Below are 56,526 nucleotides of genomic sequence, written 5' to 3' on the forward strand. Positions count from 1 at the left end.
TTCGGCAGCCAACTGCGTTGCAGCCTGGTCAATCTTGGCCAACGCTTTGTTCGTTAGACCAACCTCGGCCATCAAATTGTTGTGGTAGCAGGGTGAGGCGAACTCGTGTCCCTGCACGTAGGGAAGAATCATCCCGGTAGGCCGACGCTCCGAATCTCCCGTGAACACCGACCGCAGTCGAAGCCCGGCCTCTTTCACGGAAGCCTTCGAAACGATGCCATACTCGCACTTGGAGGTTGCGACCTCGTCTGCGTTATCCGTTGCAGAAGCAACCGGCACCGCGTAGTCGCCCATCTCGATCAGTCGCTTCGAGGTTTTCCCAAACAGGGTGAAGCCGCCAACCTGCACGTCGCCCGCGTATGCCGTGTACGGCACGCCCTCGGGCCAGGCAGGAAGATTCTTGATCTCGACTGAATCGTCACGCATCGCCAGCGCGCCCTGACTGTAGGCGGCGTCGGGCGGACCACCAATGCCGAAACAGAACTGTCCGGTCTTATCTGCCATCGCCGAACACTGCTTCAGCAGCAGTTTTGTAAGTCCAACGGGAATGTTCAGCCCCGGAACCAGCATCGCTCCATCGACCGCATCGAAAGCTACCGATGCGAGCGGCACGCCCGTGTTAGGAGTGCCAAAGGTGATCGCCTGGCCGACCCGAGCAGAAATCGGCTTGCCGTCCTGGTCTACCTTCGCCATTGCTTCGCGGAGCGCCAAGCCACCCATCGAATGGCCCACTACCACGGCCTTCTTGCCGAAAGTATCAGTCACGCATTCAAGCCCCTTGGCCAACCTGTCGCCAATCTGCGGGTCAGTCACCCAGTGCGTGGACACCGGTTCGTAGTTGAACATGAACACTTCCACGTTCGGGTCCTGCTGCAGTTTGCCGATGAACGAAGACTTGATCTCGCTCTTCGCCAGCAATTCCCCGCCAATACCGTTGGCCTCCCGGTCGATCTTCAACGAGAACTGGCTGCCGCCCTCGTCGGCATGATGGCCCCGAGCAGTCCACCCATGCACCAACACCACGGGGATCTTCCCCACGCCATCGCGCACAATCGGCTGGTCAGAATCCGTATGGTCGGAATCCAAAATCGGGGGATGATCCAAGAACGCCGAACACGCATTTACGTCCGGCTCCTCCTGCGTCTGGGGAGTGGCAAGGGCTGTCCCCGCCATCCCCGCTGCAGCCAGCGCGCTCACAGCCGCCACCGCAGATACCTTTCTGAAATGTTTGAACACCATTGTCCTTTCTTTCAATTACCGGGCTGGAAAAATGCCCGGGGTTTTCGGGCCGGCCTACTCGCTTTGCGTGTCAGCGCCGGCGTCGCCCTCTTCAAAAGGCAGAGTGCCAAGCAACGTCCACTTTCCGTTGGACTTGCCAAGTACCGCAGTGTACTTCTCTGCCTGCTGGCCGGGGCGGGTGATTGTTGTAAGCACCATCGCCGTCGTCTCGTCCACATCAGTCCAGGTGCTCTTGTCCACGTCCACCTTGGTGCCCTTCGGGAAGACCTCCGAAAGGTCCACCCCATAGAACTCCTTGGTGTTCGCCGACACCGCCTGATCCGGGTCCTTCGGAGCGTCGGTAACCGTCTTTACGGCCTCTTCGACCTCTTCCTTAGAACGTTCCACCTTGGCAGGCGCTTCCTTGGTGGGAGTAGGCGTAGGCGTTGGCGTCTTCACTTTCGCTTCCGCGGCCGGATCCTTCTGGCCCGCCTGCTTTTGCGGAACAGTGGCACTTGGGATGGTGTCCGATGCTGCCTTCGGAGTCGCTTCCTTGTACGTCCACAAGCTCGCGGCCAGGCCAATCACTACCACCGCCAGTACCACCCCAATGCCGGCCAGGATTAGGTTGCGGGTTCTACTGCTCACCAGCTGCCTCCTGTACCTGCTGGGCAGCGCGCTCGCGCACCACCTTCACTACCGCCTCGTTCGTGTTGACTTCGCGCAGCAAAGCCTCATGGGCGCAAGGGGTGTCGAAAATTGTTGCGGGTCGTTCAACCGAATCGCCCTTTGACAGCAGCTTCAGCCGATCAAAGTCCTCCTTGGCTCCCCAGGTGGAAACAAAGGCGTAGCGGCAAGTCTGCACCTGTGCTTCGTCCGCACCCGCCGTAGCAGATTCTGTAGTTACCAGCGTGTCCCCCAGTGACACCACCGGCTTCGTAGTTTTGCCGAACAGCGACAGCCCACCAATCTGGATGTCACCGGCTAAGTTAGTCACGTGAATACCCTGCGGGATCTGCGGCAATGCTGCCAGTTCAGGTGAGTCTGGGCGCAGCGCCTGCCCACCCCAACCGCGGAATGCATCCACCACTGGCACGCCAATACAGCCTTCATTCTTTTCGTCCATCTTGGCTGCGCACCCCTTCAGGATTCGATCAGCCAAGCGCACGGGCAAACCAATCAGCGGCGCGTCGCTGGCGCCCTCGATAGTTTCATTCAAGGTGCCCGCAATATCGGAACCCTTGTTGGGTGGGGCAATAGCAACCACGTCGCTCACCGCTTCTTGGGCGGCTGTCGGATCCATTTTGCCGAGCGCCTCACGAATCGCCAGCCCACCCATCGAGTGTGTGACCACTACCGCCGGCTTGCCGTACTGCTTTGCCAGGCACGAAAGCCCATTAGCCAGCTTGGCGCCAATTTGCGGATCTGTCACCCAGTGCGAACCCACCTGCGAGTAGTCGAAAGTGTAAGGCTGCGCGCCCGGAACCTGCTGTACCAGCCCGATCATCGAAGAGTGAATATCGCCCTTCGCCAGTAGAGTGCCCGCATGGCCGTTGGCTCGCGAGGCTACGTAATGCGAAAAGTAGCCTTCCCGCCCTTCGTCGTGAGCAATCTTAGAGACCCAACCGTGCACGAACACCACGGGGGTTGCTCCCTGAGGATCCTGCTCCGGGATTGGGGTGCCGTCTGGGCGGGTGTCCGATTTTAGAATCTGTGGCCGCTGCACGAACTGCGCACAAGCGTCGGCGTCCACCGCCTTTTTCGAGGGCAATTCTGCAGCTAAAGCCGGCGCCATTCCCGCCAGCCCTACAGCGCCGGCAGCTGCCGCCGCCAGCAAAGCTTTTGATATTGCAAACCTGCGCTTCATTGCGCTACTCCTCGTCATTGAGAACATTGGCTATTTTTCGAAGCTAGCACAGGCCACCCCACCCGGAAACTGTTGGCAAAAATGTGCAAATTATCTGCCAAGTACGCACACTTTCTCACTGCCAGAGCAAAAAGTGCACCCCCTCCCAACCAGTCACTCCTGCATTATTTAGTATCTGCCAAGGCTGGGCCGAGCCTTAGGCTGCACGTCCGGCCTCTACCTTCAGACTTCGCCACCGCTAGCGGCACTAATTGGCGTGTTCGCTGCTAGCGCTTTGAAAGGGCAGCCTTTAGGCATCCTTGATAGGTTCGTTCTATGGGAAAAACCACCAGTGAGCCTTCTTTTTCAAACCCTATTTTGCGACCACTCCAACCTGTTCAGGACGCGGTGATCGAAGCCAGCGATCTGACCAAGGTCTACGGTCGAGGTTCCAACAAGGTGACGGCCTTAGACCACGTTGATGTGCAGATCGAACGGGGGCGGTTTACGGCCATCATGGGCCCGTCCGGTTCTGGTAAATCCACTCTTATGCACTGCTTGGCTGGCCTAGACCGCACCACCGGCGGGAAGATCATGCTTGACAACATCGAGGTCACTAGCATGAGCCAATCCCGACTCACGAAGCTACGCCGCGACCGCATCGGCTTCATCTTCCAGTCCTTCAACCTAATTCCCACGCTCAGCGCCGAAGAGAACATCACGCTGCCGGCAGACGTGGCCCACCGCAAGCTCGATCCGGAACGTTTCAACACGGTAGTCGATCAGATGGGGCTCCGCGAACGCCTGGCGCACCGGCCCGCCGAACTGTCCGGTGGTCAGCAGCAAAGGGTGGCTTGTGCCCGCGCCCTGGTTGGGGAACCTGCGGTGGTCTTTGCCGACGAACCCACCGGAAACCTAGATTCGACCTCGACCCGGCAAGTACTAGATCGCCTGCGCGGGGCCGTCGACTCCTTCGGACAGACGGTAGTAATGGTGACGCACGAACCCGATGCGGCCGCCTACGCAGACCGGGTGCTATTCCTGGTGGACGGCAAGGTGGTTGCCCAGCTCGATGACCCGAACCCCGATTCGGTATTAGACGCTTTGCGCGAGCTCAATTCCGCCGAGGCGAAGGCCGATTCCTCTGCAAAGAGCGAGCCTGGTCGGCAGGCTGCCCCCGCCGATTCAACACCGCCTAGCCGCGAATCTGCCGGTTCTAGTCCGGCCACTCCTGCCCTGGTGGAAAAAGAAGATGCTCAGGTTCAGCCCGAGGAGCCGCAGCAGGTACCTACCGCTCCTGTCCGTCATGGCTCACATGTGTCTTCGCGCGGGTTTGACGCTCCCCCGGAACCGACCCCGCCCTCCGGAGAGATCCCTCTGGTATTTCCCCCGCGCGCTCGCCGGAAGAATAAGTGATGCTGAAAGTAACTCTGCGCGGAATTAAGGCCCACTTTGGCCGCTTTCTACTAACCATGTTGGCGGTTGCCCTGGGCATCGCCTTCCTCTCGGGCACCCTATCCCTGCGGCAGGTGCTCGATTCCAACTTCAAGTCGCTTACCGCTTCCTCGCGTACGGCGGACATCTACGTGGTTGGACCGAAGATCTCTAGCTCCTCCTCCCCGCTGACCATGCGCGATCAAGTCCCCCTTGACCTGCAGGAAAAGGTACAAAAAGTGCAGGGCGTATCCGAGGTGCGCCCCTACTACGTTTCCATTGCGGTGCTCATGAAGCAGGACGGCACTCCGCTACGGACTGCCGGTACGGCCACCGCCCAGGTGGTAGAGCCCGGCCCCGGTGGCCCCAAACTGGTAAGTGGGAAGGCCCCGGCTAAGAATCAGGTAGCTATCCCCCACAAGGACGCGAAAAAGCTAGGAGTCAAGATCGGCGACAAGGTGAAGTTTGTCGTCGAGGGCACTCCCTTAGACTTCACCGTCAGCGGTTTTTACAAGCTGCCCATAGATATTCAGGCCTACCAGATCGTCTACATGAATCCCGAGCAAGCCAGATCACTACTGGGTGCTTCCGGCAAATCCATGTACCTGTCGGTCAGCAAAAATAAGGGCGCCAGCACTACGGCGGTAGTCCACAACATCAATAAGGTTCTGGACCGCGGCACCGAGGCGATGACGGCCTCGAAGCTGGCAGACGAGGACAACAAGACCATCGACCAGGTCCTCGGTTTCGTCAATACCTTCCTGCTCGTGTTCGTCCTTCTTGCCCTGTTTGTTGGCACCTTCATCATTGGCAATACTTTCCAGATGTCGGTGAAGGCCCGTACCAAGGAATTTGCCCTGATGAGGGCGGTCGGGGTTTCGTCGGGCCAGATCTTCCTTTCCGTAGCGCTCGAGTCGGTAGTAATCGGCCTGATTGGCTCCATCATTGGTGTTGCTTTGGGCGCCGGCTTGCTGGCAGCTATGGGAGCACTAATCTCCGCCGCCGGGCTGCCTCTCAAGGTCGGAGGAGCCATGTCGCTGGGCATCATCTTGCTCTCGATTGCCATCGGCACCGTCGTCACCGTTCTGGGTGCACTATTGCCTGCTCGGCATGCGGCTTCCATTGCGCCTATCGAGGCAATGCGCACCGCCGAGGGCGCAAACGAAAAGCCCCTCACTTTGCGCACTATTGTTGGCGTCATTCTTACCGCCGCCGGTTTGTTCCTGACCTGGACGGCTGCCACCGGCAAGGTCACTTTCAGCCAGCCCGGCATCATGCTGGGCGTTGGGGCAGCAGCCCTGCTGTTTGGAATCATCGCGTTGCTGCCTATTCTTGCTAGGCCGATCGCGTGGCTGCTGGCTTGGCCGCTGCGAATCTTCCGGCCACACGGACGCCTTGGCCTGCGCAATGTGCTGCGATCTCCGCGCCGCATCGCTTCCACTGCCGGTGCACTACTGATTGGCATGGCCCTGGTTTCGGCCGGGTCCACGTTGGCGTCCTCGGTGCGCGATTCGACCGCGGATCAGATGAAAAATGAACTGAAGGCGTCGCTGATAGTGCGCACTATCGAGGGCGTAAAACCCACTGCCCTGACCAAGCCTGTGAAGGATAAGATTCTGCAGGTCGAGGGCGTCAAGTCGCTAAACGATTCGCTCCAGATGGGCGTTGCTGCCGGCTATGGGCCAAAGCAAACTGCGCAGGATGCTTCCCCCTTGTTGCTCGGTAGATTCGACGCAGATGCCATGGCTAAAGACTTGAATCTGGCAGTCACCGCCGGCAAGATCGCCAACCTGGGCGAAGGCAAGATTGCGCTCTCGGATAGCGCCGACAAGGACATGAAGGTGGGCACCAAGGTCCACGTGATTGGCAGTAGCGGCACGCCGCGCGAATTGACGGTGGTTGCCCGCTACGATTCCGCAGTTCTTCGCACTACCGGACTGGTCAGCCCTGCCGAGGCCGACAACATTGGTCTTTCCCAAACCGTTTCCGGCAACGCGTTCTTGCGGGTGAACGATCCGAAGGATCACAAACAAGTTGAGCGTATCCAGAAGGACGTGCAGGACATTCTGAAGAAGACTTACACTTTCGAGGTCATGACTCCTGCCGAACTGGATTCGGCCACCGAAGCTGGAATTAACCAGACCATGGGCATCTTGTATGGCCTGCTTGGCCTGTCCATCGTCATCGCGATCTTGGGAATCATCAACACCCTGTCGCTTTCCGTTTCGGAACGCACCCGCGAGATTGGCCTGATGAGGGCGGTGGGCATGTCCCGGCTAGGTATTGCCGGAACCATCACCATCGAGTCGGTGCTGATCACCATCTTCGGCGCACTCACCGGCATCATTACCGGTTGCTACCTGGGGTGGGCGCTGCTGAAGTATTTGGGTTCTTCTGGGATCAACACCATTTCTATTCCGTGGCCAACCATCGCGATCCTGGCCGTCGGCTCTATCCTGGTTGGCATCATCGCGGCAATAATCCCTGCCGCCAGCGCTTCTCGCAAGCCCATCCTGGACGCAATCACCGAAGAATAGGGGGGTACCTTCCCAGGCCATAAGCTCACAAAAAACATGCAAAAGGCGATAACTTTCTTAAATAGTGGCAAAATGATGCCAGTACGTACAGTAAGCCTAGGAGGCCAATGTGACTAGTCCTTCCGTAGACCCAAAGGCGAATGCAGGCAGCACCGCCGCCCCAACCAACACAGCTAAACCTATCCGCACTCAGTCCGGATCTTCGTTGGGGGAACTATTTTCGAAGCTATCTGACCAGGTGCACACTCTTGTGCAAGGCGAAATCGACCTGGCTAAAGCCAAGGCCACTGTCATGGCCAAGAAGTGCGGCACCGGTGGCGCACTGCTAGCAGTTGCAGGCGTACTAGCCCTTTACATGCTCGGCATTTTGCTGTGGGCAGCCATATACGGCATTGGCGTAGCACTGCCTATGTGGGCATCTTGCCTGATCGTGGCCGGTGTGCTGCTAGTTATTATTCTTATTCTGGCGCTGGTCGGCCTCTCTCAACTGAAGAAGGGCACCAAGGACAAGCCGGATCCACAAAAGGGTTTCAAACAATCTATCGACGCGGCTAAGACCGGAGCACAGAAGGGACTAGGCAAGTGAGCGACAATCGCACCCCCGAACAGATCGAAGAAGAACTGCGGCGTGCTCGCCAGGATATGCAGGACACTGTGGATCAGCTGGCAGCCCAGCTCGACCCCAAGGTGAAGGTCCAGGAATTTAAGGACACTGCCAAGGTAAAGAGCCAGGAGTTCAAAGAGAGCGCCAAAGTCAAGGGCCAGGAAGCAAAAGTGAAAGCACAATCACTTTTCGAGGCTGCTCAGGCTGGCGACACGAAGGCTATCGGCACAATTGCCGGTGCAGCTGGAGCCCTAATTACCGCTTTGGGAATTGCCTATTTTGCCAAGCGAAACTAACCATTTCTTTACGCGAACATGGGTTCGCCACAAGCATATGGTTAGCGTAAGGGTGCAACGAAGTTGTACCCTATAGACACGAAACATTTAAGTTGAACATCCGGGACGCACGTTTGTGCCTTCCCGACGAGAAGAATAGAGGGGGTCGACCCCATGGGGCGCGGCCGTCAGAAGGCGAAACAGCGTAAGGTTGCACGTAAGCTGAAGTATTTCAGCACTGATACAGATTACGCGGCATTGCAGCGCGAACTTGCGGCTCAACGTGGCGAGACCATTGATACGGACGACCAAGGGTCGTACGAGGATGATCCGTACGCAAAATACGCCGATAAGTACGCAGATATGTATGCTGACGACGACGCTGATGACTGGGAAGACTGGGCATCGGCACACCGCTGATTAGTATTTTTTGGTGGCCCGACCTGTTAGGTCGGGCCACCAAAACGTTTAAGCCCTAAAGTTCCACATTCCGCGTCGCCTGCTAGAAGCATCGGCCAATGGCAGCCGCATACGTTGCCAATCAGGCGAGGGCGTAGCTACCAGTTAGCACTACCTTGCCGCCCTTTACGCCTTTCGCTTCAGAGATGACGCGTCCGGTAGCGGTAGGATCGGATTCAACCTGACCCAGAATTGCAGACTCGCAGCCTGCCTGGCGGGCGCATTCGCGCACGGCATCCACGCTGTCTGGAGCGCACACAGCAACCATGCCGATGCCCAAGTTCAATGTCATTTCTAGATCGTCCCAGGAAACATTGCCCTGAGTGCGCACCCAGTCAAAAACTGCAGGCACCTTCCAAGAACCGCGGTCTACAACGGCTCCCAACTCTAGCGGCAGGACGCGGGCCAGATTTGCTGCCAGACCACCGCCGGTCACGTGGGACAGAGCGTGCAGGCCTTCGACGCCGACCTCGTCCTTAATCTGCAGGCAGAGGCGCGAGTAGAGGCGAGTGGGTTCTAACAATTCCTCGCCTAACGTGCGCCCGAATTGTGCCACCTGCGCGTGCAGATCGGCCTTAGAAACCTCGAGCACGCGCCTGACTAGCGAGTACCCGTTCGAGTGCAGCCCGGAAGCGGCAAGCCCAACCAGCACGTCCGATTCGCGAACACGGTCGGCACCAAGCATCTGGTCGGCCTCGACAACACCCGTCGCAGCCCCAGCAATGTCGTAATCGTCGGCACCCATCATCCCAGGATGCTCGGCGGTTTCCCCACCCAGCAACGGAGTGTCAACGGCGGCACATGCCTCGGCTACCCCACGCACAATGTCTGCGATGCGCTGCGGCTGCACATGCCCGCAAGCAATGTAGTCAGTCATCAGAAGAGGGCGTGCCCCCACTACCGCAATATCGTCTACCACCATGCCGACCAGGTCCTGGCCGATCGTGTCGTGAATATCCAGGGCCTGCGCAATAGCGATCTTCGTGCCTACCCCGTCAGTAGACGTGGTCAGGTACGGCTTCTTCATACCTGCCAGGGCAGAAGCGTCGACCATACCGGCGAAACCGCCGATACCGCCAACCACCTGCGGGGTGAAGGTGCGCGAAACGGCCTCCTTCATCAGTTCTACGGCCTGGTCGCCAGCAGCGGTGTCAACTCCCGCAGAAGCGTAGGTGATTTCTTCAGACATGAGTGCCCTTTCTTAGATTATTCGGCCCAGACCTGCTGGCTGGTAACCGCGCCCTTACCGCCGGGGACAGGGGTGCCCGCGGGGATGGAAATTGGGTAGTCCCCATTGAAGCAGGCCATGCACAGGGTGGAAGGATCCTGCCCGGAAGCCTTGACCATGCCGTCAATACTCAGGTAACCAAGCGAATCGGCCTGAATAGACTCGCAAATCTGGTCAGTATTCATAGATGCGGCAATCAGTTCGGCGCGAGTAGCAAAGTCGATGCCGAAGAAACAGGGCCACAGCACGGGCGGGGAAGAGATGCGCACGTGCACTTCGGCAGCGCCGGCCTCGCGCAACATGGACACGACCTGCCGCTGCGTATTGCCGCGCACAATCGAGTCATCTACCACGATCAAGCGCTTGCCCTCAATAATTTCGCGGATCGGATTCAGTTTCAGCCGAATGCCGCGCTGACGCATGATCTGGGTGGGCTGAATGAATGTGCGGCCCACATACGCGTTCTTGACCAGGCCTTGCTGGAACGGGATACCGCTTTCTTCGGCATACCCAATGGCAGCGGGCGTGCCCGAGTCCGGGGTTGCCATAACCAAGTCGGCCTCTACCGGGTGTTCCTTGGCTAGTGCCGCCCCCATTTCGCGGCGGGACTGGATGATGGACCGACCTCCGATGCGAGTGTCAGGACGGGCCAGGTACACGTATTCGAAGGCGCACACGTTCGGAGTGGACTTCGCAAAACGGTAGGACCGCACCCCCGAGTGGTCGATCGAGATCAATTCGCCGGGCTCTATTTCGCGAACCACGGTAGCGCCCACAATGTCGAGGGCGGCGGTTTCCGATGCCAGGGCCCACCCATGCGGTAGCCGGCCCAGCACAAACGGACGCACCCCGTGCGGGTCACGGGCGGCGTACAGGTGTTGCTCGTCCATGAACACGAGCGAGAAGGCACCCTTCAGATGAGGCAGGACGCGGAGTGCAGATTCAATCAGCGGCGCTGGCGCCTCGCCTACAAAGGTGTCGTTTGCGCCCTTGATGCGCGCCCCCTCTATGCCGCCCTCGGGCAATTCCCACCCGATCTGCGAAAGTTTGTCACCTGAGCCTAACAGCGCGTTGATAAGCGCGGTGTCTGTAGAAGCACCCCGAGCTACCTCTCCACGCGATCCCAGCTTGTTCATTACGATCTCGCGTAGCTGCTTCGTGTTCGTCAGGTTGCCGTTATGGGCCAGGGCGAGCGTGCCCGTGCCAGAGGGGCCAAGCGTAGGCTGAGCGTTTTCCCACACGTCCGCCCCAGTGGTGGCGTAACGCGCGTGCCCAATGGCCGCATGCCCCTTCAGCCCTTCTAGAGCCTGGTCGTTAAATACCTGGCTGACTAGCCCCAAATCCTTGTACACCAGGATCTTTTCGCCATTCGAGGTGGCGATACCGGCCGATTGCTGGCCGCGGTGCTGCAGGGCGTAGATGCCGAAATAAGTTAACCTAGAAACGTCCTCTTCTGGAGCCCAAACTCCGAATACGCCGCACTGATCTTGTGGTGCAGGGTCATCGTGGGGATCCAAAGAATGGCTCAGATTGCCGTCGCCGCGTATCACGCGCCCATTCTTTCATGTTTTGGCGCGAAGACACCAAATGTTCCTGAAGAAATTTCCCCATTTTGGAAAGAATCAGCCAACTCTGGATGCCCGATTTCCGCGAGTGCGGGATGCCCGGCCCCAATTGTTTCCTCTGAGTTGTTGCACACAACCAGCAATTCACCGCTCCCATCCGCGGCGCTGGCCCGGTAGGAGATTACTTCGTTTTCAATATGAGTCACTTCGATTTTTGCGTGCGCCAGCCACGGGTGGCGACGACGCAGTGCTATGAGGGAGGCATAGTAGTGCCAAAATTTCTTTTGCCGATCAGTAGTAACGCCGGCCGTGGCAGGCAGACTCGGCCGGATCGCGTCATCCCCGCCTGCCCGTTCCTCTTTTACGCCCTGGTACCCCAGTTCGTCGCCGTAATAGATCGATGGCACCCCTGGCAGAGTCAGCAGTATTGCTGCTGCCTGCCCCACCTGCCCAGGAGTTAGCCGGGAGGCGATTCTGGTCACGTCGTGGTTTGAAAGGAAGGTTTGCGGCCAAAAATGTTCACAAAATTCCAGGTGACGAGTTAGGTTCCACTGCAATTCATAAAAGTTGTGGTCGCTTAGCGAAGACCAGATGGACTTCCACAATTCATACTGGGTTAGTGAATCCCACCCCGCCTGCGCGACCAGCTGCGGATAGTCGCCGTGGATTACCTCGCCGAACACCCACAGATGCGGATACTTCCGACGGAGCGGCGGCAGGATCTGCGCCCACAGTTGTGGGTCTACCGCGTATGCGGCGTCTAGGCGCCACCCGTCTAGTCCCCGTCCACTCCAGTAGTCCATTACTTTGCCGATCAAGGCGCGCACCTGGGTGTTTCCGTGGTTGAGGGCGGCCAAGCCGGCATGGCCTTCAAAAGTGTCGTAGGCGGGCAGTCGCCCGGGATGCCAGTCGGTAAACTCTGCCCGGAAAAAGTCTGCGTATGGCGATTGCGGGCCCCGCTGCACCACGTCGCGCATTTGCGGGCAGTAGGGCGAAACGTGGTTGAACACCCCGTCAGCTAATACCGCCATCCCTTGCCGGTGAGCGTACTCGATAAAAGCAGAAAAGTCCTCCATTGTGCCTAGGCGTGAATCGATGCGGAAGTAGTCGATGGTGTCGTATCCGTGCGAGTAGGACTGGAAAATGGGCCCCAACAAAATGGCGTTTGCCCCCAACCGGCGAGCATGATCTACCCACGTCCCCAAATCCGCGAGCGTGCGCACGGGCCGGAAAGGGCCTTTTTCTGGCACCTCTATTTCGGGATTTAGTTTGGGCGCCCCCAGTGCTCCTAGCGGGTAGAGTTGCCAGCAGATTGCGTGCTCGCTAAATTCAGCCATGGTTCAATTCTGCCGCATCCACACCAGTTTTTCTGCGTTTCCCCGCTCCCACACACGTTTTACGTATTGGCAGCACTGTGCCGATTGTAGGCATTTTCTGGACTAATTCCAGATTAGGTGTTAGGGTAAGTATGTATGTTTGGGGCGCGCTAGAAATAATGGCGACGCCTACGAACAAGAATTTAGGCTCGCGTAATGCGGCCGGAAAGGAAAGCACATGGTCAAGGTTGAAGGAATCGTAAGCGACACCCTGCAGCAGACTCTGGTTGATCTGATTTCGTTGGAACTGCAGGCAAAGCAGGCACACTGGAACATCAAAGGCCCGCGTTTCCGCGCACTGCACCTGGCGCTTGACGAGGTCGTCGACCTGGTCCGCAACAACGCTGACGAAGTTGCAGAACGCCTAGCCACTATTGGCGGCAACCCGGATGGACGCGAATCCACCGTTGCTAAGACCTCGACTCTAGACGAGCTAGAGGCTGGCGACCTGCCCGTAGACAAGACTTACGAGGTAATGGCCGAGCGCGTACAGACCGTATGCGACAAGATTCGCCAGAACCTATCCGAGGCCGACGAAGCAGACCCCATCACTGGCGACCTACTGATTGGTGTCGTTTCCGGACTCGAACAGCAGGCTTGGTTCCTGCGCGCAGCCACCAAGTAGTACTGCGACTACAAGACTAAAAGAGGCTCACCCTTTGGGGTGGGCCTCTTTTTATTACCTTCATGCCGCCCGTGCGAGAGCGAAAGCAACCTGCCGTTTTTCCAGGTCAGCCTTGGTAAGATCCACTTCAACCCGTTCCCCAACGGGCAGGTCTTCGCCCTCGACGGGGGCCATGATCGCGGGATCTGAAAGCATGATGTGTCCGCTGTGTTCTTTAGCGTCTAGGATTACCCCGCTGTATGTTTCGCCCTCGTGCCCGGAAAGGGTGAGGGCCTCCATGGCGGCAATGACTTCCTTTTCGTTCTTTGCCCCGGCCTGGCGTGCCTTCCCCATTTCCGAGGGAAGCTGCGGCAATGCGTCCAGTACCCAACCTGGAATGAATTCTTCTGCTGCTCCCCCGCCGGCATCCTGCCGCCGCGTGTCAGCCCACGCCAGTTCTAGCGAGAAGCGGTCGACTAGGCGCCGCAGCGGGGCGGTCGAGTGCGCATATTCGGCAGCAATGGCCGAATGGACCACGCGCCGGTCCTGTACCGGGAACAGTTCGCCTATCGGATCGCGCCCGCCAATTGCCGGCCCGTACACCAGGTAGCCGGAGCCTCGGAACAGCGATGCAGCCCGATCCATGAAAGCGTTGTGCGCTGGATTGGCCTCGTCCAAAGTGGGCACTAGCTGCGGGTATGACATTTCCAGCGGCCAGGAAACCCCCAGCGCCCTGGCGGCGCGGCGAAGGCGGGCTACGTCCTCGTTCTTTGCGGGCGGCAGTGTGCACACCACCCCTACCCCCAGGCGCCGCATCCCGGCTGCAGCACACATCCCTGTAAGCAGGGACATGTGGGCATTCCAGTTTTCGACGGGGAGCGAGGCCCGGAAGCGCAGCTGGTATCCGCCTCTAAGTTTTTCTACCTCTTGTTCGGGCAGCGGCAGCGATACTCCGCCCCGATCCTGTTCGCGCTCAATGCGCAGCAATCCCAATTCCTGCAGCAGAGCGGGCAGGGCAGGATCAGCCGCCGGCGGCAACTTCCCCTTCCCGTCCACCGCGTCTTGCACCTGCTGGTAGTCCAGTTGCGCACGCGAAATTACGGCCGCCAGATCGACCCGCCAAGAGACAACCTGCCCCTCTTCGTCCAGGGCAATGCGCCACAGGAACGAGGGCGTCACCTGCCCGGGTAGCAAGGATGCGGCTCCTGCGGACAGCTCACGCGGGTGCAGGGGAACAGAACCGTCTGGGAAATACAGCGTGTTGCCGCGCGCATGCACCTCGGCGTCCAGTTCCGAGCCGGGCTCCACGAAGCAGGACAGCGCTGCGATCGAATAGGCAAGCAGATATTTGGCCTTCGCGGGAGCGTCCTGGTGCCGCAACTGGGTCACGTGTTCGGGAACCTCGTGCTGGCCGGCCAATGCCTCTTCGGGCAGATCAGAAACTTTGGCGATAGCGATGGCCTGGTCCAGGTCTTTAGATTCGGGTGGGTCGATGGTGACCAGGGGGATAGCCGTGCCATCTAGACGCGGGTACGTGGGCGGATAGTCGGCAGGGATCGCACTACCGTCGCCAACTTGCAAGGGCACTACCTGCCAGGGCTTTTCTGCCTGTGCGCCACCCCCAGCTGCCGCGACACTAACTTGCGGGTGCAACTGGCGCTCCCACTGCTGCCAGCGTTCGGCACTTTGTTGTGCTTCCTGGGTTGCCCCCTGTGGGAATGCGGTGGGCACTTGGTTGTTCTTGCGGATTAAGTCGAGCACCGGGACCAATACGTCCGGGGCTACAGGGTAGATCTGCCTCCTACGCGTCATGTAATCAGGGTCTCACGTACGGGACCGATGCGCGCGTCAGGACAAACCGGTTATTTCCGGCCGTCCCGACTAAGGCAATTTTTGGGGAATACTTAGATGTCTAGGTCTTTGCCCAGCACGTAAGAAACGGCCCGCACAGCAGCTTCGTTTTCAGATTCGACAATCAGAGTGTCGCCCTGACCTGCTGCCAAGGTCATTAGCATCATTACGGAAGAGGCGTCTACGGGTTCGCCCTTTTCAGAACGGATCGTTACAGGCTCGGCGAAGTCAGCCGCGGCCTGGGCAACCTTGGCTGCCGGGCGGGCGTGTAGACCAACGGAAGAACCTACTTTCACGGTCTTGCTGAACAAGCTATCTCCTTATCTGTACGTTAGATTTTCTGGCGTCTCCAACAGGGTACACAGTAAGCACTGAGTGAGAAACTTTGTGCCTAAGTCGCGGCCAAAGTAACACTTTTTAGGACTTTCGCCGCGATTCCTTGCTTTTTGCGTTCCGGGGCCCATTTTATCCCCACAGGTGGCCGCTCTCACAGCGATACTTCCACTACAGGAGCGTTTAACGCGGCATTATGGGGTTATCTGCCGGCCAAGGAGGACACATGGATGCTCGCATTAATGCTCGAGGCATCCCCGTTGTTACGGGAGCAGCTTTCGCGCCCGTACGGTGGGTGGTGCGTCCGCAACCCATTTCGCTGGACTCACAGACGGTTCCTAAAGAATTGCGCGACCACGAAGTCGAACGATTCGTTGAGGCCGCTGACAACGTTACTGCCCGCCTCCTTTCGAGGGCGGAAAAATCGGTGGGATCGTCCTCGGACCTGTTGCGCGTGGCCGCTGCAATGGCTACTGATCCTGCCTGGCGCAGCGCCACTACAAAACTGATTCAGGCCGGCACTCCGGCGGATTCTGCCGCCACCCAGACGATCGCAGATATTGCCCGCAAATTCGTGGCTGCCGGGGACACGCTAGCCGAACGCGTCACCGATCTGATTGACGTGCGCGACCGCGTGGTTGCCGAGATTCACGGTATGCCCGAGGGCGCGCTGCCGGAACTTGATAAGCCCACGATCCTCTTTTGCGACGATCTGGCCCCGGCCGATGCGGGCGCGCTGGACCCGAAATACGTCAAGGCGCTGGTGTGTCGCGGCGGCGGTCCCACTTCGCACTTCGTTATTGTTTCCCGCCAGCTGGGGATTCCCTGCATCATTTCTGCCAAGGGTATAGACAACGTCGAGGATGGCGAACTTGCCCTGGTAGATGGCGCTAACGGGCACATCACCATCAATCCTGATGCGGGCCATGCCAGGTCGATCATCGCCCTCGACGAGGCCCGCCACCAGGCTGAAGATAACTGGGAAGGACCAGCCTGCACCAAGGATGGAATCCGCATCTACCTGTACGGGAACGTGCAAGACCGGATGCAGGCGTTACAGGCCCGCAAGATGGGTGCCGACGGAGTGGGCCTGCTGCGCACAGAGCTCACCTTCCTGGGAACCCGCAACGAACCCAATCTGGATGCCCAAATTCGCGCCTACAAGTCGGTCATCGACGTGTTCCCCGACAAGCGATTCATTGCCCGCACCCTGGATGCCGGCTCGGATAAGCCGGTGGTGTGGGCGGGCACTCAGCCCGAGGAAAATCCGGCGTTAGGGGTGCGCGGGCTGCGCACTATTTTGCGTAAGAAAGAAGTGCTGCTGCACCAGCTAGATGCGCTTGCCGAAGTTTCCGCCGGCCGCAAGGAACCACTGCGAGTCATGGCCCCGATGGTGTCCACGCTGGACGAGGCACAGATGTTCGCCGACCTGGTGCGCGAACGCGGAATGAGCCCTGGCATCATGATCGAGGTGCCCGCACTGGCATTCCTAGCCGACCCGCTCTACCAGATTGTAGACTTCACTTCCCTGGGTACCAACGACCTGACGCAGTACCTGATGGCCGCCGACCGCACCAACCCCTACCTGGCCAGCTACCTGGACGCCTGGCAGCCCGCAATCTTGACCCTGATCGCGCACGTTGCCCGAGCAGCCGCCCGACATGGCAAACAGGCGTGCGTCTGTGGGGAAGCAGCAGCGGATCCCGTCCTCGCCTCGGTCCTTACGGGCATGGGCGTGCACGGGCTATCCATGGCGCCCTCGGCAATAAAGACGGTAGGTTCCTACATTTCGCAGCTAAACTTGGACACCTGTAAGAGGGCGGCAATCGCCGTCATTGGCAACGACCCGGGAGACATGTACGGCCCCTACACTGGCGCTTTCAGCGCGGTGGACGCACGCGAACGGGCACTAAAGATTTTTAACGAGGCATTGAGTGCGACGCAGAATTAGCGACGAGGACGGACTGGCTGCCCTGCGGCAGTGGTGGCAGATTACGACTGCTGCACGAGAAGGGGGCAATTTTGACTCCCTTAGGCAGGCCACCAAGACGATGGACCGGAAACAACGGCGGGCTGCGGTGCGCTGGTCGCTAGAAGAGTTCGCCGAGCTGTATCCCGGCAGGTCCGTTGAAGTTCGCGTGCCGCCCGCAGCGGCAGTGCAGGCGATCGCGGGAACGCTGCACCGGCGCGGCACTCCCCCGGCAGTTGTTGAATGCGACGAAACGACCTGGCTAGCCATGGCTACCGGCATCTACCAGTTTGGGGAGGCAGTTGCTGCCGGGCGGGTTACCGCTTCTGGCATTCACACTGATCTGTCTTCGCGGCTTCCCCTGCACCTGCCGCGGCTAGCCTAGCCGTTACAGGGCGCGAATCTTTACCGCTGCCCGATCGGTGCGCACCCACACTTGGGTGGCCATCCCAATGGCATCCCCGTCTACTTCTACGTAGCGAGGGCGCTGGACGCGCAATTCGGCCTGGCGAGCCCGGCGCGCGTCCAGATCCGAGGTGAAAGAGGCCATCTTGGGCCTGATTCCCAGCCCCTGCAACAGCAGGCGCCACCCCAGTTCCAGCCAGCCAATCGGCCCCATGCGAGCATCCAGGCGGGCAACATCAAGCCACCCATCATCAGGGCGGGCATCGGGCAACAACACCACGTTGGCGGTCAGCACCCCGCAGTTAGCGAAGAGCACCGTGGTGGCGGAGACCTTCTTGGTAAGACCGTGTTTGCCCAACTTCAGTTCCACGTCCATGGTGGGTTTCGCAGCGTGCCGCAACCCGGACAAGACGTAGGCGAACCACCCGATCTTCTGCTTCAGTTCGGATTTGGTAGTGGCCATTACGTCCGCGTCAAAGCCCACCCCAGCCATAACCAGGAACGCGTATTCATCCTTGCGCGGCCGCGGACCGTCTTCTATGAAGGTAGCCAGCACTTCGCCCTCGGCAGTGGGCACATCAGAATCATGCCTGGGCACATCCGGGTTCTTCACCGGTTCGGTAACCGCAGTGGGATGGTGTTCAGTACGCAGCCACCCCAGGTCTACGTTGTGGGTGCGCCCAGTAAAGGCAATAGAAGCGGCCTCCTGCAGCGAATCTAGGGGGACCTCCATGTTACGCGCCATCAAATTGCCCGTCCCAGCAGGCAAAATAGCCATGGGCACGCCCGTGTGCGCCAGCCCGGCTGCCACCGCCCGTACCGTGCCATCGCCGCCTGCTACCAGCACTACGCCAGCGCCGCCCTCGACCGCTTCGCGCGCCTGCACTGCCGCAGACACGTCCAGCTGTGTCTGCACAAAGTGCGGCTTTTCCCAACCGGCCTCAAAAGCGCATTCGCCAACCGTCTCTTCAAAGCCGGCAATATCGTCCACTCGGGCCGGGTTGACGATCACCCAAGGCTTCTTCGAGGGCGTGCCGTCCTTAGCCTTCGAAGAGTCACGGGAGGCGGCACTAAGCCGCGTCTCCAGCTGCGTGGCGCGAGTATGCGCAGCCGACGCCACAAACAGGGCGAGACCAGCCACCACCAGCGCCAAAATGGCTACGATCAGCGCTACTACAGACATGATTGAATAATATCCGACCGGCCGCTACCGGGAGGCTCGCTCTTGCTGCTGCGCTTTGCCCGCCGCTATCCGCTCCTGCCGCAGCCGCTCTACACCCTCGACCTGGAGGGGAGCAAGGGCGCCCACTGCGCCCGCGAGCAGATAGTCAGCCAGCTGCGGGTTGCGAGCCAGCACCGGCCCATGCATGTAGGTGGCTACCACCGAACCGGAAACGGCGCCCTCTACCGCTCTGCCATCGATGTGGGCGCGGTATCCGTCTGGAATGGCAGTGTCTAGCTGGGCGCCAGCCTGCGCTCCCGCGTCCGAAGAGATGCCGTCGTCAATACGCGGAGCGATCCCGGGCAGCCCGTTGCCGATACCGGCGTGCACGTACCCGAGCGGGCTCACATCCGGGCCCAACATGGTGGCACCACCATGGTTTTCAAATCCCAACAGTTCCTGGTCCAGGCCAGAAATAGCTGGCGAAGTAGCCAGTTCGCCAATTGCGCGGGCTCCCTGCGGCATGGTCACCACATCCAGCAGCCCAGCCCCTGCAGTGCGATTGCCCTTGGCGTCGGAGTACCAGTTGCCCAGCACCTGCAACGCCGCGCACACGGCCAGAACCGGCTTGCCCGCCTCGATGGCTCGCTTCAACCCGTTGTCGCCAGCTAGATGCCTAGAGGCAATAGTCTGGGCAATGTCTTCGCCCCCGCCCAAGGTGTAAATGTCTAGTTCGGAGGGGATGGCTTCGGATACGCCCACGTGGACGACCTCGGCAGGGATACCCCGCCAGTTCGCCCTCTGGGCCAGCACCACGGCGTTACCGGAATCCCCGTAGGTTCCCAGCACCTCGGGCATGAGTACGCCAATACGTAATGCCTCGCTCATTTCATCAGCCCCTTCCTGATTAGTTCGGCGCGTGTATCGCGGAAAGAAGTGTAGTTGAGCAGCATATCCACGCGCCCGCCAGGAATCTTGTCCAGCCCCTGCAGCGGAGTATCCGCATACTGCGCGTCCACTCCGGCATAGCGCAGCCGTACCTGCAGGTCTGCGCCTCTTTCGCCAGTAGCCCACACGCGCGCGCCCGCCAACTTGTCAAAGTCCACGTCCCACAGCCAGGACAGGTCAGTGCCGTCTGCCCGCTGCCCGTTTACGCCTACGACCAGGGCGGCCTGCGGGTCCAGCATGGTGAGCGACTCCTGCCACCCAGCCGGGTTCTTTGCCAGCAGCAGCCGCACCGACTTGCCATTCACATCCAAGCTTGCGTAGCGGCCTGCCACGGCGCTCACCTTCGCGATCCCGGCAGCCCCCTGCTTGGGATCTACGCCGAGGGCGACCGCCGCCGCGAGCGCCTGGGAGGCGTTGCCGCGGTTGGCTCGCCCGGGCAGGTTGACGGTGACTGAGACGGCCCCGGCAGGAGTGTTTGCTTTCATGGTGGCGCCTGGCTGGTAGGAGTCGGCGCTCCAGGTCCAGGTAGGTTCTGGGCGGTAGAAGTCGGTGGGGTTTTTAGCGTCTAAGCCGGACACTGCCTGGCCCGCTTCGTCGGGGCCGGCTGTGGTTTTCCCGCCCGCTAGTTGGAGTTCGTCTAGAGGTACGGAATGCCAGTACACGCCCGTGTCGGTACCGGAGGCTGCCGCCTGTTTGTCGGTGTACAGGATTGCCCCGCCCGTGCGAGGGGCGGTCAGGGAATCACCCGACCAGCCTTTGCCGGCAGCTACCCACACGGGTTTGTGGCTGTCCCAGGCGGCAGAGGTCATCAGCGGGTCATCCACGTTTGCTACGACCGTGGTCTGTGGGTGTTCCACGACGGTGGCACGCAGCCGCCGCTCAATAGTGGCAATCTCGCCTACGCGATCCAGCTGGTCGCGAGAAAGATTTAGAAACACAAGCACGTCAGGGTTTACGGCGGCAGCCACCTTGCGCACGTGCATCTCGTCTACCTCTAGTACGGCCACGTCCGCCGTAGGCTCTTCCATGAGGGCGGAGAGCACGCCCTCGGACATATTGTCGCCGCCGCGATTGGTGGCTACGGTAAGGCCTCCCGCTGCACACGCCTCGGCGATCATGCGGGTGGTAGTGGATTTGCCGTTGGTGCCCGTGATGATCACCGACCGCATCGGGGCAGCCAGCTTTTGCAACAGCTCGGGGCTAAGCTTTTCGGCGACCGTGCCACCGATCATGCCACCGCTGCCCCGCCCTAGGGTGCGGGAGGCCCAAGAAGCGCCCTGCCCCGCGGCTATTGCCAGCAAAGTGCGGATGGAGCTGCCCGACTTTGCTGCTCGGGGCAGGACAGATAGGGACGAGCCCAAATCCTTGGCTGCCCCACCTACCTTCTTTACTGCTGCGGATACCTTGTCCCCTGGAAACTGGTTCATAGATCCGATTGTATGTGCCGAGGGCGCCCGGACGCAGTTCGCTAGATTCCTTCGCCCCGCAATACCGAGTCAACCCAGGCCCGAGCAGCTACAAAGTCCTGGTCCCTAGAACCAATCTCTACCTGGGTTTCCTGGTGGTCTGCACGCGGGTAGGAGCCGATGAACCGGACCTTCTGACAATGCCTGTGCAGGCCGTTCAAGACCGCCTGTACGCGCTCTTCGCGCACGTGCCCTTCCAGGTCTACCGAGAATGAGTAGGTGCCCGGGTGCGCTGCCACCGGGCGGGACTCAATACGCGATAGATTCACTCCGCGGGCCTTCACCTGCTGCAGCATGGACAGCAGTGCGCCGGCCTCGTTAGAACGGAGCGTGATCTGCAGCGTCGTCTTATCCGCCCCGGTTGCCTGCCCAGGCACACCCGGCTTTGCCACCACTACGAAGCGGGTGCGTCCACCACGATTGTCCGCCACGTTTTCCTCCACAACTTCCAGCTGGTAGCGGGTGGCCGAAATGGCACTGCAGAGGGCGGCGTCGTAGCTGGCTTCGCCCTCGGCAAGCAGCTTTGCGCCCGCAGCGGTAGAGGTGGCTGGCACGTGCCGTACGCCCGGCAAATTTTCGGTAAGCCAGTTGCGACATTGCGCCCACGCATGAGGGTGGGTACCTACGCGCTTGATCTCTTCGCGGGCAGTTCCCTTGCGCACGCACAGGGTGAAGCCGACAGGCACGTAGACCTCTCCCACGATGACTAGTGGGGAACCGTGCCCGAGCGAATCAATAGTGGCGTTTACCCCGCCCTCTACAGAATTTTCGATGGGGACAACAGCGCGGACCGCATCGCCGTTGCGGACCGCGTCCAGCGCCGCTTTTTCGCCCGTGCAGGGCAGCGCTTCGGCATCTTCTGGCAGCACCTGGCTGAGCGCCTGCTCACAAAATGTGCCGAAGGGGCCTAGGAATGCCCATCTTTGAGCGTTTGATTGCTGCTTTGCTGCCATGGTTGCCGCCTTTCCTATCAGTGTTTTAAAAAGATACTCGACTAAAGTTGAACCATGATTTCTTGCCCGCCTGTAGAAACCAAGGTCAAGACAGCCATCGTGGCTTTGGTGCTTGGCTTGCTCGCGGTATTGCTTCCGGGGCAGGCCGTTGCAGAGCCTTCCCCCCTACTGCGCCAGCACGGGCACCTGGTTGTGCTTGGCACCTCCGGGCTGCGCTGGCAGGACGTAGATTTTTCCGACCCTGCCTCGCGTCCGTTCGCAAAATTTGCCGAAGAGGGCGTGGTGGCGAATTTGGTAACGCGTTCAACCGCCGCCGTGTCTTGCCCGGCCGACGGGTGGCTGTCGCTTGGCGCCGGGCAGCGGGCAACCATCTCTAGGCGTAGCGGCAAATGCGCGTTCCCGCAAGTACGGGACCAACAGGTACAGGGATGGAAGCAGCTCACTGCGGACGTGATACCGGCCGGGCAGGTGGGCCTCGGGTACTTGCAGGCGGCCCTGGCACAGGATCGCAAATCGGCGGTTGCAGTTGGCCCGGGCGCGGCATTGGCGCTGGCCGACAAGGACGGAAAGCTAGCTCGGCCGGTGTTGCGGAACACGGGCAATTTAGCGGACACGGTGTCCACTGCCGCGCGGGAAAACCATGTGACCGTGGTGGATACCGGCGCGGTTGATCCGGCCAATCCGCCGCAGGTTACTGGCCAGCTAAATCCCACCCCGCAAGGGGGTTACCCGCAGTTGGATCAGAAGGCAAGCGATCGCGTCCAGGTGAGGGCGAAGGTGCGCCAGCTCTCGCAGATCGTGAAGGCCCTGCCCGAAGGCACCCAGGTGATTATTGCTTCTTTGGCCGAGGGCAACCAAGTACCCCACCTGCAACTGCTGGCGATGCAGGCGGACGCGTTTGCCCCCGGGCTAGCAAAGTCGGGTTCGCTGCGCCGCGACGGGCTGGTACAAACAGCAGACCTAACGCAGACGATTCTGCAATCCATAGGGGCCACCCCCGCCGAGAATTCTCCGGGGGCTACCGTGTGGACCGCCGGACGCAGCGGCAAAATAGACTTCCCAGATCGCATCGCCAGCCTGCTGGATCGATCTGTAAAAACTGACACGGCTAGGGTCACCCAGCCGGCATTCTTCATCCTGTGGTTCACGCTAGCCGGGGTAACCATCTTGATCGGATTGGCCAGGTATTTCAGGCGGTCCAAAGGCCGGGCAATAGAGAAAGTGCCCACCGTCCTCGCCCAGCTAACAGCTGCCATCCCGGTTGCTTCACTGCTTGCCAACCTGCTTCCTACCTGGCGTTTCGATACCAATTCCACCGCGAGCGCAGTGGTCATCTCCCTTACTTGCCTAGTAGTGGTGGCGGCAGTGCTAGTAGCACTTGCGCACGGGGTGGCGCGGTGGCTTCGCCCTCATATCCCCCAGTCCGTGGCCAGGCCGCTTAACGCGCCCGTAGTATTGGCGGCCATTACCCTGGTGGTCTTCGCGTGGGTGATCGCTAGTCGCGCTCCCTTGCAGCTAGATTCTGCAACGGGCACCACCACCATTGCGGGCAACCGCTTCTACGGTTCCGGCAACACCGAGTTCACGCTGATGGCCGTCTGTTTCGTGATCCTGGCAGCGTGGAGCGGAAGCGCGCTTTTTGCCGCCGTCCTGGGGCTGGCGCTGGCTGTTATAGACGGCTTTCCTACCATGGGCGCCGACTTCGGTGGCCCACCCGCAATCCTGTTCGTTACCGTGCTGCTGTCCACCTGGCTGCGGGGGAAGAAGGTGCGCCTACGCCACCTGCTGCTTGCGGTGGTGGCCGCCTTCGCGGGTACCGCCCTCTTTGCGGTCATTGACTATTTGCAGGCCCCTCAGGCGCGCACTCACCTGGGTCGCTTCGTTGCCACCGTTATCGAGGGCGGAGCCTGGCCAATTGTGCAGCGCAAAGCCCACGCTGCGTGGCTTACCGTAGCAGGATCGGCAGGGACCCTAGTTGCGGCTTGCCTTTTTGTGATAGCTATCGGCTGCATTGCAGTGGTGCTGTATTCGCCGCGGTTCAGCACGCGCGTGTCTGCCTACCACCGCAATGTCCTTCTTTCGGCCACGATACTGCTGGTCATTGCCTCGCTGAGCAACGACTCGGGAATGCTGATTCTGACCATCGGGCTACTGCTAGTAGGGGTACTTATCTGCGGGGGGCTGTTCAGGATGGCTCTCACTTTGCCAGCAAGAAAAACCAGTTTTATTCGCCTGCCCGCAACCCGCAGGTGGCCTCGGCGCCTGGGGCTGGCCCTGGTCTGCACGGCCCTTTTGGGGGCTACGCTGGCGGCTATCACTGCGAGCCCCTCAGATGCCAACACTCACCAAATCCCGAAGGCAGGCCGCGCACCGGTCGTAGCCGTGTTTACCGAGGGGATCCGGTGGGAAAAGGTCACTGCCCGCACAGCCCCCAGCTTGTACGAGCGGGCGGCATCCGGCAGCTCCGCCAACCTGGTGCCGTTAGCCCTGTCTGGCCCCTCCTGTCCCATCGATTCCTGGCTGACTTTGAATGCCGGCCAGAGGGCGTGGCGCAATTCCCTGGGCGGGTACGAGATTTGTAGTTCGCTGCAGCAGCTGCCCGAGGCCGACGCTGCCTCCTCCAGGCCTGCTCTGCGGCGGTGGGGCTACTATTCGAAAGCCATGGCCCAGATGACCAACAAACCCACGCTGGGCGCCTTGGGCGAGGCCGTTACTGCGCACAACCTGCGCGCCCGCGCCATCGGCAACGGGGCGGGAGTCGCCCTCGCCAACGCCAAGGGCATCCCGCAAGGAACCCTGGTAAAAGCGCCAGCAAACAGCCAAGAGCTGGCAGCAACCGTTGCGAAGGACCTGGGCACATACGACCTGACAGTGGTGGACGCTAACGCTATCAGTACGGTGCAAAACCCTGATCGCGCAGCGGCAGCGACCCGCCGAGCCATCCGTAACGCGAAAGAAGAAACTGGTGAAGAACCCACCGAGGTGCAGGTACGTCCCGAGTTGCGCTCCCTAGACAATCCCGAAGTAAGCGTTGGGTCTAAGCCAGATGTCGAGGACGCAGCCGAAGTTCCCGAAACAGCGTTCTCGATCAAAACCGACCAAGAAGCCTCGACCGATGCGCAGCGGGCAAAACTGGTAGAGAAGCAAGGCGAGCGGCAGCTGGCCCGTCTCGAAGCCGTAGTAAAAGCCATCCCAAAGGATGCACGCCTCATAGTTGTTTCATCGGCAGATTTCGGAGTGCGCTCGTACATGCAAACTGCCGTCTTGGCTGGTCCCGGCGTGAGCCCGGCCAAGCAGGGTGGGCTAGCCCGCTCGTCCTCGGTACGGCAGCGCGGCATCGTGCAGCTGCCAGATGTGGCGGCAACAGTGGGCGACTGGTTGGGCTTTGACATGCCCGGCGCCGGGTCTGCCATCACCAACCAGATTGCCCTGGGCGATGAGTCCATGAATGTGCGCCACGCCTTCCTAACCGACCAGGCCGATAGGGCTTTCGCAATGCGCGACGCGCGCGCTAACTTCTACGGGATGCTGGTGACCTGCACGGTAACGATCATCCTGGTGTTGGCCGTGCTCGCGCTAGGGGTTGGCGCAGGCTTCCACATCGCCAGGTTCTGGCGCGCCCTGTTGCGGTTTAGTTGTTTGACCGTCGCGTCCATTCCCTTGGCCACCTTGGCGCTCTCTGCCTTCTGCTGGTGGCACTTCCAGGACACGCACGCAGCCCTGAACGGAGGCAGTCTAGCCCTGGCAGCGCTCTTGGCGGCGGCCACTCTTGCCGGGCCGTGGCGGCAGGCAGGCGCTCCCGCCCTGGTCATTGCAGGGGCTACCGCGTTCGCGATCGCACTAGACGTAATTACTGGCACGCGCGCATTGATCGATTCCCCGTTCGGCTTCAACTCTCTGGCGGCAGCGCGCTATTACGGGGTCGGAAACGAGACCTTCTCGCTACTTAGCGTGGGCACCATCCTCCTTGCCGGGTGGGTAGGCAGCCAATTTTGCAAGCAGTGGGTAAAGACCGTGGCCGTACTAGGCGTATGCGCCCTCTTCTTATACGTTGACGCGGCCCCCTCAGTGGGCGCCGATTTTGGCGGAATACTAGCATTTATTCCCGGCATTGCAGTGCTGGTAATCCTGATCGGCGGGTACCGATTGCGCTGGCGGTGGGTAGTTCCCATTGCACTGGCAATGGTTGGCGGAGCCGGCCTAGTTGCCCTACTGGATTGGATGCGTCCGGCCTCCTCCCGCACCCACCTGGGCCGGTTCGTACAATCCACCCTAGATGGGGACATGCTGCCCATCATTGTTGGAAAGCTGCAAACCAATTTGCGCCTACTGAGCGTCTCTACCCTGCGCTGGGTGGTAGTGGCCGCCCTCGTCGCGGTGGCAGTATGGCTGTGCTACACCTACCCGCGGTTGCGCGGAAGAAAGGCGCACCTGCCACAACAGATTACGTGGATGGTAGACAAAGCAGCCGTGAAGATCGCGAAACTCGCTGGCTGCGCCATTCCTAACACCGGAACGCGGATGCGCCTACGTGCACTGCCCAAGTGGGTTCACCCCTGCGCGTGGGCACTCCTAACCACGCAGGCGATGGCCTTCGCTCTAAATGATTCGGGAATCGTTCTGCCAGGGGTGGCGGCAATCATGGCAATCCCGGCAGCAGCGGACACCATCTTGGATGCGCTAGTGCGAAACGACTACCTGGAACGCACCTGATAGGGCTGGAAATCGCGCTGCATGCGCTGCGATGCAGCATAATTTTCCGGCTTCAAGTAGTACCCTTCCAGGCGCAGCCGCACAGTGGCTACCTTTACGTCCCGGTACTGGCCTAGCCGGTGCAGCTGCCCGCGCAAATCGTTGCCAGTAGGGCGATGAGAGATGTTGCAGGGCACTTCCAGTGCGGTGTAGCCGGCCCCCAAAACCGAAATAGTCAGCGCGGTTTCTACCGCCCACCCGCTAGAGAGCGGTTGGGCAGCATCAAAGGCCTCCCGAGTAATACAACGCTGCCCCGACAGCGGCTGGGTGGGACGCCACCCCACCGCACATTCGATCGAGTTGCGGGCCAGGCCGGTAACAAATCCCCGCCCACCAGCGCCAGGCTGAGGGGGAAGAACCGCGATCGCCATGTCGCAGCGGCCCTGATTTACGGCCTCGACAAGAGGCGTAGTTTCGGCAGCAGATTCGCCCAGATCAGCGTCAATAAAAAGAAGTAGGTGCGGCTCCGCGCCCTCGGCATCGTGCATCGCCACAATGTTGGCGCCCGTCTCCATGGCCGAAGCCTTGCCACGGTTCACCGTGTGTCGCACCGTAGCTGCGCCAGCATGACGGGCCACCTGCTGCGTGTCGTCGGAAGAACCGTCATCGACCACAACAATCAGGTCGACCCCAGGAATAGCTTTGCAAGCCCGCACGGTACCGGCTATCCGGTCCTGTTCATCTTTAGCTGGGATTACAACCGCAACCTTGCGAGTTTGTGTGTCAGACACTCGATCTCCTGGCCTTTTATTGTCTGCGCGAATGGGCGTTACCAAGTGTAGACCAGTACCGGGAGGTGTCCCACACGGCATAAAATCTACGTAGTCATTTTACATAAAAATTGCAAAGAAACCACATCGCAGCCGGGGCAAAGATAGGGAAAATAGACTGCGCCAGGTACCCTATTTACCATGAGTAAAAAGTCACGCCGCAAGGCTAAGTACGCGGCCCGCCGGGCCCAAATCGACGCCCTCGTTGCCGAAAATGAGAAGAAGGCCCCGAAGCAAGAGGCCTTCACCGTAGAATTCAACGAACGCCCCTTCGCTGGTTTTGCTCGCGAGATCGAGCTGGTTGCCATGCGCGAGATCCTGCCCGCAGCCACCTTGCAGGTGACTGCTAAGGACACTCCGATCATCCTTTGCACCATGCTTCCCCGCAACGCGCAGGCACTGATTCACGACGACGGCACCATCAAGGTGGCCCTGAATACCCGCAACCGCAGTGGGGATGCCGCCCACGACCTGGCCTTGGTCATTGACCGGGCACTGCAGGCACAGCCTGGATCAACCATTGAAGGCTTGGACCCGCGCACCGAGGCGCCGGCTCTGACCGATCTGCTTGATCCCGCCGAGATGGGCACCTTCACCCTGCACAACGATTTCGAGTTCTGGCTAGACGACGCCACCGAACGCACCCCCGAGGTGCAGCACGCCATTGAAGAATCCGCCGATTCTATCGTGCAGATGGGCGAAGTTGCGGGCAACCGCGGCGCCTACTGGGCCGACATGACCCACCCGTTCCTGCGGTGGGTGCTGTCTGAAGAGGAAGAGGACGTGCTGAACGCCCTCGCCCGGCTGCGCGCGGCAGGCAAGCTGAACGTTGGCGAAGGCAGCGAATTCATTGGGGCCTTCCGCGCCTGCGGTCTAGTCGCTCCCGTATTCCAGCTTTCCGACGAGGTCGAAATCGACCACCTGAGTGCAGACCTAGCCGAACCGCTAGATGCGCTTCGCAAGGGACTAGACGCGGCTCTGAAGGATGCCTCCAACCTGACCGACGCCGAAAGGCGTGCCAAGGCTGGTATCGTCTCGCGGCAGGTATCGCTGCGCTAATAAACAGCAAAAACGCAACGTGGAGGCGGACCTACGGGTCCGCCTCCATTTTCTGAGAATCTAGTCCGTCTAATGAAATAGGCCGAAATATCGCAGGCTTTTGCCAGGTTTGGCGTGCACAATAGGAGTATGCACGAAAGAGCTGGAACTAAAGCAACACCCGCAGACCTCATCAACGTCGACGAAGTCCTCTCCGCCTACTACGACATAGTGCCTGATCCTAATAACCCAGATCAGCAAGTCGTATTCGGCACCTCGGGGCACCGCGGCTCCTCTCTTGATGGAGCTTTCAACGAAGCCCACATTGTTGCCACCACCGCGGCAATTGTCGAATACCGCAAGGAACACGGCATCAACGGCCCTCTTTTCATTGGCCGCGACACGCACGCCCTGTCCGAACCGGCCTGGCGCACCGCCCTGCAAGTACTTGTTGCGGCAGGAGTCACCGTCCGCATCGACTCCCGCGATTCTTACACTCCCACCCCCGCCGTCTCGCACGCGATCCTGCATGCCAACGGAGCAAATAGCAGGCACGGGGTGCGTACCGACGGGAACGGGCTGGCTGACGGCATCGTGGTTACGCCCTCGCACAACCCGCCCCGCGACGGAGGCTTCAAGTACAACCCGCCTACTGGCGGCCCGGCAGACACCGACGCGACCGGTCCCATCGCGGACCGCGCTAACGAACTGCTAGCCGACTGGCAATCCATTCCCCGCATTCCGGCAGACGAAGTCCTTTCCGATGCGCACGTGGAACGCTACGACTACCTGGGTTCGTACGTAGACGATCTAGCTTCGATCATTGACATGGACGCCATTCGCGACGCTGGCATCCGCATCGGCGCTGACCCGCTCGGCGGCGCTTCCGTAGACTACTGGGCCGCTATTGCCGAGAAGTATGCGCTAGACCTGACCGTAGTAAACCCCACCGTCGATCCCACCTGGTCTTTCATGACCCTGGACTGGGACGGCAAGATCCGCATGGACTGCTCTTCGCCCTCGGCAATGGCATCGCTGCTAAACGCGATGACTCCCGACAAGGATGGGCACACCCCATACGACATTGCGACCGGCAACGACGCAGATTCCGACCGCCACGGCATTGTCACCGCTGATGGGCTCATGAATCCGAACCACTACCTGGCCGTAGCGATCGAATACCTTTACACGCATCGGCCGCAGTGGTCTGCCGACTGCGCGGTTGGCAAAACCTTGGTTTCCTCCAGGTTGATCGACCAGGTGGCCGCCAACTTGGGGCGCAACCTGATCGAGGTACCAGTAGGCTTCAAGTACTTCGTGCCCGGCCTGCTAGATGGCAGCATTGGCTTTGGCGGCGAAGAGTCCGCGGGAGCCTCATTCCTGCGCCGCAACGGCGAGGTGTGGTCCACTGACAAGGACGGCATCATCATGGCGCTGCTGGCATCCGAAATTTTGGCTGTTACTGGGAAGACGCCCTCGCAGCTTCACAAGGAACAGGTAGAGCGCTTCGGGAAGCCTTCCTACGCGCGCGTTGATGCTGCGGCTACCAAGGAACAGAAGGCCAAGCTGAAGGCGCTTTCGCCTCAGGATGTGGCAGCTGACGAGCTTGCTGGCGAGCCCATCACCGCCAAATTGGTGAAGGCTCCAGGCAACGACGCTCCCATTGGCGGACTGAAGGTAACTACAAGGAACGCGTGGTTCGCTGCGCGGCCTTCCGGCACCGAGGACGTGTACAAGGTTTATGCTGAATCGTTCCTAGGGGACGATCACCTGAAGCAGGTTCAAGCAGCCGCCCAGGAAGTAGTCGCCGCGGCGCTAAAGTAAACTGGCTGGGCCTTTAGCCTTCCAGTGCCCTCTAACTTTTAAGGAGAGTCATGGCAACCCAAGAACTGACCATTGAAAACTTCCCACAGATTGTCGAAAAAGGCATTGTGTTCATCGATTTCTGGGCTACCTGGTGTGGCCCGTGCCGGCAGTTCTCGCCGATCTACGACAAGGTATCCGAGAAGCACCCGGATATTGTGTTCGGCAAGGTAGACACCGATGCGCAGCAGGAACTGGCCGGGATGGCACAGGTACAGTCCATCCCAACCGTCATGGCATTCCGTGACGGTGTGGGCGTATTCCGCACTGCGGGCGTCATGTCCGCTTCCGAGCTGGAAGCGATTATTCAGCAGGTACGCGACCTGGACATGGACAAGGTTCGCGCCGAGGCGGAGGCTGCCGAAGAGCAGGCTTAGCCTCAGCAATACTTTCCGCCCGCCTGGACCCGGTCTTGTGACTGGTGAGCCCAGGCGGGCGTCTTGTATAAGGATGTTTTCCGTTCAGGGCGAAGGTGGCGTTCTGGGGAGTGATTGGCTAGAGCTTGGCTATGCCAGCCGGCCCAATTTTGAATCCGCTACCGGTCTGGGCGTTCCAGCACTGGACGGATTCGCCCAAGCTAGTGCAAGCGAGCTTGCCGCTGGCGGCGCTCTGCCCGTCCTCTAGCGTCTGATATTCGGGATCGCGGGTTCCACTTTCTACGCTGGTAACGCCTTGAATCTGCCCGGAAGAATCCATCACTCCGCGCAGGGGCCGGCCTTCTTCCCCACCGAATTCTTGGTGTTCATAAACCAGGCAAGCTACCCTGTTGGCATTAATTTGACAGGAGATGTTGCCGTTCCCGGTGGCAAAGCCGGGCATGGAATGTAGCGCGTCTTTAGGGATGGGGCTGGCATCCGGAGTGGGTTCTTCTTCTGTGGTTGCCTCGGTTGTCTTGGTACTGGGGCTGCTGGGCTTGTGCTCCTCAGTCTGGCTTACTTGCGGGGCCTGCCCATCCGGGATCCAGGTTTCTTCTTTATACGTCTTTTCCGTTACCTGCGGTTCGGCTGATCGCGAGGGCGAGGGCTCGGGGGAAGGCGTGCTCTTTTGCCGGTACTTTTTGGTCTTTACGCTTGCAGACGGCGAAGAAGTGGGCTGGCTAGTCGTAGAGGTGGTAGGAGCCGTCATGGGAACTGACCGAGTGGGGGTGCGATGCGAGTCGATTACCGCCAGGGCAGCCCCGCCGATCCCGAGGCCGGCAACCAGCAAAACTACTGCCGTTATGGCGGTCGCCTTGGGCGCTTTGACGGATTTTTCTTTGGCCGGTTTCACTTCGGCTTTAGCGGGCTCATTCTTTGCCAGGGCGCCACTAATGGCTGAGGCGCCACCTGCTACGATGCCGTTTTTTGTGCGGGTAACGGTGGCAAATAATCCATCATTTCCCAGCCGCGATGCGCCACCTGTAGAAGGTTTTGCCGAAGAATTATTTTGGGCACGTGAGGTATAACCGACTTGTTCTGGCCGGTTTCCCTTTGTTGGTTCTACGTCACCCACAGTATGGAGGGTACAGGCAATCCTGTATGAAAGCTAGCGTAAGTGCTGCATCTAGCAGGAAAGTCGCCCTAGTTATTACCGTGGGCGTTAGCGCCGAGGCCCTAGTGGTGTACCGGGCAAGCACTTGCCCCGAATTCGTCCACCGCATGTTCTAGTGAGCCTGAACGACGCAGTTGTTCGAACACTGCCATTCCAGGCACGTTGATGACCTCGGCTGCCACCCCTACCGCACGCAAGATGAATGACTGTACGGACAGAATCAGATACTCGCGGGCCATTGGCTCCTTGGGGAGGGTTCGTCCCGCAAGCGTGGCGTTGATCAGCGAAACCAGGATTGTGGTGTCCTGTTCCGGAATCTGCTTGGATTCCATTAGCTCTTTCAGAAGCCGTTCAAGAATTGCCGCCACCTTGTCACCATGGTGGTGCAGTTTTTCTTCAGTTTCTTCGGAGACCACTTTGCGCAAGTCCCTGCCGGGCGCCAGCGAATAGGCGGCCCCCAGCTCAAGCTGACTGCGAATATAGACGCGCAGGCCGTGCACCGGATCCACAATGTGAGTCAGCGAGGCTTCCAGTTTTTGCGAATACTGTTCGGTTTCGTGGGCAATAAAAGCTAGGAGTAGCGCTTCCTTGTCTGGGAAGTGGTTGTACACAGCTGTGCGCCCAACGCCGGCAGTCTTGGCGATTTCGGCCATAGTTAAAGATTCGAAGGCACGTTCTGACAGCAATTCAGACAGAGCCTCGAAAAGGCGATTGCGTGTGCGCTGGCGATGTTCCGCCAGCGTCGATCCGATAATTTTGGGCACTCTTACATTCTGCCAGTTTTATACGTAGATGACACCCTGTTCAGAAAAATTTCTTTGGCAACTTTGCCCACGCTTTTATGTAATGCCATGCGCCTTGCACAATAGGTTGGTCTGGGGCTAGCCAGGGCAATACGTGCGATTCACCTTCGGTTACCCACTTAAGAATGCTGTGCGAGCCGGTTGTGTGCGGCGTCTGCCCTGCCGGGTCCAGCACGGCGAAGAATACTCGCATGCGCATGTCGGCAAGGATTGGCCAGAAGCCGGTAGCGCCCTGCCCTTCTTGTTGGCGGGGCAGTAGTTCTGGGCCTACGCGCACTGTTATTTGCAATTCTTCTTGCAATTCTCTTTCGAGGGCGGCTGTGGGCGTTTCGCCCAGTTCAATTTTGCCGCCAGGGAATTCATATTGGCCTGCAAGGTCTTCTGGGTAGGAGCGGGCGGCAGCGAGGATCTTTTCTGGCGTGTTGGCGTCGTTTATGATCACTGCTGCGACGACTGTGCGAGGGGTGACGGCAAGGGGCGTGTTGTTTGTGTCCATTTTGTTTCGGTTTTGGCGTGCACGGTTCTGTTTTGCTATGCTACAACTCGACGCTAAGTAATGCGGGTGTAGTTCATCGGTAGAACGACAGCTTCCCAAGCTGTAAAGGCGGGTTCGATTCCCGTCACCCGCTCCAATCAAACCTTCTTCGACCTGCAACAATGCACTACAGAATAAAGATGTGACACGGAGCGTGACACGGGAGGCATTCCCAAGTCATCTAAAACTCCTCCTGCAACAAGGTCAAAAATGAAAACTCCCAAAAAAATAGTCCACAAAAATGGGACCGTCGTCTGGCGCGTACGCTTCAAACCCACGCCCGGGGCTAACTCAGCATCCGAGACCTTCCCCACATTCGAAGAAGCGCAGCAATTCATCGCCCTGATCGATCAAGTAGGTGGCCAAAACGCTCGCGCAGCACGCACCCCTATGACCGCCTCCGCAAGAACTCTTAATGCCGCCTTCGAGGATTACCTAATCGTCGCAGCCTCGCACGGTGCCGAGAGAATCGCAAAAGATTACCGGACAATCTACAACAACCGGATAGCCCCCTATTTCGGGAGCTGGCCTACCGACGCCATCAAGCGGGAAAACGTGGAGCGGTGGATCATGGAGCTACGGACCACCGAAACGCTGGCCTCGGCCAGGGCACGCAAGCGGAGCAAAGAAGAAGGCAAGCCCCTACCTCCTGCTCGATTCCTCGCCCCCAAAACAATCGCTAACGCCCACGGCCTACTTTCATCCATATTGCGTAACGAGGTACGCGCTGAACGCCTTACTGTAAACCGCGCCGAAGGGATACCCCTGCCCCGCATTACCAGGCGTAAGGAGCCAGTTTTCTTGAAGCCGGGAGAGTTCGCGAGGATACTCGATGAGCTCCCAACGCGGTGGCAGCCGCTCGTGGCTTTGCTAGCTGCCACAGGGATGCGTTGGGGGGAGGTTACCGCGCTCTACCCTGACGATTTTGATTACGAATCCGCGCCGGTCATCGTGCGCGTTTCGAAGGCGTGGAAGCGAGGGGTAAGCGGCTGGTACATTGGGGAGCCGAAAACTGCCGCCGGAGTGCGTGATATTACGCTGCCTCCGCAGATTTCCGAGCTTCTCCTGCCTCTCGTGGAGGCAACGCCGCACGAGCTGCTCGTTTTTAGAAATTCCGAGGGTGGGCACCTACGCGGGGATTGGTTTAGACCTATCTGGAAAAAAGCCGTAAAAGCTGCCGGCATTAGACGGATGCCCCGCCTACACGATTTGCGGCATACGCACGCTTCTTGGCTGATATCGCAAGGCGTGCCATTGACTGTAATCCAGAGGCGACTAGGACATTCTTCCATAAAGCAAACCTCTGACATTTATGGGCACCTCGCCCCTGAGGCGGGTGCGATAGCTGCAGCTGCTGTGCAGGTAGCACTTTCTCAGGCATTGCCAGAAATCGAGGGGTGACCAGGCGCGCTCAAGGGGGGCGCGGTTGGCGCGCACGTGACTGCAACCCTAAACTACGCGGAAGAAATGGAAGAGCAATTCGGCACCCCCGAATTCGTCCAGCTGGAACGGTACCCGGATAACGAAGCTGCCCAGCGCGGCCTGGGGGAGCCTGTTCCCGCTAAAATGCATGGCGCGATGATCGGCCTATGCTGCGCTGCCTTAGAAGCTGAAGGCTACACCACGAGGATTGGCTGGATACCCGAAGAATCATAAGCGCAGGGAACGTATAAAAAAGAGGGGCACCCCGGCCAAACCTGGTCAGGGTGCCCCTAAATGCTAGTGCTTGTTGCACTTCTCAGTCCGTAATTCTAGGTTGCGCATGCGCGCGTGTAGATCCTCAGCCGCGATAGCCTGCTCGCGCCGATAATCCCCAACCTGATGCCCCAGGCTCTTCACCTGATCAAGTAAGAGATCGAATCTGCGATCTTGCTCCTTTTGCATGCGCTCAATACGATTCACCGCATCACGCAAGCTTGAGCCGTGGTTGGTCTCCAATTGCTCTCGGGTCTCACAAGCGGCTTTCTCAATCTTCTTGTTGGAATGTTCGACGCGTTTGATTTTTACCACTCCCGCGATTGCTGTGATGAAAGCTGCGAACCCCCCGAACCCGCCAAGAGTGGCAAGAGCATCAATAAACCCGCTCAAAAGCTCACTCCTCCTTCCCCTCGCCGGTCTTGGTGGGGGCGCGGTGCCTACCAGCAGGCGGGGAAGTAATATCACGCACCCAATCCATCAAACCCGTGGGCTTTAGGACCGTGTAGGCTATCTGCCCAGCCCCCGCAACCACACCCAGATTCATAATCGCGAACTGGTAAAACGCCGGATACTTAATAAACACGAAGGTCGCCGCCGCGAGCGCCACGTACACCGCGAGCGCGACCAGGCGTTTAGTGTTTTGCGTCCAGTGCGCGCGAGTTATCACCGAGACTACGAATGTGCCCAGGATGCCCGCGAGTGCGGAAAAATCAATGGGGCTAATGTGCTGGAATAGCTGGTCCATTTTTTACCACATCCATCCTTTCGTGTTGAGGGCGTGTTGTATTGCTTGGGCGGTGTTTTCTCCGAGGTAGCCGTCTTGGGTCTGGTGGAGGTTGGCTTGCCAGGCGCGGATTGTGGTCGGGCCGAGGATGCCGTCCTGGGTTTGTTTTAGGCGGGCTTGTAGTTCGCGTATGGCCTGGGAGCCGTCATCGCCGTTGCCGAATTGGGCCGGGCAGGGGTCAGCTTCCATGATTGCCGGGTAGTATTCCTGTTTTTCCGCCACCTGGTCGGAGATCGTGCCGTCTTGCGGGGTGCGTAGGTGGGCTTGGATTTTCTTCCAAGATGCAACCCCTAGGATGCCGTCCTCGGCTAGTTTGCCGGGGGCGGGGGCTGGGTCTGCTTTCGGGGTTACCTTGGCAGGGGCCCCTCGGCGGATGTCTTCGGCGCGCGCGTCCAGCCAGGCGAGCTTGCCCGCATACGTGCCGGGGCAGGCAGTATTGTAGAAATCGTTATGCTTAGCTAGGGGGATGCGCCAGCCGTAATCGCGGCGAATATTCGCGATCAGCTGGGCGATAGTTTCAAGGTCTGCGCTGCTCATGCGCGGGTTACACTCGATGCCGATAGAACGCTTGTTGACGGAGTAGTCGCCGGCGTGCCAGGCTGTATCGGCGGCGTTTACGATCCACGCTACTCGGCCTGCTTCTGCTACGCAGTGGGCGGAGGTGCCAACCGCCGGGTTGCACAGGGTGCGTATTGCCCCCTCAAACCCGGGATTACGATCCGGACTATTCCACCAGTGAATAACAATCACATTTACTTGCGTGCCGCCCCTGCCAGGCGTGTAATTCGGTGAGTCATAGCAGGTTATATCTTGATATGCCATATGGGCTCCTCACATTCTTTGGGTTTTGGGTATAAAAAAGCCCACCCGAGCGGGGTGGGTATGTATTACAGCCAGTCTGTTAGGCCATTGTTATTGGGTAGGCGGTAGCTACCATGAAATTGAATCGGTCATTAGTGGTGAGTGTGGCATCCCCGCCACGCCAGCCGCCTTGTGGGCCGCACTTGATATTCGGGGCTTCCCCAGCCGGGACAACGGTTTGCAGGCTTACCGATACTGAGGACTCCTCGTCAGGGTCCCACCTGGCTGCTGCGAATGCCCCATTATGGCCCACAATCGCGAAATTCATTCGGCCTTTGGTACACCTGCCATATGCCCCGGCGGTGACAGCGACAAGCCGGTCATAGGGGCGGGCCGGTAGCTGTGTGGAGCAGGCCGCGTGGAACTGGTTCTCGTTGAGGTGCCCACTCCAACCGGTGGAGTATTTACGAGAATCGACTTCCACCTCATTTAGGGGCGAGAGTACCCATACCGTCCCATTCTTGCGCCCATCAGCACGATACAGAACCCCGTGGATATCGAAATATGCTGGCGTTGTTGCTGTAATGCTTACCCCATTGTCTGCTGCCGTGGTGAGTATTTGGCGGGCCTCAGCAACCGAATTGGCTGTGGTGATTATGCCTGCGGTATCGGCAAATTTTCTCCACGCGTCTAAGAGTGGTTCTGTCGCTGCCGGCAACGCTACTTTCTTCCAGTGCGAGTTACTCATTAGCGTCTCCATCTTTTAGGCCGTGTTTTTTTAGTGCGGATAGTTCGCGTTCTTTAGCTTCGATAGTTGCTTCTGCGAGTATTGCCCGCCGGGTCATGCGGGCAAGTTCTGCTTCGTATTTTTCAAGAAGAGTGTTTATATCAATCTGCTCACTCATTCGCGGCCTCCTCAGCTTCTCCTTCGTCTTCTTTTCCCCACAAAGCCGGGTTAGTGCCGGGCTCGGCAGTGTTGAAAGAGCATAGGCTCTTCCACCTGACCCCGTTATGGGTGACTACCTGCCCGACCGCGTAGGCGGTTTTTAACCCCGTCGGGGCCTGCCAGTTAGAGCCCGCCGGGGGCACTCCGGCTGCTTTCTGATACTCCGCCTGTAAAGCCTCAACGTTAGTGGGTAGGTATTCGATTATTTGCTGGCGGTTAAACTCCTCGCTGATCTCATCTCTAAGCCGGCTAACCTCAAAAAAGGAAAGCTCCCTAAGCTCACTAGTCGTAGGTACTCGCACGGTTCACTCCTTTACTGCTTGCGCATGGTGTCAATATTGGTGGGGATTGCCATAACCCGGATTGCATCCTGAGAGGGAACCACACCAGAGAAATTACGCACCGCAATATCAGCAAACGTGTTAGTCACCTTGTATGCGGATGCGACTACGTGCGCCCAATTCTCAGGGTTGCAAAAAATCATCGGTGGGGCCGGGTAAGGGGTGGGGAACGTCCACCGCACGGTCGCCACATCCCTAACTGCTGGTTTGCAATGGACGGTGCCGGTCTGGATCTGGATTTGCCGCATAAACGCGCCAACCTCGCCCGTATTATCAATACGCAGCTCAGGAGTACCAATACCCCAGGCAGATATCGCCACCCCACGATCATTTTTAGAATTGACCTGCTGCACGACAATCCCACCAGAATCAATCTTCAATTCTTGGGTGTACCTATCTAACAGGTCTTTCGAACCACCATGCCCTGGCGATCCCCCTCCAGGGCGGCCCTTATTAAACACCCGCTTATAGAGCGCAACCTTGCCAGTCTGTACGATTTGGTCAGGCAAAATCTTCGTACTGGAAGTGGTTTTCTCTTCCACGTGGAAAGTGTTAACCGCCGGATCAGAATAATCCGCATACACGTTTTGGAATGTTGGCTGCCTTGATGGATTATCTATGATTACCTGCCCGCCAATGATCTTTGAGCCTACGACTTCCGCGCCGGTGATCCTGCCCCCGGCGGTGAAATCTAACGCCACATCAATTGAACCAGCAAGAATATTATCTGCTTTCACCTTTACAAACTCCCCAAGCTTCGCACCCATTTTTTCCGTAACATTCAGCTTTTCCACATCCACGGCGTGAGCGGCAAGCTTCGAGGTAGTAATAGCCCCGCCCTCAATCAGGGTTGAACCCACCATCGGCGTTATCGAGATCCCAGCGATAGCCTGGTACGCCCACGTATCACTAGAGCTGTGATTCACATACAAGGCACCAAGGTGATACCCCCTGGCCGGGTTTACCCGGAAGCGGCACCCGATTTTGGTCCACTCCGTGGGGATCTCAAACCCGCCAATAAGATACTGGGGATTCCCATTACGCGAATCCGGGACACCTTCGAGCGGCCCGCCTTGAGTGACGTCGATAGCATGATTATCCTCGCTATCACGTAGCTCTAAGAACATGCGCGAGTCCCGAATGTCCGCCGATACCCAGGCAGTGAACGCGTACTCGCGCCCAGGCTCGAGGCGGATAGGGGTTCCCCCGTGCACCTGCTTTATAACGGCAGGCCTCGCATCCGCGTTTAAGTACCCCGAACAGGCAGGAGGGGCACCATCAGCAATAAAGCTAAGCTCCTTACTCCACGGGGCCTGCCCGCCCGTCAGATCACCATTTAGAACCAGGTTGCCACTCTCAGCAGAAATAATCCTACTGGCATACATTTCATTGCTGAATGCCTGATCCGCCACAAGCTTCTTAATTACCGCCCGGTCAAAACTGCCAGTGCCAGCCTTGAGCTTATCCACCGTCAAATCTGCGACTATTTCGGCCCCCACATCAGTTTTCACCCACGCGGTGCCGTCATGAACCCATTGCCCGATAATCTTGCCAATTAGGGATGAGTCGGTGTACTGCCACCACACGTCCCCCGCATGCCCGGCACCAGAGGGGGTAGTGGTTGACCGCGTAATCTTGCTTTTACCATCGGCAGCGGTTTGCGCGCGCGTGGCAGCCTCACTAGCAGAACCAGCAAGCTTCGCCGCGTTCTCCGCCTGCGAGGTGGCTTTATCGGCGGCAGTTTTCGCCGCCTTCGCATCCTGTAATGCTGATGTGGCATTGCTGCCAGCCTCGCCTGCGGTTTTCGCCGCAGCGCTAGCTTTAGAATCCGCCTCAGACGCAGCCTTCTTAGCCTCATCCGCTGCACTCTTTACATCATGCAAGCCGTCTTTCACGCCAGACAGCTTCATCTGGACCATACTGGCGATACTGCTTGCTACTTCTGCCTTACCGTTCGCGTCCTCGGCCGTCTGCTGTGCTTCAGCAACTTTCCCGCCCACGCTATCCGCCTTGGTTTTGGCCTCCTCCGCAAGCCGTTTAGCGTTATCAGCCTGCGACGTCGCCACGACAACCGACTTTTTTACCTCGTCTGTTGCGCCTAACGCTTTAGCAAGCTCACCATCAACGCGGGCCTTCTCCGCCTCAAACTGGGAGGCTACCCGGTTAGCGTTCTCAAATGCTACGTCGATACGGCCCTTAGCCTCATCTAGTTCTTTCGGGAGTCTAACCTGTAACTCATCGATCTGTTTTTTAGCCTCGCCCGCGCGTTTTGAAGCTTCTAACAGGGCCTGCCCTGCATACCCTGTGGGGACTGGGTCCGCGCCCTCTGGGAAGTCGTTAGCCCCACCAGCAAGGACCACACGCCCAGACGAGTCACGCACCAATGGTACTCGCGCACCAACTGCGGCAATTCCCCCATCTCCACGCACGCGCACTGGCGGATATCCCTCTGCCCCTTCAAACCGGACCGACAAAATCCCGTCAACGATTGATTCCACTCGACCGTATAAGGCAGCATCCGGGCGGGATAGCTGCCCCCGCACCCCGTCAGATGGGGACTTATCTAACCATAAAGACGGCTTCACCATGTAAATTCCTCCAAATCAACGCGCATGGGTTCTTCCCCGCCAAGTGGCAGAGAATAAGCAACTACGCGCCCAACAATTTCTTCCCCAGCTGGGGTTGATATCCCGATCACGTCTCCAGCTTCAAGGCGAGGGTCTGGAACGATGCCTAGAGATCTCTTTTTCAATGCGCCCATAGACTCACGCATTGCCTTATTCGCTGCCGCCTGAACATCCTTATAGGCTTCGGGGGCAGAGATTTCTTCCCGCTGGGTGATAACCCCGTAATCTTTATCGAATGGGAACCCTGCGCGGTCTGCCCATGCGACCCATTCTTCTTTGTCTTTCTTCCCTACTGCGAGGAACCTATTGGGGCGGCGGGCAAAACCGGTAGCAGGAGCTTCTACCAGTAGGTCTTTGCCGGTGTAGTAGGCTGCGGGTTTCAGCCCCGCGTTATCAGGCTTCCACACATGTAGGCAGCCGTCCGCTTTGACCCCGTATTCGACTCCCTGAGAGGCCGCAAGGTCTCGTATTGCCTCCGTCCGAGACGTTCCCCATTGTGAGCCACGCTGAATAATCGGGTCCCGGTACAGGTCCGATTTCACTGGCAGGCGCAAAGTTGCCAGCCGTTGCATCTCAGAGATCAGCGTCGCCCCCTCAGGTGGGGATGAAGGCCACACCATCGGGTCACACTCGGGGATCTGCATCAAATCTAGGGCTTCAACCGTGAAAGTGTCCCCTGAAACTGGCCCCCATGATTCATGGATAAACTGACCGAGCGGAGTCTCATAGACCCTACCTCCAGTCTCAAACGAAATCGTTACCTCGGAGCGCTGCCCATAATTATTGGCTGGGGCCAGGGGGTGAGCGGGGGCCCACGAAGCCGGCAGATCATAGGTAAGCCTGCCGGGGACAACACGATCTGACGCATACTCTAGTCGCGCGTTAGAGGCCGGCAGATTTTCCGCAAGAGTTTGCCGGCCCCTAGTTACACGTACTTGCACCCCCACCTTGACCGGTCCTAAAAGGTCCTTCAGGGATGGGCCCGGCCTCATGATAGGCCCCCAATCGTCTCAGCAAGCTCAACGTAAGAAGAGTTTTCCCACGAGTCTTCTGCGCGCACCCAGTCTCCCCAGGTGAGGAAAATCTGTTTAGATGCTGCGGATTCTGGAAGGCGCGTGTACTGCATGTTCCAGGCTCGGTGCGCCGCATCTATTCGCGCCGTCCTAGACTCGGTAATGTCCCCGGTTGGGACGATAAGGCGAGTAGCTGGGACATCGCAGCTAGGGATCCGGCACACGCTATGGTCATGCAGCAAAAAGAACGGCTCCTGTCTTGCTACCAGTTCCCTCACGCGTCCCGTTGCTTCCGGCCCAGCACTGAATTGCAGGGTTCCCGTGCTGCGAGGCGGGAAACTGTATCTAACTACTGGTGCGGCCCGATTCGCCGGGCGATATACGGCTGCCCCACAATCCCACCCGGTGTCATCGCCGTTAGTGATCCTGACTGGCACGGGGCCCCGGCCTTGCGCATCAGAAAGGAGGTAGGCGGCCCCAATCCCTGGGCGCGTAAGTAGCTCACTCCAGTTATCTTCCGCCGTTTGCACGTGGTACTCGGTCGGTTTACCAACGGGCGCTGCGGGATCAGAAATGATCGTAGGCCCCACTCCCTTATCGATCAGTACGCGCTGCCTGTAAAGCCGGTAAGGGCCAGCGTCTATCATGAATGAGGGCAGCCCCGAGTGGGCAGCAATAAATCCTTTAAGTGTCATTTTGCCTCTCTAACCTGTCTTTCACATTGCCGAAGAAGCTATGATCCTGCGGTCCACGGCCTCTTCGATGTGCGCGTTAAAACGGGTGCCATCGTCTAGGACAAGCGCGAGAGATTGGCCCGCTAGTGACACGCTGACCTCGTGCGCAACCCGTGAGGCCATTGCGCCACCAGATGTGATAAGTGGCCGTGGCGCATAAGGCAGTGCTGGGGTTCCCCCTTCGGCGAAGCCCCGCTCGCGCAGCAGGTCTCGGATCTGCCCAGTGTGCATCATGTGCCTTAGCGCGAATATCGCGCCATGCCCACCAGCTGCGGTTACTTCCGCCGCCGTAATAACATGCTCATTATTTGATAGGCGTGCCGGGATAGAGTCAGATGTTCCCGTCTCTAGCCCCCATACTGGGCCGCCAGAGGCAAACCCCAACATACCAGCTACAGAGCGCACAACGTTAGCAACCACGGTGATTGTTTTTACTGAGGGGATCGAGCTGAGTATCCCCCATACCGGCCCTGTGAAGTGGTCGGTAGCGTTCACGCTAATCCACGAGCTGAGACGGTCACCGTAGCCCTTTGCCGAGTTCATGCTCCCAATCGCGGGTCTACCGTTAGCGTCCAGGGTCATTACTGGCCTACGCGATGACCCGTCAGCCTCAGTCGCATTTATAACCCCCAATGCGGGGCCCGCCATAGCGCCTAAAAGCATAATCGGGTTCCGTGAAGAGCCGTCTGCCTGGGTTGAGTTGAATACCCCAATTGCCCCGCTTGGGTCTGCCCCAAGTTTCATAGCTGGCGATAGTCCCTCTGCCATTTGTGCGGTCTCGCCGGCAGCAATCCTAGCCGGGTCTGTTAGCATCTCCAGCGTCATCTGCGGCTTTTTTGCTGTTGTGTAGTTTGCCGCCTCGTCTGCTTTAGCTTTCGCCTTGTCAGTCGTTGCGTCAATATCTAGTTTCACATCTAAAGCCTGGGCAGCTTGCTGCAAAGTCATACCCTTATTGATCACGGCATCTGAGAACGCGACTGCCGCGAGTTCGCCTTTTTGTGCCATCACCTGCTGGACAGCAGCTGTAAACGAGGAGTCATCCATAGCCTCCGCGAAAACCTGTGAGGACTGCTTACCTTTCGCCCCCATGAGGTTATTGAATTGTGCCCACTGGGCCTCATCGTTAACCCCATCGGTTAGATCTTTCGCAATCTGCGCACCGGTAGCCCCCATATCGAGTAGCTGGGAGAAAGCCTCCGGGGAGAGCTTTTGCTTTAGAACTGCCATGGAGGCCTGCCAGGTCTTCATGGACTCAATCTGTTCTTCAAGTTTTGAGGCGAAGTCCTCAAACCCGCCACTACCACTCTGGGCGGCCTCTCCCACATTAATAAAGGATTCAGAGGCCCCCTGCAGCTTCTGGCGTAACTGTTCACCCGCGTCCCCTGCGGTGAGCGCATGCCCACCCCACCGGGATAAAGCTTCACCCGCCGCGTTAGCCGCGTCAGCAGCTTTCAGCTGTGCCTGCCCATTCTTATCAGTCTCAAGAGTGAGCTCGCCAACTGCGAGCTTAGCAAGCTGATCCTGACTAAGAGATAGGCCTGCCGCCTGGGCCTTATCCCGGAGCGCTTGAGCATACTCAGGCATCAGTTTCAAGTGATCTCTGATTGCTTTGCTGGTCCCTCCGGCAGCGTCGGTCATCAGCCTAAACTGCGCCTGGGCTTTGTTCAGGGGGAGCCCTGCCAGGGCTTTGCCATACTCTTTTAGCTCGTCAGCAACTTTAAGAGCGGGGTCCAGCGAAACTCCTGGGGCTTTAGCCACGAGTCTCTCGTAGGTTTCGCTCCATGAACCGGTTAGGCGGGATGCCTCACTAACCATTTTGGAGTATTGCTTTACGCTTTTTGCGCCTGCGGCTGCCCCAATTTTTATACCAAGGAAATTCTCCCCGGTATCTTTGAGAAGCTTCGGCACATCTGACGCCTTCTTAATTTCTAAAATGGCGTTAGTGTATTGCTTTATTCCCTTAGAAGGTGGATCCTCAAGCCACTGTTGGGCGGCTTTAAGTGCCGTAAGTGCGGCCCCCGCAACTGCTACTACCGCCCCAATCTTACTGACGGCAGATATTAGGCCGCCTGCTTTGGCTTTCGCGCCTGCTGATACCACGCCGAGGCTTTCCAGGGCGGTAATGGTCTCTAAAACAGCCGGAGTTAGCTTCAAAAACCCTCCAGTCAGTAGGGCAGATACGCCTACCACGCCTGTAAGTGTTGCGGCAGCGGTCTGGACTGGTTTAGGCAGGGAGGCAAACCCTTTAGCGACTCCTGCCACCCCATCAGCTAAATTACCCACTACAGGTAGCAGACTATCCCCGGTGCTAATGGCAGCATCTTTAATCTGATTCCACGCCATTTTCGACCGGGCCCCGACCGTCTCATACCTGCGCGCGACTTCCTCCGCGAGTGCTTTGTTCTCGTCAAAAGCGCTTTGCCCGTCGCGCATGGCTTTGGAGAATACGTCGGAAGCGGAGGCGGCGCGGCGTAGAGCATCGCCTACGCGTAGGTCGGTTAGGCCTAGTTGTTCGAGTACTGGTTGCATTGAGCCGCCAGCAGCTTCTATTCCGTTTAGGCCTTTGATGAATGCGCCGATTGCGCTACCGGCGTCACGTTTGAAGGCCTGCTGGAATTGTTTGCCGGTCATTCCTGCTACTCGCGCGAAGGTTTCTAGTTGTGGGCCGCCGGTGTCTACGGCGTTTCGCATGGTGGTGATTACGCGAGAGAATGCTGATCCGCCGGCTTCTGCCTCTACACCGACAGATGAGAGGGCCGCAGCCAGGCCTAGGGTTTGTCCTTCGGACAGGCCAATTTGGTGGCCTGCGCCGGCTAGGCGCATTCCCATTGCGGCGATTTCGGATTCTGTTGTGGCGTAGTTGTTGCCGAGGTGGACGATTGATGAGCCTAGGTTGGAGACTTTATCTTGGCTGGTGCCCATGATGTTCATGAACCTGGTTAGGGTCATGGCGGCGTCTTGGGCTGACAGGTTGGTTGCTTCGCCAAGGTCAACCATTGTCTTGGTGAATCCGACAATGTTTTCTTTGGATACGCCTAGCTGGCCTGCGGCTTCTGCTACTGCTGCGATTTCTCCGTGGGAGGCAGATACTTGCCCGGTCATGGCCCGTAGCCCGGATTCTATTCTTGCTAGGTCTGCAGGAGTACCGTCTACGGTTTTGCGGACTCCCGCGAAGGCGGATTCCCAGTCGACTGCGGCTTTTATCGAGCCCGCGAGCGCGCCTGTGGTGACTAGGCCGAACTTGGTTAGGGCTGAGCCGGCTTTTTCCCATTCGCCTCTTTGTAGTTGTGCGGATTGTGCTAGGCGGCCCATCCTGGTTGTGGCTACAGTACCGGTTTTGTCTGCGGCTTTTACGACTGCTTCTAGGCTGGAGGAGGCGTTCTTCATTTGGGCGGTGAAGTCTGCGACGTTTGCCCTAAGAGTTACTTTGATACTGCGGTCAGCCAAAGGGGGCCTCCTATTGTTTTGTTATTTCTAGGGTTGGGACCATGCCTGGGGTGGGCTTGGTTTTTTCAGTGTCTGCCTGGAAGCGGTCTTTTGTTTCGCAGGCGATGCAGAATGTTTGTTTGACCTCGAACCAGCCGTCCATGTCGTCGTCGTGGGCGAGGCGTGTGGGGTAGCCGCACCCGGTGCAGATTCTGGTTTTTTCAAAGACGGAGTGGGCCTGGGCGAGCATGGTATCTTCCCATGCCCACCCGGCCTGTGGTGGGTTCACTCCTGCCATTACTAGCGGTGGGATATGCCATTCTTTTGCGGTGCGTAACAGCTGGAGTATCCCGGCGTTTTTGTTGGTGTCGAGGGCGTCTACTAAAAAGGGATTTTTACCTCCACGGCCCCTTGGTTTGCTGATACTACTGTGGCCGCGATTAGGGAGGCTTGCTGGGGGGATATTTCGTTTAGTTTGCGCAGCTGGTCAACTCCAAACCCGGTGGGGGATTCGATCTGCTGGGCGATCTGGTGTAAACCCACTTCGTCTGGGTCGGTGATGCCTTCTTCTTTTAATGCTTGAGCGTTGCGTTTTATGCGAGTTTGGGACCATGCTCGCACCACGATGTCGAGGGCGGAGGCTTCGACCTCGCTTTTGAGCTTTAGGAACTGTTCGCGCAGGGGGGTTGCCTCCTGTCCGGCTCGTTCGGCTATCCTGATTTTTTCTGCTAGTAGGTCCAGCTGGGATAGTAGGTCGGCGCGGGCATAGATTGTGCAGGCTCGCTTTGTGGGGGCGAGGCCTTCCATCCAGGCGGTAAGGTCAAAGGTTTCCGGGGTGGGCTGGGCGGTTTCGTAGGTGCGTACGCCTTCGGGCAGTGTTGTCATGGTGGCCTCCAAAGTTTATGTAAGAGCGGTTTTGGATGGTGGCCTAATTATTTTGGGGCCGCCCCCTGGGGCGGGTAGGGCCTGGCCACCAGATGCTCCTACCCGCCCCACTACCGGCTGAAAGCAGTGTTTGGGGGCGGCAAAAGTAAACCGCCGAGGGGGATTACCCTGCGGCGGCTACAACCTTCACATTCTCGTAGGCATTTTGTACGCCCAGCGGGATAGTTCTCTTGATGTAGCCGGTCCGGTCAGAGGGCTTCTGCGGGGTGTCGGTTACGACCTCATAAATGTCTATCTCGTCGCCTACCTCGTAGTCCTTGTCGTATTCGGGGCCTTCGCGTTCTACCAGCCAAAGCGTGGTGCCTTTAGTGCGGAGGGCCTCCCAAACGGTGGCTTCATCAGCTAGGGTTTTCCCGTGTTCATCTTTGAGGATGAATGGTGAGACAGACCCTTCATAGTTTGAAGCGCCGAACACTGTTGCGTTCGAGGCCGTGCATAGGGCAGGCTCGTTGATCGTTTCGGAAGCGGTCGCGCCGAGCTTGTAATCAGATTTGAGTACCTGGCAGGACCCTTCCAGGCCCTTCTTTAGCTCGTCTACGGTGGGAGCACGCAGGTCTTTTGGCTTCTGGGTTAGAACAGTCAGTTTAATGCGCCCATCAGCTAGGGTTTTAGGCATTGTATTCTCCTTCAGTATTTTCGGTTGGAAGTATTTCTGGCTGGCTTTCAACAGGGTTCATATCTGCTGGGGGAATAGATCTTGTGTTGGGTTTGTTTCGGACCCAATCAGGGCCTAAAAGTGGGTGCCCAACAAAATGAGCGGGAACCTTATAGGGAACCCGCTCGCCTGTGTTCTTGTCGTATACGGTTACTAATTTGTCCATTAGCACCTCCTTATTGGTGTGGCCATTATGTGGGCTTCTATTACCAGGTAGGCGGGGTGCGTGTTCGTGTCGCTAATAGTCACGGTGCGGTCCACGGTTACGCCTAACACTGGGCGAACATCTATCGGGAAAGTGCGCCACCCGGCCAGGGGGAGGACGTGCCCTTGTAGGAGTGCTTCGCATTTTTCTGCCGAATCCAAAGCATTTATTGGCGTGGCATCGGCAATAGTTATGCGCACCCACTCGTCTAGATCGCGCATCTTGCCGGCTAGATCCTCCGAGGGCTTCTCCCCTACCCCAGCAGTGATTACTATGTACGGGTAGTCCGCAGAGGTCAGGACAGGTTTTCTCATATCTGCCACATAACAGGGCAGCCCCTCCCCGGTTAAGAGTTTGCGCAGCTCAAGTATTGCCTGTTTCATGTGAGCATCCTTTCGGCGAACTCCCCAAGCGCGTCAGCAAACCCTGGGGCCTCCGCCTCTAACGCGCCCATCGGGTCCGGAACTGTCCCCCCGCCCCTGCTAGTACCGAAGTAGGCAATATTAGCTAGGGAACCTGGCGCGCCTTTAGTAGGCCCAATATCTACCTTGAACTCGCCTCCACCAAACCCCGCGAAGGAGCCCTCATCAAAGCTAATCGCAGGTGCAAAACCGCGAAAGTGCGTTGACTCCTCAGCTTCTTTCACAAGCTGATTCTTGACATTCACCGCACCCTTGCGCAGCACCGGGACCACATGGCGGGCCAGGCGCGAATCCACTTGCCGTAAATCCGCCGCGAGCGCGCGCACCTCGGACGTGTCAATGCTGATAATGCCCATCAGATTACGACCTCATCCACTAGTAGCCTGATTGCGGTCTGGTAGGTTTTTTCGTGTAGGCCAGCTACGCGAAATTCTCTACCAGTTACAGTTACCTTGTCCCCTACTTCAAATGGTCCCGCCCCGTAGGGGACGTGCACTGAGTAGCGTTGTACTACTGCTGTGTGCCCGGCGGTGTTTGGGGTTTGCTCATAAGGCTCGTAGGTTTGCACCTTGCACTTGCCCTCGTAAACGGTGGTTTCACTAATATGCTCGCGCCCGTCTGGGCCGATGGTAGGTTCCCCCGTCCTGGTTATGCGGCAGTTGTCGACCATGAGTTTTTCTGCGGCGCGCCTACCAGAACGCACTGCCATTGAAACTGTCATGGTTTACCTCTCTTCCTGTTCCTCGCCCGGCTCGCCTCACATATGTGGGGCTTGTTGGGGTTATGGAGAATGCGCCGCCGATCGTGTTGTCGTCAGGGGTTAGCATTGCCCATTCCAGGTCTGTGATAGTTATTTCTGCTGCCGCTGAGTCTGCGCTAAGCGTGTAGGAGTAGTCGTCTATGCGTTCGGTGCGTTTGCCCTCAGGGTTTAGGGCCCGTCTTGCTACTGCCTGAGAGATAACGTATTCGACGGCTTCCGCGTCCAGTCCTTCTAAGGGGCCGAGGCGTCTTTTGATTAGGAGCTCTGCGCCTTTAATCCAAAAGTTCACCTGGGCGATTTCGTCTGGGTCGGCGATTTTTCGGCCTAATGCTTCTCCCACGCTGGTTATGGTTGCGCCCACGCCTACCTCCTTGCCGTCAGGCTGGTTTGTATCCGCCTGCTAGTAGTCGGTCTGCTAATGCTTCTGCCACGGTCACTTTCGCCCCGGAGGGGGACGCGAGGTCAACTAGGCCGTCCTCGCGTCCCCGTGCCGGTTTAGCCGCAGTGCTTTTACGCGCGGCCACTATGCTGCCTCGCCGGTTGCAGCATTGAATTTGACGAAATGATCGGCGGATTCGAGGACGAATCCGTACTCGGCTTCAGCCAGAATCGCTACGAGGTTGTGCTCGAATAGGGAGACGAGCTTGTCCCCTATTGTGACTGCGGCCTCGGTAGAAATCCTGTAGTTGATGCCGCCAACTACGCCCCAGGCGGCCTTAGACCAGTTCCCCAGGAACCCTTCGACCGGTCCGTTTCCAATGCCCTCAGCGAGAACAGTCGTGCGCCCAAGCAGGGAGCCGTGGGCTACCGCAGACGCGGTCTCGGTTGCCTCCCCAGGCACGAACAGCGGTCTCCCGGTCTGATCTAGCTGCCCCAGGAAAGTGGTTTCCATACCGGTATCAAAAGCGAACCCGGTTGCCCTCTTCTTGTCCTTTAGGAGCAGGTCAAGGCCGGTAACAAGATCCCCATAAACGCCTTTCTTTGACGTCCCTAGGGTGACTGCCTTGGTTGTTTTAGCAACGTAATCGTCAAAGGGCCCAGTACCTGTACCATCGCCACCGGTGTTATACAGTGCGGCGTTGTCGAATGCCCGCCCGAATGCTTCCGCGAGTGCGGGCCGTAGCTGGGTGACGTAGTTGCCGGGGTTGGCGCGTACGACTTCTGCGGAAACTACTGCGATAGCGGTTAGTTTCTTTGGGGTCATGGTGCGCAGTGCGAGCCCCATGTTAGTGGTTTGTTTCTGCCCGCCTTCACTGGTCCAGTTTGCTACCGGTTTTGAGGTGACTACGGGGATTTCCTGCCCGGAAATGCCCAGCGGGATCTGCCTTGCTAGGGACTGTACCGCTGATACGCGGGCGGCCTCGTCGAATATTGGTGCGGATTCTTCGGGTTTGATGAAGCCGGAAAAATCGGTGGTTTTGGTTGCTGCTGTGATAGCCATTTTTGTCCTTTCCCCAAATGATTTGGAGGGTAGGTTCGGTTTTTATTCGGATAGTGTTACGCCAACGGCTTTTGCCAGCGCGGCGGTTAGCTGTGGCGAGTTGAGTGCCGGGCCGGATGCTCCGGGGGCTTTGCCTTGGGTTAGGTCAGGGCGTGGGCCTGGGGTTTTGGGTTCAGGCTCGGCTTTGTTGGCAGACAGGTGACCCATGAGGGTCTTGGCTGACTCGGCGAGTTCTTCGGCAGTTTCTCCTTGCAGGTAGCCGATTAGATCGGCGGGCACTCCTTGCTCGTACGCGACGTTCATGCGGGCGAGCTGGGCGGAGGTGGTTTTGCCCTGCTTGGTTGCTTCTGCGAGTTTGTCTTCTAGATCATTGGTGGTGGCGTCTAGTTTTTCGGTCAGTTCTTGTACCTGGCGTTCTGCCTGTTTGCGGGCATCGCGCTCCGCTTTGAGGGCTTTCACGCCGCCTTCTCCGAGGGGTTCCTCGGTTTTTTCGGGCTCGGTTTTGGTGGTGTTTGTTTCTGCCATTTTGTTTTTCTCCAAATCGCTCGGAAAGAAACCCGCCACCCGTCGCGGGTGCGGGTATAAAAGAACCCACCAGACCGGTGTGGTCTAGTGGGTAAAACTAGAATTATGTGGTGTGGGCTTAGGCCTTTTTCTTGATTTCTTTCATCAGATCAATTGTCTGCCGCATTATGTCGTCGATTCCGTCAGCGTCTGGGTCATCCAAAGGGGGAATAAGCTTATCGAGTTTCGCTAATAGAGCGTCACTGTAGGTAAAACCGACCTCTTTAGCCTTCCACATTCCCGCATCCCAGGCTGGTTTGAATGGGCCGTCGGCCATTATCACATAGCCGTACCTGCTTTCCCATTCCTCGTCAGTAAACTGGGTGCGAACTTCATCGCAGGCTTCCCAGAAAGCATCTTCATACTCACTCATTCCACCCTCCTGAAACCTTCCCAGTCCACTGGCCCGTTCCACGGTTTAATTATACTTTTCTTTGTCGTAACCATGTATACCCCATCACCCGTTACGGGGAAAGCATGTGGTCGTTGGCGTCTGCCTTTGCGTTTGATGTTGATTGTTACTTCCATCAAAACGCCTTTGTATTCGGCCCGAAGATCATACATACCTTCTCCAGACGAGTTTTCCGTGATCCACTCGGGATAGTTTTGGGTGTAATTAATCGCGTCTAAAGCGTCCTCGACTGTCCACTCGGACGGGTAATGAGTTTTGCCTACTCCCGCATCCTCGTCTAGATGACCCCCTTTCCCCCGCGAACTCCCGTAGAGGCTGACTTTCATGTTTTCTTCTGTCGCCGGGTTAAGCCGTCGCGCTATCTCCTCGTATTCTGACCGTGGCATAGGCTCTACGTCAGACGTGTGGATTTCGGCTTCGCGCCGCCACCGTGGCATATCAGCACTACTCGACACCCGTTTTGGGCCACTAGGCGGCTTAGCTCCTCCCCTCCCGCTAGCAGCAGGAGTCGGGGATTTCTTCCCTACTGTTTTTCTGCCTAATCGGGTGGTAGGTAGATACTGGTCGGGCCTGCGCGCTACCTCTTTGGAAAGGATTCCGCCTGGGCGCATCGCGGCCATAAGCTCAGCCCTATACGTTGATTCGACTGAGGCAGCAATCTGCGCGGTTAGGGGCTCATCTGTGCCACCAATTTTGGCCCCACCCCTGCGCTCTACCGCCGCAGTAGTCCACGGGTTACGCCCGACCAGTACTTCCTTATAATCGCGTTCTGCAACGTAGAGGCGGCGTTCTGCCGCAGTCATCGTATAAACGTTATTCGGGTCGCGCCAGCCGCGTTGGCGAGCTTCTAATACGGCCTGCGTGGAGGCTTTTGCACGCCCACCTTTACCGTATTGGCCAAACCCCTCACGTGCCCCACGGAGCACCCCAACGGGGTTTTGCCCACCCGGGAGAATATACCCGTGCTCGCGAAGCAGCCTTTGAGCTTGCCCCCTATCTCCTTTCGCCCATTTGTAGATGAGCTCGGGGGTTGCCCTACGCTGGCCACGTTTTAGTATTCCTGCTGCGTGCCCGCGTGTGCTCATACCTTCGGTGGTGAACATCCCGGTTTTGGTCCTACCGCGCCGGGAATTCACTACCTGGAATATATCCGCGCCATCTCTTACTGCCTGCGCGCCCGCTTTAGACAAGAGACGGTTCTGCTCGACAAGAGGCAGGGAACGAAAATATGCGTACGGGTCAGCGATGTAGCCTTCTTTAATAGCCGCAGCTTTACGCGACTGCCTCGCTGGGATGTGTACGCACCCGCAATTAGGGTGTCTGAGAAACCCGGTGTTCCACCTGTAGAAGCGGCCCGCGAGGATAGCGCAACGCGCGCAAGCCCCAGGGCTTACCATGCGCACATACCCGACCCCGGGGCGGGCAGTAATATCTACCGAGGCGGCAGAGCGCGCCACATCCGCAATCAAAGTGAGTAGAAGCATGTCTAGCTGGCGTCTGCCCATTTGGAGGGCCTGCCCTGCGCTTGCCCCATTCCCTATCGCAGTTTTAGCCGTGATAACCGGGGACTGTAGTAGGCCTTCTAGGGAGCGCCCGTCAGATGCAATACCAACAAACCCGTAGGGGTTTACGAACCCTGTTGGCGCTTCGTAGTCTCCTTGGCCTGCCAGCGCTGCCGCCCCATAGGATGCGCCTTCTGCGGCGGCGTCATATTGCAAAACCGATATGGCATTTACCAAAGTGGGCAGGTTTAGGCCCCAGGACTGGCTAATGTAGTCGGGGTTGGTTTTGCCCCACTGGTGGCGTCCTATAGCCGCAGCTTTTACCTGCAAGTTTGCGACTTTGCGGTAATGGTCTTCGGTAGCATTCACGATTAGGCACCGCCATTCTCACCGCTCTTACTTACAAGTTCTCCCACGAGGTCGTCGGCTGCTTCCTGTTCTAAATATTCGCGCTCGCGCTCCTTGCGGGCCTCGGAGAAACCGAGCTCATCCCACGCCCCCTCACGGCTAATTAGGGGTTTACCCCCGGCAAGCTTTTGTAGTGCGTCTGCACGCTGGGAGAAGGTTGGGGTAGCTGGGTCATACCACTCGACAGCAATACGCGACCCATCAACTTTTTCTCCGGTGCGGATCTGCTCGTACAGGCCCATAACCTGGCCCAGGGCATTACCGACTTCCCGGTTATGGCGTTCGACCATTTTCACTAACTGGGATTCCTCAGCACGGATAGCCCCCTCAGCAGGAGGGTTAGTAGTAGTTAGACCAAAATATTTAGCCGGGAAACCAGTAACCGATGCTGCGAGCTTGCCGTAGAATTGGACCGTCTCAGTGAAATTCTTCAGATCCGCCGCATCCAACTGGCCTAATTTCGCGTCCTTATTCGAGGTCGCCCACACCGCATTGAAATATGCCTCCCACTTCGGCAGAATCTTCCCGCCCTTATCCATAAAATCAGCAGGTTTAACCCCTGTAGCCCAACGCTTAGGCACCGCTAGTGCTTCGGCTGCGACTTGTAGGTTGGTTAGGGTGCGTGCGGCTGCGTCTGCTAGGGGGATTACGTCGCTCATTTCGGAGCGCCCGTATTGGGTGGTGGTGCGTCGCCGGTTGATTATTGGTACTACGGGGACGCGGCCGAGGTTGTGTTCGTCTGCGTCTTGTACGTGCCATATTCCTTTTTGGCGTGCGCACCAGAGGGTTTTGTCTGGTAGGTAGATGGTTGCTGCCCTGGGGGTGCCGTCTGTGTAGTCGTATACGCGTACTGCTGCGGCTACTGCGCGGCGGCGGCGGTCCATGATTACGCACATTTCGCGCGGTGATTCCACCTGGATTATGGGCAGTGCGCCTGCTTCTTCGTTGGCTCCGACAGATATGAAAGAGCGCCCTAGGATTAGTCGATCTCGGTTGGATAGGCATAGGTCGGAGTCCATGTTGTTGGCGTCCCAGCCTTCTTGCAGGTTTTTTGAGGCGGTTTCTTCTCCTGGCATGAACAAGGAGCGCACGTCTTGGCGGTGTTCGATGGTGTCTACTACTACGCGCGGCCAGTTTACGCATAGTTCGAATTTGCGCATTTGGGGGGCTACGGCCAGGCCGAGGAACTCGATGCGTTGCAGGCCGTCGTAGTAGGCGAGGAGTTCTTCATCTTTTGCCCACTGTAGGGCTAGTTGCTCGATGCCTTTTTGCAGGTAGGCTTCTTCGGTGGTTGTGAGCCTCAAGATTTGCTCCTTCCTGAGGGCGGGTTAGGCGAAATGAATCATGCCTGCGCCCTGGTCTTCTTCCCACCCGGTGGCGCGGGCGTCGGCTGCGGCTTCGTGGGCGAGCACGTCGGCCATTACGAGGTCGATTTTCATGTGCTCTTTTGGTTTACCGAGGATGTATTTGTCTCCGGGTTTGGCGATTTTGCGGGCGTTTAGCACGTGGGTTTTCATCATGGAATCTTCCAGGTGGAAGGTCAGACCCTCGCTGAGATCTTCCATGTAGCGTGTGAGCGCTTCGAACATGCGGTTGATTTTGTTGGTTGGCCATTGGATGACCTTGTCTTCGCCGAAGTCGCGGGCCCAGGCGTCTGCTTGTGTTTCCCAAAATCTGGGGTCAACGTACATGCGGGCGACTTCGTAGGTGGCGAAGATTTCGCGTACTGCTGCGTCTACTTCCCCTCGTGGGATTCGCCCGTCCCATATTTGCGGGTTCCACCATGTAGGGCGCGAGTCTGGCCCGTATGTGGGGGTGAATCGCAGCCCGTCTAAGGTTTCTACTCGCAGCGCGGTCCAGTCCCCGCTGCGGGAGCCGTCAAAACCGACACAAACTGGCCCGCCCGTTGGGGGCTCCTGGCCGGGGCGAGTGCGTTCATCCCAGAGAGTTTCCGGCATGAACGAGCCGAGACCTTGCACAAGCTTGTTCCCGAAGAAGCGCATTGCCTGAGTTGGGTCAGTGCGCACTAATTCGGCAGCTTCAGCTTCGATCGCATTGAGGTCAACCCAAGGGGAATCTGCGTAAACGTACTCGTGGATCTTTCGCCTATCATGCTTGACCGTGTAGTCGAGTTTGCCATCTGGTTTCTGGTAGAAAACGAAGACGTCTTTAGTGTGAGCTTCGTAGGTTTCTTGGGCTGCGGAGGCCTCCATTGGGTCCCAAGGGTTAGTAATTTCGATCCCGCGCCCGCCCATACCTGCCAGGCCGCGCCGCATCGTCGCCCAGGTTTGCTTCATCTTGCCCGTGTACAAGCCAGACTCATCAGCTATAGCGAAATTGATTGGCGCGCCCAAGCGTGCCCGCGCTGATTGGGTTACCACTTCAACTTTTCCCCTATGAGGCAGCCTCAAGAAGCCCTCAGCAGGTTTGACAAACTCTGCTAACGGCCCGTTACGTACCATAAAGTTCAAAGGGTCATACATATTGGCAACCTGCTCTTCAGCGGTAGCTAAAAGCTGAATCAAGGAGCGGTTACGCACCATCCCCATAGGCTCGCCAGGCACATACGCGTACTCAAAACCGCAAGGGCACCCGTTATCCGCGCACGAGTAATAGTCTCCTTCCTTGGCCCACCCGGCGAACAGGCACGGGCCAACAGCCTCAAAGGCAGTAATGGATGCTCCCCAAGGAGATTTGCCCGACTTTTGCGGGCCCACCACCAAGGAGCGTCTGTAGAAGAACTGGGAAGCACCAGACTGGCCGCGCTCGCCCAGCTTTGCGCCCTCACGAACCCGATAATGATTAACATCGCACCATAGCTGCCAGCCAACGTGAACCAGCGGCGCGCCCAAATCAAATCCAGATGGGACCGTACAGTGAGCTTCAATCCAGTCAGCCGCTAAAAACCCAAGAGTTGGGAAATCAACAACACGCTCACTCATTTACAACCACTTTCAGCCGTGTGCGCGCCCCCGCTGAAGCATTTCTTTTAGGCTTAGGGGCGCTCTTAGACTCGCTTTCCTCGGCGATTTTCCATCCGAGGAAAGAAAGACCCGCCGGGGTCATCCCAATCTGGTCTCCTATCCGGTGCAGCTGCGCCAGTAAGGAAGGCGGCGTAGAGGGGCTCTCGCACTTTACGAGAACCCGCGTGTATAAGCCGACCAGATGGTGCATCCACTTGTTTTCGGGCATCGACCAGGCCACCGCCTGGGGGCTTTTCCAAAGGCTCTTCCAAACTTCTTCTTCCCGCTCACTCATTTCTGGCAGCGGGAACTTTGGTGGCCTGCCGCGCCTGCCTGTTGGGGGCAGGGCTTTCAG

At 58.4% G+C, this 56,526-nt stretch carries 55 protein-coding genes and 1 tRNA gene (1 of these 56 cut by a window edge); 15 read left to right on the forward strand and 41 right to left on the reverse strand.

The window, feature by feature from the left end:
• The 3 genes in view from AC1EKG_RS08695 to AC1EKG_RS08705 are tightly spaced (at most 54 nt apart) and all read right to left on the reverse strand, a layout consistent with a single transcriptional unit that may run on beyond the window.
• Nucleotides 1–1,239, reverse strand: partial view of an esterase/lipase family protein gene (locus AC1EKG_RS08695; RefSeq protein ID WP_040315508.1) — the 5' portion only. It extends 27 nt beyond the left edge of the window; 1,239 of the gene's 1,266 nt are visible here — the first part of the coding sequence; its start codon is at nt 1,237–1,239; the stop codon falls past the left edge of the window.
• A 54-nt stretch (nt 1,240–1,293) separates the two neighbouring features.
• Nucleotides 1,294–1,866: a hypothetical protein gene (locus tag AC1EKG_RS08700; RefSeq protein WP_004808365.1), complete on the reverse strand. Its 573-nt coding sequence runs from the start codon at nt 1,864–1,866 to the stop codon at nt 1,294–1,296.
• Complete coding sequence (locus AC1EKG_RS08705; protein ID WP_004808363.1) at nt 1,856–3,085, reverse strand: esterase/lipase family protein; 1,230 nt, start codon at nt 3,083–3,085, stop codon at nt 1,856–1,858. The genes AC1EKG_RS08700 and AC1EKG_RS08705 overlap by 11 nt, the downstream gene beginning before the upstream one ends.
• A gap of 315 nt (nt 3,086–3,400) precedes the next feature.
• On the opposite strand from AC1EKG_RS08705, the gene AC1EKG_RS08710 reads away from it, so the two are divergent.
• From AC1EKG_RS08710 to AC1EKG_RS08730, 5 genes are all read left to right on the forward strand, one after another.
• Nucleotides 3,401–4,480 carry an ABC transporter ATP-binding protein gene (locus AC1EKG_RS08710; protein WP_004808361.1) on the forward strand — a complete coding sequence of 360 codons (1,080 nt, stop codon included), beginning with the start codon at nt 3,401–3,403 and terminating at the stop codon, nt 4,478–4,480.
• Nucleotides 4,480–7,035, forward strand: coding sequence for an ABC transporter permease (locus tag AC1EKG_RS08715; RefSeq protein WP_048707885.1), 2,556 nt, complete (start codon nt 4,480–4,482; stop codon nt 7,033–7,035). Before AC1EKG_RS08710 ends, AC1EKG_RS08715 begins: the two co-directional genes overlap by 1 nt.
• A 109-nt stretch (nt 7,036–7,144) precedes the next feature.
• Nucleotides 7,145–7,621, forward strand: coding sequence for a phage holin family protein (locus tag AC1EKG_RS08720; RefSeq protein WP_004808358.1), 477 nt, complete (start codon nt 7,145–7,147; stop codon nt 7,619–7,621).
• Complete coding sequence (locus AC1EKG_RS08725; protein WP_004808357.1) at nt 7,618–7,935, forward strand: DUF3618 domain-containing protein; 318 nt, start codon at nt 7,618–7,620, stop codon at nt 7,933–7,935. Before AC1EKG_RS08720 ends, AC1EKG_RS08725 begins: the two co-directional genes overlap by 4 nt.
• 153 nt (nt 7,936–8,088) lie before the next feature.
• Nucleotides 8,089–8,334, forward strand: a complete 246-nt coding sequence (locus AC1EKG_RS08730) for a DUF3073 domain-containing protein (protein WP_004808355.1) — start codon at nt 8,089–8,091, stop codon at nt 8,332–8,334.
• A 121-nt stretch (nt 8,335–8,455) separates the two neighbouring features.
• Here AC1EKG_RS08730 and purM read toward each other — a convergent pair whose 3' ends face one another.
• From purM to AC1EKG_RS08745, 3 genes are read right to left on the reverse strand one after another with little or no spacing between them, the layout of a single operon-like run.
• A complete protein-coding gene (gene purM, locus AC1EKG_RS08735) occupies nt 8,456–9,562 on the reverse strand; it encodes a phosphoribosylformylglycinamidine cyclo-ligase (protein WP_004808353.1) in 1,107 nt (368 codons plus the stop codon).
• Nucleotides 9,563–9,579: 17 nt separating this feature from the next.
• Complete coding sequence (gene purF, locus AC1EKG_RS08740; protein WP_004808351.1) at nt 9,580–11,151, reverse strand: amidophosphoribosyltransferase; 1,572 nt, start codon at nt 11,149–11,151, stop codon at nt 9,580–9,582.
• Nucleotides 11,148–12,503 (reverse strand): alpha-amylase family glycosyl hydrolase, encoded by a 1,356-nt coding sequence (locus AC1EKG_RS08745; RefSeq protein ID WP_004808350.1) that lies wholly within the window; start codon nt 12,501–12,503, stop codon nt 11,148–11,150. The genes purF and AC1EKG_RS08745 overlap by 4 nt, the downstream gene beginning before the upstream one ends.
• A 217-nt stretch (nt 12,504–12,720) precedes the next feature.
• Between AC1EKG_RS08745 and AC1EKG_RS08750 the strand changes: the two genes are divergently transcribed.
• On the forward strand, nt 12,721–13,167 hold the full coding sequence (locus AC1EKG_RS08750) for a Dps family protein (protein ID WP_481067829.1): 447 nt from the start codon (nt 12,721–12,723) through the stop codon (nt 13,165–13,167).
• A gap of 60 nt (nt 13,168–13,227) precedes the next feature.
• Here the strand turns inward: AC1EKG_RS08750 and AC1EKG_RS08755 are convergent, their stop codons facing one another.
• Both AC1EKG_RS08755 and AC1EKG_RS08760 read right to left on the reverse strand, forming a co-directional pair.
• The gene (locus AC1EKG_RS08755) at nt 13,228–14,958 is read right to left on the reverse strand and encodes an RNB domain-containing ribonuclease (protein WP_004808346.1); all 1,731 of its coding nucleotides are present in this window, start codon (nt 14,956–14,958) and stop codon (nt 13,228–13,230) included.
• Nucleotides 14,959–15,050: 92 nt separating this feature from the next.
• Entirely contained in the window at nt 15,051–15,308 is a 258-nt protein-coding gene (locus tag AC1EKG_RS08760; protein ID WP_004808343.1) for an HPr family phosphocarrier protein, read from the reverse strand.
• A 248-nt stretch (nt 15,309–15,556) separates the two neighbouring features.
• On the opposite strand from AC1EKG_RS08760, the gene AC1EKG_RS08765 reads away from it, so the two are divergent.
• Together AC1EKG_RS08765 and AC1EKG_RS08770 are read left to right on the forward strand one after the other, a co-directional pair.
• The gene (locus AC1EKG_RS08765) at nt 15,557–17,281 is read left to right on the forward strand and encodes a phosphoenolpyruvate--protein phosphotransferase (RefSeq protein WP_004808341.1); all 1,725 of its coding nucleotides are present in this window, start codon (nt 15,557–15,559) and stop codon (nt 17,279–17,281) included.
• Nucleotides 17,265–17,684 (forward strand): sterol carrier family protein, encoded by a 420-nt coding sequence (locus tag AC1EKG_RS08770; RefSeq protein ID WP_004808339.1) that lies wholly within the window; start codon nt 17,265–17,267, stop codon nt 17,682–17,684. Before AC1EKG_RS08765 ends, AC1EKG_RS08770 begins: the two co-directional genes overlap by 17 nt.
• A gap of 3 nt (nt 17,685–17,687) precedes the next feature.
• On the opposite strand, the gene AC1EKG_RS08775 is transcribed toward AC1EKG_RS08770, so the two are convergent.
• From AC1EKG_RS08775 to pheA, 4 genes are read right to left on the reverse strand one after another with little or no spacing between them, the layout of a single operon-like run.
• Nucleotides 17,688–18,887: a diacylglycerol/lipid kinase family protein gene (locus AC1EKG_RS08775; RefSeq protein ID WP_004808337.1), complete on the reverse strand. Its 1,200-nt coding sequence runs from the start codon at nt 18,885–18,887 to the stop codon at nt 17,688–17,690.
• Between the two features lie 24 nt (nt 18,888–18,911).
• The gene (locus AC1EKG_RS08780; protein ID WP_004808336.1) at nt 18,912–19,754 is read right to left on the reverse strand and encodes a type 1 glutamine amidotransferase; all 843 of its coding nucleotides are present in this window, start codon (nt 19,752–19,754) and stop codon (nt 18,912–18,914) included.
• A complete protein-coding gene (locus tag AC1EKG_RS08785; protein ID WP_004808334.1) occupies nt 19,751–21,241 on the reverse strand; it encodes a MurT ligase domain-containing protein in 1,491 nt (496 codons plus the stop codon). The genes AC1EKG_RS08780 and AC1EKG_RS08785 overlap by 4 nt, the downstream gene beginning before the upstream one ends.
• 41 nt (nt 21,242–21,282) lie before the next feature.
• Nucleotides 21,283–22,233 carry a prephenate dehydratase gene (pheA, locus tag AC1EKG_RS08790; RefSeq protein ID WP_004808332.1) on the reverse strand — a complete coding sequence of 317 codons (951 nt, stop codon included), beginning with the start codon at nt 22,231–22,233 and terminating at the stop codon, nt 21,283–21,285.
• 54 nt (nt 22,234–22,287) lie between these two features.
• On the opposite strand from pheA, the gene AC1EKG_RS08795 reads away from it, so the two are divergent.
• Nucleotides 22,288–26,946 (forward strand): hypothetical protein, encoded by a 4,659-nt coding sequence (locus AC1EKG_RS08795; protein ID WP_048707894.1) that lies wholly within the window; start codon nt 22,288–22,290, stop codon nt 26,944–26,946.
• Here the strand turns inward: AC1EKG_RS08795 and AC1EKG_RS08800 are convergent.
• A complete protein-coding gene (locus AC1EKG_RS08800; protein ID WP_004808328.1) occupies nt 26,928–27,716 on the reverse strand; it encodes a glycosyltransferase family 2 protein in 789 nt (262 codons plus the stop codon). The genes AC1EKG_RS08795 and AC1EKG_RS08800 overlap by 19 nt on opposite strands.
• Nucleotides 27,717–27,896: 180 nt before the next feature.
• Between AC1EKG_RS08800 and AC1EKG_RS08805 the strand changes: the two genes are divergently transcribed.
• The 3 genes from AC1EKG_RS08805 (at nt 27,897) to trxA (ending at nt 31,033) form a co-directional block, all read left to right on the forward strand.
• Nucleotides 27,897–28,814, forward strand: a complete 918-nt coding sequence (locus tag AC1EKG_RS08805) for a DUF5926 family protein (RefSeq protein ID WP_004808326.1) — start codon at nt 27,897–27,899, stop codon at nt 28,812–28,814.
• Nucleotides 28,815–28,943: 129 nt separating this feature from the next.
• Nucleotides 28,944–30,617 carry a phosphoglucomutase (alpha-D-glucose-1,6-bisphosphate-dependent) gene (gene pgm, locus AC1EKG_RS08810; RefSeq protein WP_040315507.1) on the forward strand — a complete coding sequence of 558 codons (1,674 nt, stop codon included), beginning with the start codon at nt 28,944–28,946 and terminating at the stop codon, nt 30,615–30,617.
• 50 nt (nt 30,618–30,667) lie between these two features.
• Nucleotides 30,668–31,033 (forward strand): thioredoxin, encoded by a 366-nt coding sequence (gene trxA, locus AC1EKG_RS08815; RefSeq protein ID WP_004808322.1) that lies wholly within the window; start codon nt 30,668–30,670, stop codon nt 31,031–31,033.
• A gap of 118 nt (nt 31,034–31,151) precedes the next feature.
• On the opposite strand, the gene AC1EKG_RS08820 is transcribed toward trxA, so the two are convergent.
• The 3 genes from AC1EKG_RS08820 to AC1EKG_RS08830 all read right to left on the reverse strand — a co-directional run bounded on the left by AC1EKG_RS08820 (nt 31,152) and on the right by AC1EKG_RS08830 (nt 33,485).
• Complete coding sequence (locus tag AC1EKG_RS08820) at nt 31,152–32,147, reverse strand: hypothetical protein (RefSeq protein ID WP_004808320.1); 996 nt, start codon at nt 32,145–32,147, stop codon at nt 31,152–31,154.
• A gap of 101 nt (nt 32,148–32,248) precedes the next feature.
• Complete coding sequence (locus AC1EKG_RS08825; protein WP_004808317.1) at nt 32,249–32,950, reverse strand: TetR/AcrR family transcriptional regulator; 702 nt, start codon at nt 32,948–32,950, stop codon at nt 32,249–32,251.
• Between the two features lie 40 nt (nt 32,951–32,990).
• Nucleotides 32,991–33,485, reverse strand: a complete 495-nt coding sequence (locus AC1EKG_RS08830; protein ID WP_481067830.1) for a (deoxy)nucleoside triphosphate pyrophosphohydrolase — start codon at nt 33,483–33,485, stop codon at nt 32,991–32,993.
• 62 nt (nt 33,486–33,547) lie between these two features.
• Between AC1EKG_RS08830 and AC1EKG_RS08835 the strand changes: the two genes are divergently transcribed.
• From AC1EKG_RS08835 to AC1EKG_RS08845, 3 genes are all read left to right on the forward strand, one after another.
• Nucleotides 33,548–33,621 (forward strand) — tRNA-Gly (locus tag AC1EKG_RS08835).
• Between the two features lie 113 nt (nt 33,622–33,734).
• On the forward strand, nt 33,735–34,925 hold the full coding sequence (locus AC1EKG_RS08840) for a tyrosine-type recombinase/integrase (protein WP_004808312.1): 1,191 nt from the start codon (nt 33,735–33,737) through the stop codon (nt 34,923–34,925).
• 36 nt (nt 34,926–34,961) lie between these two features.
• Nucleotides 34,962–35,180, forward strand: a complete 219-nt coding sequence (locus AC1EKG_RS08845; RefSeq protein ID WP_481067831.1) for a hypothetical protein — start codon at nt 34,962–34,964, stop codon at nt 35,178–35,180.
• A gap of 63 nt (nt 35,181–35,243) precedes the next feature.
• Here the strand turns inward: AC1EKG_RS08845 and AC1EKG_RS08850 are convergent, their stop codons facing one another.
• The 25 genes from AC1EKG_RS08850 to AC1EKG_RS08970 all read right to left on the reverse strand — a co-directional run bounded on the left by AC1EKG_RS08850 (nt 35,244) and on the right by AC1EKG_RS08970 (nt 56,466).
• Nucleotides 35,244–35,612: a hypothetical protein gene (locus AC1EKG_RS08850; protein ID WP_004808309.1), complete on the reverse strand. Its 369-nt coding sequence runs from the start codon at nt 35,610–35,612 to the stop codon at nt 35,244–35,246.
• 4 nt (nt 35,613–35,616) lie between these two features.
• Nucleotides 35,617–35,967, reverse strand: a complete 351-nt coding sequence (locus tag AC1EKG_RS08855; protein WP_004808307.1) for a hypothetical protein — start codon at nt 35,965–35,967, stop codon at nt 35,617–35,619.
• Nucleotides 35,968–35,970: 3 nt separating this feature from the next.
• On the reverse strand, nt 35,971–36,828 hold the full coding sequence (locus AC1EKG_RS08860) for a peptidoglycan recognition protein family protein (RefSeq protein ID WP_004808305.1): 858 nt from the start codon (nt 36,826–36,828) through the stop codon (nt 35,971–35,973).
• Nucleotides 36,829–36,907: 79 nt separating this feature from the next.
• Nucleotides 36,908–37,555, reverse strand: coding sequence for a hypothetical protein (locus tag AC1EKG_RS08865; protein WP_004808304.1), 648 nt, complete (start codon nt 37,553–37,555; stop codon nt 36,908–36,910).
• Nucleotides 37,548–37,712 (reverse strand): hypothetical protein, encoded by a 165-nt coding sequence (locus AC1EKG_RS08870; protein ID WP_004808301.1) that lies wholly within the window; start codon nt 37,710–37,712, stop codon nt 37,548–37,550. The genes AC1EKG_RS08865 and AC1EKG_RS08870 overlap by 8 nt, the downstream gene beginning before the upstream one ends.
• Nucleotides 37,705–38,055 carry a carbohydrate-binding protein gene (locus AC1EKG_RS08875; RefSeq protein ID WP_004808300.1) on the reverse strand — a complete coding sequence of 117 codons (351 nt, stop codon included), beginning with the start codon at nt 38,053–38,055 and terminating at the stop codon, nt 37,705–37,707. Before AC1EKG_RS08875 ends, AC1EKG_RS08870 begins: the two co-directional genes overlap by 8 nt.
• A gap of 11 nt (nt 38,056–38,066) precedes the next feature.
• On the reverse strand, nt 38,067–40,682 hold the full coding sequence (locus AC1EKG_RS08880) for a hypothetical protein (RefSeq protein WP_004808299.1): 2,616 nt from the start codon (nt 40,680–40,682) through the stop codon (nt 38,067–38,069).
• Nucleotides 40,676–41,713, reverse strand: coding sequence for a hypothetical protein (locus tag AC1EKG_RS08885; protein WP_004808296.1), 1,038 nt, complete (start codon nt 41,711–41,713; stop codon nt 40,676–40,678). Before AC1EKG_RS08885 ends, AC1EKG_RS08880 begins: the two co-directional genes overlap by 7 nt.
• Nucleotides 41,710–42,429, reverse strand: a complete 720-nt coding sequence (locus AC1EKG_RS08890) for a hypothetical protein (protein WP_004808294.1) — start codon at nt 42,427–42,429, stop codon at nt 41,710–41,712. Before AC1EKG_RS08890 ends, AC1EKG_RS08885 begins: the two co-directional genes overlap by 4 nt.
• 21 nt (nt 42,430–42,450) lie before the next feature.
• Nucleotides 42,451–45,915 (reverse strand): phage tail tape measure protein, encoded by a 3,465-nt coding sequence (locus AC1EKG_RS08895; RefSeq protein WP_481067832.1) that lies wholly within the window; start codon nt 45,913–45,915, stop codon nt 42,451–42,453.
• Nucleotides 45,916–45,925: 10 nt separating this feature from the next.
• Nucleotides 45,926–46,192 (reverse strand): hypothetical protein, encoded by a 267-nt coding sequence (locus AC1EKG_RS08900; protein WP_004808490.1) that lies wholly within the window; start codon nt 46,190–46,192, stop codon nt 45,926–45,928.
• Between the two features lie 83 nt (nt 46,193–46,275).
• On the reverse strand, nt 46,276–46,779 hold the full coding sequence (locus AC1EKG_RS08905; protein ID WP_004808489.1) for a hypothetical protein: 504 nt from the start codon (nt 46,777–46,779) through the stop codon (nt 46,276–46,278).
• 163 nt (nt 46,780–46,942) lie between these two features.
• The gene (locus AC1EKG_RS08910) at nt 46,943–47,455 is read right to left on the reverse strand and encodes a phage tail tube protein (RefSeq protein ID WP_004808487.1); all 513 of its coding nucleotides are present in this window, start codon (nt 47,453–47,455) and stop codon (nt 46,943–46,945) included.
• Between the two features lie 204 nt (nt 47,456–47,659).
• Nucleotides 47,660–48,082 carry a hypothetical protein gene (locus AC1EKG_RS08915; protein WP_004808483.1) on the reverse strand — a complete coding sequence of 141 codons (423 nt, stop codon included), beginning with the start codon at nt 48,080–48,082 and terminating at the stop codon, nt 47,660–47,662.
• Nucleotides 48,079–48,477: a hypothetical protein gene (locus tag AC1EKG_RS08920; RefSeq protein WP_004808481.1), complete on the reverse strand. Its 399-nt coding sequence runs from the start codon at nt 48,475–48,477 to the stop codon at nt 48,079–48,081. The genes AC1EKG_RS08915 and AC1EKG_RS08920 overlap by 4 nt, the downstream gene beginning before the upstream one ends.
• Nucleotides 48,477–48,842 (reverse strand): DUF6093 family protein, encoded by a 366-nt coding sequence (locus AC1EKG_RS08925; RefSeq protein WP_141739523.1) that lies wholly within the window; start codon nt 48,840–48,842, stop codon nt 48,477–48,479. Before AC1EKG_RS08925 ends, AC1EKG_RS08920 begins: the two co-directional genes overlap by 1 nt.
• Entirely contained in the window at nt 48,811–49,242 is a 432-nt protein-coding gene (locus AC1EKG_RS08930) for a hypothetical protein (protein WP_004808477.1), read from the reverse strand. Before AC1EKG_RS08930 ends, AC1EKG_RS08925 begins: the two co-directional genes overlap by 32 nt.
• A gap of 16 nt (nt 49,243–49,258) precedes the next feature.
• Nucleotides 49,259–49,405: a hypothetical protein gene (locus tag AC1EKG_RS08935; RefSeq protein ID WP_004808474.1), complete on the reverse strand. Its 147-nt coding sequence runs from the start codon at nt 49,403–49,405 to the stop codon at nt 49,259–49,261.
• A complete protein-coding gene (locus tag AC1EKG_RS08940) occupies nt 49,405–50,322 on the reverse strand; it encodes a phage major capsid protein (protein WP_004808473.1) in 918 nt (305 codons plus the stop codon). Before AC1EKG_RS08940 ends, AC1EKG_RS08935 begins: the two co-directional genes overlap by 1 nt.
• A 42-nt stretch (nt 50,323–50,364) precedes the next feature.
• Complete coding sequence (locus AC1EKG_RS08945; protein ID WP_004808471.1) at nt 50,365–50,847, reverse strand: hypothetical protein; 483 nt, start codon at nt 50,845–50,847, stop codon at nt 50,365–50,367.
• Nucleotides 50,848–50,965: 118 nt separating this feature from the next.
• Entirely contained in the window at nt 50,966–51,259 is a 294-nt protein-coding gene (locus tag AC1EKG_RS08950; protein ID WP_004808469.1) for a hypothetical protein, read from the reverse strand.
• A complete protein-coding gene (locus AC1EKG_RS08955; protein WP_004808468.1) occupies nt 51,256–53,169 on the reverse strand; it encodes a hypothetical protein in 1,914 nt (637 codons plus the stop codon). The genes AC1EKG_RS08950 and AC1EKG_RS08955 overlap by 4 nt, the downstream gene beginning before the upstream one ends.
• Nucleotides 53,170–53,171: 2 nt before the next feature.
• Entirely contained in the window at nt 53,172–54,512 is a 1,341-nt protein-coding gene (locus tag AC1EKG_RS08960; protein WP_004808466.1) for a phage portal protein, read from the reverse strand.
• Nucleotides 54,513–54,536: 24 nt separating this feature from the next.
• Complete coding sequence (locus AC1EKG_RS08965) at nt 54,537–56,150, reverse strand: hypothetical protein (protein ID WP_048706944.1); 1,614 nt, start codon at nt 56,148–56,150, stop codon at nt 54,537–54,539.
• The gene (locus tag AC1EKG_RS08970) at nt 56,143–56,466 is read right to left on the reverse strand and encodes a hypothetical protein (protein WP_048706943.1); all 324 of its coding nucleotides are present in this window, start codon (nt 56,464–56,466) and stop codon (nt 56,143–56,145) included. Before AC1EKG_RS08970 ends, AC1EKG_RS08965 begins: the two co-directional genes overlap by 8 nt.
• Nucleotides 56,467–56,526: the final 60 nt, after the last annotated feature.

The organism is Winkia sp. C0117E2 (genome assembly GCF_056590455.1).

Coding starts and splice junctions, on each gene's coding strand:
- AC1EKG_RS08705 (WP_004808363.1), bottom strand. CDS start 3,085: ATGAAGCGCAGGTTTGCAATATCAAAAGCTTTGCTGGCGGCGGCAGCT.
- AC1EKG_RS08710 (WP_004808361.1), top strand. CDS start 3,401: ATGGGAAAAACCACCAGTGAGCCTTCTTTTTCAAACCCTATTTTGCGA.
- AC1EKG_RS08715 (WP_048707885.1), top strand. CDS start 4,480: ATGCTGAAAGTAACTCTGCGCGGAATTAAGGCCCACTTTGGCCGCTTT.
- AC1EKG_RS08730 (WP_004808355.1), top strand. CDS start 8,089: ATGGGGCGCGGCCGTCAGAAGGCGAAACAGCGTAAGGTTGCACGTAAG.
- purM (WP_004808353.1), bottom strand. CDS start 9,562: ATGTCTGAAGAAATCACCTACGCTTCTGCGGGAGTTGACACCGCTGCT.
- AC1EKG_RS08745 (WP_004808350.1), bottom strand. CDS start 12,503: ATGGCTGAATTTAGCGAGCACGCAATCTGCTGGCAACTCTACCCGCTA.
- AC1EKG_RS08750 (WP_481067829.1), top strand. CDS start 12,721: ATGGTCAAGGTTGAAGGAATCGTAAGCGACACCCTGCAGCAGACTCTG.
- AC1EKG_RS08755 (WP_004808346.1), bottom strand. CDS start 14,958: ATGACGCGTAGGAGGCAGATCTACCCTGTAGCCCCGGACGTATTGGTC.
- AC1EKG_RS08765 (WP_004808341.1), top strand. CDS start 15,557: ATGGATGCTCGCATTAATGCTCGAGGCATCCCCGTTGTTACGGGAGCA.
- AC1EKG_RS08775 (WP_004808337.1), bottom strand. CDS start 18,887: ATGTCTGTAGTAGCGCTGATCGTAGCCATTTTGGCGCTGGTGGTGGCT.
- AC1EKG_RS08780 (WP_004808336.1), bottom strand. CDS start 19,754: ATGAGCGAGGCATTACGTATTGGCGTACTCATGCCCGAGGTGCTGGGA.
- AC1EKG_RS08785 (WP_004808334.1), bottom strand. CDS start 21,241: ATGAACCAGTTTCCAGGGGACAAGGTATCCGCAGCAGTAAAGAAGGTA.
- pheA (WP_004808332.1), bottom strand. CDS start 22,233: ATGGCAGCAAAGCAGCAATCAAACGCTCAAAGATGGGCATTCCTAGGC.
- AC1EKG_RS08795 (WP_048707894.1), top strand. CDS start 22,288: ATGATTTCTTGCCCGCCTGTAGAAACCAAGGTCAAGACAGCCATCGTG.
- AC1EKG_RS08805 (WP_004808326.1), top strand. CDS start 27,897: ATGAGTAAAAAGTCACGCCGCAAGGCTAAGTACGCGGCCCGCCGGGCC.
- pgm (WP_040315507.1), top strand. CDS start 28,944: ATGCACGAAAGAGCTGGAACTAAAGCAACACCCGCAGACCTCATCAAC.
- trxA (WP_004808322.1), top strand. CDS start 30,668: ATGGCAACCCAAGAACTGACCATTGAAAACTTCCCACAGATTGTCGAA.
- AC1EKG_RS08830 (WP_481067830.1), bottom strand. CDS start 33,485: ATGGACACAAACAACACGCCCCTTGCCGTCACCCCTCGCACAGTCGTC.
- AC1EKG_RS08840 (WP_004808312.1), top strand. CDS start 33,735: ATGAAAACTCCCAAAAAAATAGTCCACAAAAATGGGACCGTCGTCTGG.
- AC1EKG_RS08855 (WP_004808307.1), bottom strand. CDS start 35,967: ATGGACCAGCTATTCCAGCACATTAGCCCCATTGATTTTTCCGCACTC.
- AC1EKG_RS08860 (WP_004808305.1), bottom strand. CDS start 36,828: ATGGCATATCAAGATATAACCTGCTATGACTCACCGAATTACACGCCT.
- AC1EKG_RS08865 (WP_004808304.1), bottom strand. CDS start 37,555: ATGAGTAACTCGCACTGGAAGAAAGTAGCGTTGCCGGCAGCGACAGAA.
- AC1EKG_RS08870 (WP_004808301.1), bottom strand. CDS start 37,712: ATGAGTGAGCAGATTGATATAAACACTCTTCTTGAAAAATACGAAGCA.
- AC1EKG_RS08880 (WP_004808299.1), bottom strand. CDS start 40,682: ATGGTGAAGCCGTCTTTATGGTTAGATAAGTCCCCATCTGACGGGGTG.
- AC1EKG_RS08885 (WP_004808296.1), bottom strand. CDS start 41,713: ATGAGGCCGGGCCCATCCCTGAAGGACCTTTTAGGACCGGTCAAGGTG.
- AC1EKG_RS08890 (WP_004808294.1), bottom strand. CDS start 42,429: ATGACACTTAAAGGATTTATTGCTGCCCACTCGGGGCTGCCCTCATTC.
- AC1EKG_RS08900 (WP_004808490.1), bottom strand. CDS start 46,192: ATGGCAGGAGTGAACCCACCACAGGCCGGGTGGGCATGGGAAGATACC.
- AC1EKG_RS08905 (WP_004808489.1), bottom strand. CDS start 46,779: ATGACAACACTGCCCGAAGGCGTACGCACCTACGAAACCGCCCAGCCC.
- AC1EKG_RS08910 (WP_004808487.1), bottom strand. CDS start 47,455: ATGCCTAAAACCCTAGCTGATGGGCGCATTAAACTGACTGTTCTAACC.
- AC1EKG_RS08915 (WP_004808483.1), bottom strand. CDS start 48,082: ATGAAACAGGCAATACTTGAGCTGCGCAAACTCTTAACCGGGGAGGGG.
- AC1EKG_RS08920 (WP_004808481.1), bottom strand. CDS start 48,477: ATGGGCATTATCAGCATTGACACGTCCGAGGTGCGCGCGCTCGCGGCG.
- AC1EKG_RS08925 (WP_141739523.1), bottom strand. CDS start 48,842: ATGACAGTTTCAATGGCAGTGCGTTCTGGTAGGCGCGCCGCAGAAAAA.
- AC1EKG_RS08940 (WP_004808473.1), bottom strand. CDS start 50,322: ATGGCTATCACAGCAGCAACCAAAACCACCGATTTTTCCGGCTTCATC.
- AC1EKG_RS08945 (WP_004808471.1), bottom strand. CDS start 50,847: ATGGCAGAAACAAACACCACCAAAACCGAGCCCGAAAAAACCGAGGAA.
- AC1EKG_RS08950 (WP_004808469.1), bottom strand. CDS start 51,259: ATGAGTGAGTATGAAGATGCTTTCTGGGAAGCCTGCGATGAAGTTCGC.
- AC1EKG_RS08965 (WP_048706944.1), bottom strand. CDS start 56,150: ATGAGTGAGCGTGTTGTTGATTTCCCAACTCTTGGGTTTTTAGCGGCT.
- AC1EKG_RS08970 (WP_048706943.1), bottom strand. CDS start 56,466: ATGAGTGAGCGGGAAGAAGAAGTTTGGAAGAGCCTTTGGAAAAGCCCC.